The sequence below is a fragment of the Sphaerisporangium sp. NPDC004334 genome (assembly GCF_053602655.1).
In genome coordinates this window covers 1-56,859 of record NZ_JBSGDZ010000025.1, presented here as the reverse complement: position 1 = coordinate 56,859, position 56,859 = coordinate 1, and the positions used below count along the sequence as shown (strand labels likewise).

Below are 56,859 nucleotides of genomic sequence, written 5' to 3'. Positions count from 1 at the left end.
CCTCGGCCTTGATGTCGGCCACGGCGTCGGCGGCCACGAAGGAGGGCAGCATCTGGTACTCGGCCTGCACCAGGTCCGGCGGGTTGCCGGCCTTGGCGGCGGTGAGGAACTTGGCCGCCGCGTCGTCCCCGCCGGCCTGCTTGCTCACCGTGACCTGGATGTCGGGGTGGGCGGTGTTCCAGGCCTGGACGATCTTGTCCATGTTCGGGACCCAGGTCCAGTAGGTCAGCTTGACCGGCTGGGCCGGCCGGCCCGTTGCGCCGGACGACGCGGTGGCGGATCCGGCCTCGCCGGCCGTCCCTCCGGAGCATCCCGCGGTGAGCGCGGCGGCGAGCGCGACCGCCGCCACCGCCGAGAGCCGTCGTGTACCCATGCGTAGCTCCAAGTCCGAGATTCGGATGCCCACATGTCTGTGAACGTTCACAGAGTGAGAAAACCGATACGGCTCCGTCAAGGGCCGTTACGGGGTCGTTAAACAGCACTTCGGTCCGGCCGGTGCTTCCGGGTGACCCGCTCTTCGATTACTGTGCACGTTCACAGACAGAGATCGAGGGGGACCGATGCGGGGCATCGCCTACGGAGGGGACTACAACCCCGAGCAGTGGCCGGAGGAGACCCGCCGCGAGGATCTGCGGCTCATGCGCGAGGCCGGGGTGAACCTGGTCAACGTCGGGATCTTCGGCTGGGTGCTGATGGAGCCCGCGCCGGGCGCCTACGAGTTCGGCTGGCTGGACGAGATCGTCGACCGGTTGCACGCCTCCGGCGTCCAGGTCGGCCTCGGCACGCCCACCGCCGCCCCGCCCGCCTGGTTCTCCCGCCTGCACCCTTCCTCCCTGCCGGTCACGCGGGAGGGCCACCGCATCGGCGTGGGCGGCCGGGAGTCGGCCTGCCCCAGCTCACCCGAGTACCGCGAGGCGACCGCCGGGCTGGCCGCCGCGCTCGCCGAGCACTACGCCGGGCACCCGGCCCTCGCGCTGTGGCATGTCCACAACGAGTACGGCGCCCCGCTCGGCGAGTGCTACTGCGACAACAGCGTCGAGGCGTTCCGCCGCTGGCTTCGGCGGACCTACCAGGACCTGCCCGCGCTCAACGACGCCTGGGGCACCACCTTCTGGGGCCAGCGCTACACCGCCTGGGAGGAGATCGACGCCCCGCGGGCCAACCACACCGTGGTCAACCCGGCCCAGCGGCTGGACTTCATGCGCTTCACCTCCGACGAGCACCTGGACTGCTTCCGCCTCCAGCGCGACATCCTGCGGCGCCTCACCCCGTCGGTCCCGGTGACCACCAACTTCATGACCACCAACTGCAAGTCGATGGACTACTGGGCCTGGGCCCGTGAGGTGGACGTCGTCTCCAACGACCACTACCTGACGGCCGAGCGGCCCGACAACCACATCGACCTGGCCATGTCCGCCGACCTCGCCCGGTCGCTGGCCGGGGGACCGTGGATGCTGATGGAGCACTCCACCGGCGCGGTGAGCTGGCAGCCGCGCAACATCGCCAAGCGGCCCGGGGAGATGCGCCGCAACAGCCTCGCCCACGTGGCCCGGGGCTCGGACTCGGTGCTGTACTTCCAGTGGCGCGCCTCACGGTTCGGCGCCGAGAAGTTCCACTCGGCGATGGTCCCGCAGGCCGGCGCCGACTCGAACGTGTGGCGCGACGTCGTCGGCCTCGGCGCCGACCTCGCCCGGCTCGGCGGCGTGCGCGGCGGGCGGGTGCGCGCCGAGGTCGCCATCGCGTGGGACTGGCAGTCGTGGTGGGCGCTGGAGCTGGAGTGGCGCCCGTCGGTCGACCTCGCCTACCGCGAGCGGGTGGACGCCTACTACCAGGCGCTGTGGCGCTCACACGTGACCGTCGACTTCGTCCACCCGGCCGCTGACCTGTCGGGATACCGGCTCGTGGTGGCGCCGAGCCTCTACCTGCTCACCGAGGCCGGGGCCAAGAACCTGCGCCGGTACGTCGAGGCGGGCGGCCACCTGTTCGTGTCCTACTTCTCCGGCATCGTCGACGAGCACGACGCCGTCCACGCCGGGCCGTACCCGGGGGCGCTGCGCGACGTGCTGGGCCTGTCGGTCGAGGAGTTCCACCCGCTGCGCGAGAACGAGACCGTCCGCCTGACGCCAGGGTGGGAGCTGACCGGGCGCGTCTGGTCCGAGCGCGTCCGCCCGGCCGGGGCCCGCGTGCTGTCGAGGTTCGCCGCAGGGCCGGACGCCGGGCACCCCGCCTTCACCCGCCACGACCTCGGGGCCGGGGCCGCCTGGTACCTGGCCACCGGCGTCGCCGACCCGCGTCCCGCGCTGGCCGAGGCGCTGGACGCCGCGGGGGTCGAACGGCCGCGCGACCTGCCCGAGACCCTGGAGGTCGTCCGGCGGGCCGGGCACCTGTTCCTGATCAACCACGCCGACGAGCCGGTGACCGTCCCTGGCGTGACGGGCAGCGGCGTCCTGGACGGGGCCGAGTACGCCGGCGCCGCGACCGTCCCGGCCGGCGGGGTCACCGTGATCCGGGAACGCCGACCGGACCGGGGGCCGCGGCGATCTCGCCTGGAACAGGGACCGCGGGCAGGGTGAAGACGAAGCGGGTGCCCTCGCCGCGCTCGACGTCCAGGCGGATCTCCCCGCCGTGGTACTCGACGATCTTCTTGCAGAGGGCCAGCCCGATGCCGGTGCCCTCGTACTCCCCGCGGTTGTGCAGCCGCTGGAAGATCACGAAGATCTTGTCGGCGAACCGTGCCTCCACGCCGATGCCGTTGTCGGCCACCGCTACCTCCCACATGTCGCCGGCGCGCTCCGCGGTGATCTGGATCTGCGGCGGGCGGGCGGGGGAGCGGAACTTCATCGCGTTGCCGATGAGGTTCTGCCACAGCATGGCGAGCAGGGCGGGGTCGCCGACGACCTCGGGCAGCTCGGACCTGACCACGACCGCGCCGGTGTCCTCGGTCAGCGACTCCAGGTTGGCCAGCGCCTGGTCGAGCGGCCGATCCAGCGGGACGGGCACCCGTTCGGCGTCGTCGCGTCCCACCCGGGAGAAGGTCAGCAACTCGGCGATCAGCGACTGCATGCGCTTGGCGCCGTCCACCGCGAAGGCGATGTACTCATTGGCGCGCTCGTCGAGCCTGTCGGCGTAGCGGCGCTGCAGGAGCTGGCAGAAGGCCGTCACCTTGCGCACCGGCTCCTGCAGGTCGTGCGAGGCGACGTAGGCGAACTGCTCTAGCTCGGAGTTGGAGCGGCGCAGCTCGTCGGCCTGCTCCTGCAGCAGCCGCTGGGCGTCGCGCGACACCCCCAGCGCCTCGGAGATGCGCCGCCGCATCGCGTCGACGTCGGAGGCCAGCGTCGTCAGGTCCTTCGGCCCCCGGATGTCGATCTCGTGGCTGAAGTCGCCGTCCGCGACCCGCCGCGCGGCCGTGCCCAGCCGGTCCAGGGGACCCAGCACCGCGTACCGGAGCAGGAGCGCCACCGCGATCAGCGTGATGACGAACATCACCAGCACGCCGGTGAGTACCGTGTTGCGCCACATGCGCGCCTGGCCGATGTCGGCGGTGGCCCGCCGCTGCGCCAGCGTCAGGTTCGCCGTCTGCTCGTCCATGGCGGCCTTGATGCGGTCGAACAGGGCCTTGCCGTTCCCGACCTGTGCGGGGTCGGTCGTGCCCGGCCCTCGGGTGCGCACCGTCTCGATGGTGGGGCGGGCGTAGGCGGCGCGCCAGTCGCCGGCCCGCAGCTCAACGGCGTCGAGGTCGGCGAGCAGCGGGCTTCCGGCGAGCGAGCGCCGCAGCTCCGCGACCGCCGTCCGCTCGGTGACCTGGCCCTCGTCGAAGCCGTCGGCGAACTCCCGCCGCCCGCTGACGATGTAGCCGTGGACGCCGGCCTCCTGGTCCAGCAGGGCGCCGCGCAGGCGTTCGGCCCACAGCAGGCCGGGGGAGATACGCGTGGTCATCTGGTCGAAGGTGGAGGTGCTGCGGCTCAGCGCCCAGGTGCCGAGCACCGCCGAGACCGCCAGCAGCACCGCCATGATCGCCAGCGTCATGGTGAACCAGGAACGTGTGCTCAGCCGGGGCCCTGCGGCGGCACGGCCCTCGCCGGAAACGCCCACGTGTCCTCCTTGCTCCATCGCCCAGCTGCCATGCACTTACCGAGGAATGCCTGGTCTAACCCGCCTTGCGGCACTTGTTGGCCGGTGCGATGTGCCGCCCGCTCGTGTTATCCCATTGACGGAGTGAATCCTCACTCCGTAGCTTGGGAGTCATGACAGAGACACGGCGCAGAGCGCCGGGGATGACACCGGAACAACGGCGCGACATGATCGTCAAGGCGGCGCTGCCGCTCGTCGCCGAGCACGGAGCCGCCGTGACCACCGCGCAGGTGGCCAGGGCGGCCGCCATCGGGGAGGCGACCATCTTCCGGGTGTTCGTCGACAAGGACGCGTTACTGGACGCCTGCGTGCTCCAGGCCCTCGATCCCGCCCATGCGCTGCGCGAGATCGCCGAGGTGCCGCTCGACCAGCCGCTCGCCGCCCGCCTGGCCGAGGCCGCCGAAGCCCTGCGGGCGCACCTCGACCGCATGGGAGCGGTCATCGGAGCCCTGCACGCCACCGGCCGGGCCGGCCGTCCCGGTCCCGGACGCGACGCCGCCGGGGACGGGCGGCGAGGTGGAGGCGAGGCCGTCGCCGCAACAGGACGAGGCGGGCCGGATGCCGGGAGGGGGAGAGGTGAGGCGGATGCCGCCGGGGCGGGGGATGGGGCGGGCGCCGCCGGCGGCGGGGATGAGCCGGGCGCCGTCGAGGGGCGGGACCGTCCGGCCGGGACCACGGGCAGGGAGGCGTCCGTCGCGCGGACCATCGCCGCCGTGGCCGAGCTGTTCGAGCCCGAGCGCGCCTCGCTGCGCCTGCCGCCCGAGCGGCTGGCGGCCATCTACCTGAGCATGCTGTACGCCCGTCCCGGGCTGGGCGGCGGTGACCGCGAACCGGTGCGCGCCGAAGAGCTGGCCGAGGTCTTCGTGCACGGCGCCCTGGCCTGAGCCGTTCGCGCGGGGAGAACGCCCGGCGCTCCGAGCCGTCCGTGTCAGGAGGCGGAGGGCTGGGCGGACTCCAGCAGCTCGAGGGCGAGGCCGAGCGCCGCGTCCTTGCGCTCGTCGTCGGAGAGCTTCTCGTCCTTCAGCACGAACCAGGCGGCGTGCAGCGTGAAGATCGCCATGGAGCACCGCAGCCGCTCGTCGACCTTGGCGCCCTCGTCCCACAGGACGCCGCTGAGGGTGGTCATGAGGTTGCGCATCTTGTCGAACTTCGGGTGGCCGCGCAGCGCCGTCTGGTTGCGCTCCATGAACCGCATGAACGCATGGTGATGGCCGCTGTAGACCTCGGCGGCGTAGCGCCGGATGAGCTCGCGCCGGCTCTCGATCGTCCGGGGCTGCTCCTTGGCCCAGGCGACCAGGCGTTCGATGGCCGCCCGCCGGTCCTCGGCAAGGCTCGCCACTATGTCGTCCTTGGTCTTGAAGTGGTAGTAAAGTGCCGCCTTGGTCACCCCGAGCAGCTCGGCGATCTCCCGCAGCGAGGTCGCCTCATAGCCCTGCTCGGTGAAGAGCTGCAAGGCGATCTCCTGGATGCGGGCCCGCGTGTCGGTGTGTGGCCTCATATGTCTTCAGACGCTCCCTGGTCCCCTATTTAACTTGACGGCCGGTAAGTAGGCACTCTACCTTGGGCAGTATAGTCACTAGCCGGTCGGCAAGTAAGTAACCGTTCACCAAGGGGGCGCAAAGAATGACGGAGACCGAGGCCGAGGCAGTTCCCGGCCGCCGGCGGGAGGTCATGGTCGTCCTGCCGGGGCTGATGCTCGCGATGATCCTGGCGATGCTCGACAACATGATCGTCGGTACGGCGATGCCGCGCATCGTCGGCGAGCTCGGCGGCCTGACCCATCTCTCATGGGTGGTCACCGCGTACGTCCTGGGGACCACCGTTTCCACCCCTATCTGGGGCAAGATCGGCGACCTGTACGGCCGCAAGACCATCTTCTTGTCGTCGATCGCGATCTTCATGGTCGGTTCGGCGTTGTGCGGCATGGCCGGGTCCGACCTGTTCGGCGGCACCGGCGACGGCATGATGGAGCTCATCGGCTTCCGCGCCCTTCAGGGCCTCGGCGCCGGCGGCCTGATGGTCAACGCCATGGCCATCATCGGCGACCTGGTGCCGCCCCGTGAGCGCGGCCGCTACCAGGGCATCATGGCCGCCATGATGTCGCTGGCGATGGTCGCCGGCCCGCTGGTCGGCGGGTTCATCACCGACCACCTCAACTGGCGCTGGGCCTTCTACGTGAACCTGCCCATCGGCGCCATCGCGTTCATCCTGCTCGTCTTCCGGCTGCACCTGCCGAAGTACCGCACCGAGCACCGCATCGACTGGCTGGGCGCGGGCCTGCTCGGGGTGGGCATCACCGCCCTGGTGCTGATCACCACCTGGGGCGGCAACGAGTACGACTGGGGCTCCTGGCAGATCCTCGGCCTGGTGGCCATCGCGGTGGTGTCGCTCGCGCTGTTCATCCCGGTCGAGCGCCGGGTCGCCGAGCCGATCATGCCGCTGCACGTGTTCCGCGACCGCAACTTCACGCTGATCTCGCTGATCGGCTTCCTGCTCGGCTTCGCGATGTTCGGCGTGATCAACTTCCTGCCGCTGTTCCAGCAGACCGTCCAGGGCGCCTCGGCGACCAATTCCGGCCTGCTGCTCCTGCCGATGATGGCGGCCATGATGGTGGTCTCGCTCTTCGTCGGCCAGGCGATCACCAAGACCGGCAAGTACAAGATCTTCCCGATCGCCGGTGGCGCCGTCATGGTCGTCGGCATGTGGCTGCTCTCGCTCATGGACGCCCACACCGCCCGCTGGGAGACCGGCCTGTTCATCGCCGTGCTCGGCCTCGGCATGGGTGGCCTGATGCAGACCACGATGCTGATCGCGCAGAACAGCGTCGAGCAGAAGGACCTGGGCGTGGCCAGCAGCGCCTCGACCTTCTTCCGCTCGATCGGCGGCTCCTTCGGTGTGTCGCTCTTCGGCGCCATCTTCAACAACCAGCTCACCTCCAACCTGACCGAGAAGCTCGGCCCCCAGGCGGCGCGGATGGCCGAGAGCGGCGGCGGCCGGCTCGACCCCGCGTCGCTGGCCCGGCTTCCCGCCCAGGTGCGCGAGGGGTTCCTGGACTCGCTGGCGTCCTCCATCTCCAGCATCTTCTTCTGGGCGATCTTCTTCGCCGTGCTGGTGCCGGTCCTGTCGGCCCTGATCAAGGAGATCCCGCTGCGCAGCGGGCCGCCCGCCCCCGGCGCCGGTCCCAAGGACGGCGACCAGACCCCGGCGGCGACGCCCGTGGCGGCGTTCGACTGATCCGGCGCGACGCCTGACGGCCGTGACCCCCGTGGTCACGGCCGTCAGTACGTTCGGCGAGGGCACGGGGGTGGGCGTCCGGACGAGGGCCTGCCTTCCGCCCGGCAGGAGTTGTGCTGGAGATTGCACCTTTTGTGGTGCTTCATCGGCTTTGGTCGGGTAGGGGACTCGTGCCGGGGGTCCCAGGGCTGATCATGACCCCCGGATGACCCGACGACTCGGACGCGGAAGTTCGGCATGACGACACGAGACGGAAGACGCGTCGTGGTGGTGACCGGCGCCAGCGGAGGCATCGGACGGGCGACGGCCCGCCGCTTCGCCGCCAGGGGCGACGCGGTCGCGTTGCTCGCCCGCGGCGCCGACGGACTGGAAGGCGCCGCCCGCGATGTGCGCGAGGCCGGAGGGGCGCCGCTGGCCATCGAGACGGACATGGCGGACCACGACCAGGTCGAGGCGGCGGCCGGCAGGTGCGAGAGTGAACTTGGGCCGATCGACGTCTGGGTGAACGTCGCCTTCTCCTCGGTCTTCGCCCCGTTCACGCAGGTCTCACCGGAGGAGTTCCGCCGGGCGACCGAGGTGACCTACCTCGGGTTCGTGAACGGCACCCGGGCCGCCCTTGAGCGGATGCTCCCCAGGAACAGGGGAGTGGTCGTCCAGGTCGGATCGGCGCTCGCCTACCGGGGCATCCCCCTGCAGTCGGTGTACTGCGGGGCCAAGCACGCCATCCAGGGCTTCAACGAGGCGCTGCGGTGCGAACTGCTGCACGACCGGAGCAAGGTCAAGGTCACGATGGTGCAGATGCCGGCGGTCAACACCCCGCAGTTCGACTGGGTGCTGTCGCGGCTGCCCGGCCATCCGCAGCCGGTGCCGCCGATCTACCAGCCGGAGATCCCCGCCGACGCCATCGTCTACGCCGCCGACCACCCGCGCCGCCGGGAGTACTGGGTCGGGGGGTCGACGGCGGCGACGCTGATCGCCAACGCGGTGGTCCCCGGCGTCCTGGACCGCTATCTGGCCTGGAAGGGCTACTCCTCCCAGCAGACCTCCACGGTGACCCGCCGGTTGCCGCCCAACCTCTGGCGGCCCGCGGACGCGCCCCCGAACACCGATCAGGGGGCGCACGGATCCTTCGACCGCAGGGCCAAGAGCCGCAGCGTCCAGGTGTGGGCCTCCCAGCACCACGCGACCCTGGCCGCGGCCCTGGCGGTGGCCGCCGGTGTCACCGCCCTCGCCTGGCGGGCCGCCCGCCGCTAGTGGGCGGAGCGCTGCGGCTCGTGTCCTCGCAGGGCGGCGGGTAGGGGGAGCCCGCTGTCGCGCAGTTCCCGCACCCGCCGCACGGCCGCTCCGACCTCGCGTGCGACCAGCAGGGCGACGAGCCAGGAGATGCCGGCCGAGGTGAGGCAGAGCGTGCAGAAGGTGCCGGTGAGGATGGGCTGGGCGATCACCAGGCCGACGCCGGTCAGGGCCAGCACGGCGGCCGTCAGGCCGAGCAGCACCACGATCCAGGGCCGGTCGTGCCAGCGCCGCCGTCCGCCCGACAGTTCCAGGACCGCCTCCACCAGATAGGCGGCGGCGCCGAGGGTCGCGTCCGACACCGGGAGCACGCGGGAGACGGCGGAGGTGAGCACCTTGCGGGAGCCGTCCCCGAAGATGGGGTCCCATACGGAGTGCACCACTCCGTACTGGAACAACGCCAGATAGACCGAGATGGCGCACCCGCACAGGGCGAGGGCGGCGACCGGGATTCTGCTGCGGAAAGAACTCGGACCTTCAGGCACGCCGAGGCCCCTACCCGTGCCGGGGCCGGGCAAGCCCCGCGCCTTCCTTCCGGCCGGCGTCCCGTGCGGGGAATGGCGGGAAAGGCACGGAGCTTTCCCGGATGCGCGCGCCGCCACGTCCACGCCGACTCGCGACCGGTCGGCGCGGCGTGATTTCTTGTGCCTGCGACGGTGCCCGCTTCCTTTCCGGAGGAAAACGCTCCACCGGCCGGCGTGGATCATGGAATTCACCCCTGCGAACCATGTGTCGCCGCCATTAGTCTTGGCGGCCGACAACACGGATTTACAAGGGGTGGTATGTCCAGTAAGCAGATATTCATCAAATTCGCTGTCCTTGGTGTCGCCGTCGCCTCGCCCACGCCGCTCGCCGTGGCCGGCGCCTTCGCCCAGTCCGCCGCAGCTCCCTCTCGCGCCGCCCACGCCCGTCCGGCGGACGTGACCCGGCAGAGCGTCATCGACCGGGCCAAGACCTGGAACCCGGGCACCCCGCAGCGGGTGCCGTACAGCCAGGGCAAGTACCACAACGGCTACCGCACCGACTGCTCCGGCTACGCCTCGATGGCGCTCGGGCTGAGCGCTCCGGGCCTGAACACCGTGGCCCTCGCCTCGCCGGGCGCGAGCAGCCCGATCGCGATGTCCGAACTGCTCACCGGCGACCTGGTCATCGACGCCATCGGCGACAACAACAACCGGCACGTCGTGATCTTCGAGCAGTGGGCGAACCCCGGGCGCACGTCCTACTGGGCCTACGAGCAGCGCGGCGGCTACGGAACCGACCATCGCGTCCTCACCTACGGCCTGCGGCCGGGCAGCGAGTTCCATGCCCGCCGGCCCCGGGTGTTCGGCGGCGGCGGGACCCCCGCTCCCGGAGGCAAGGTCTGGGTCGACACCTTCGCCGACGCGACGGGCTACCGCGAGCCGAACACCGGCGACCCGCAGGGCACGCTCGACAAGGGCACCAACTACGTCTACTGCCGCGTCCGGGGCGCCGAAGTCCGGCACGGGTCCGCGTTCAACCACTGGTGGCTGCGCACCGACCTCGACCGGACGAACCCCGGTAAGAACGGCCGCGGCGCCTACGTTTCCGCCTATTATCTCGCCAAATGGGGCAACGACGAGGCGAAGGACAATAACGGCAGAGATATCCCGAACTGTTGAGCATTCCGTGAACACCGCGTATTCACCGGGTTGACCGGCGGCGTCGCTCGATAACGGAGAGAAGAGGTGGACGGCGGCAGAACGGCCCGCCGGTCGAATGACCGGCGGGCCGTTTTCCGTGCCGGCGCCGCCTGCCTCGAGGGGAGGAGGCCGCGCCGTCGGCGGGTTCCCGGGTCAGCGGGTCCACTGCGGGTCGCGGCCGAGGTGGCGCAGCAGCTCGGCGGTGGCGTCGTCGGCCGGGTGCGGGTCGAGGGCGGGGGCGTAGGCGAAGCCGCGCAGCGGCTCGGCGAGGACGCGGGCCACCGGCAGCAGGCGCTCGGACAGCTCGGCGTCCAGAGGCGACGGACGGCCGGTGGCGACCGCGATGTCCCAGGCGTGCACGGCGGCGTCCAGCGCGGCGGCGCCGACGGCGACCTCGGCGGGCAGCGCGCCCTGCGGCAGTGGCGTCGGTACGGCCTCCGCGCCGGGCGCCACGGTGGCGAAGCCCCGTGCCGCGACCTCCAGGGCGCTTTCGAGCAGGTCCTTCGGGTCGCCGGGGGCCTGCGCCGCCGGGTCGAACGGGTTCTCCTCCGGACCGCCGGCACCGGTGATCGCGGCGGCGTAGGCGCGCTGGTCGCCGGCGGCGTGCCGCAGCACCTGCGCCACGTTCCACTGCTCGCACGGGGTCTTGGCGGCCCAGTCGGCCTCGGTGACCCCGGCGGTGGTCGTGCGCAGCGCGTTGTGGGCCTGCTCCAGCAGCGACCAGGACGTGGTGGTCATGCGAAACCTCCGAGTTAGAGCGGAACGGATCGTTCTGTTCAAACTATATCGGAACGGAGCCTTCCGTTCAAGCTAGAATGGGCGCATGGAGCCCACGACAGCAGGCATGAGGGGACGCAAGGCCGAGGCCGCCCGCAACGACCGCACGATCCTCGACGCCGCGCGAGCGGTGTTCGTCGCCGACCCCAAAGCGCCGATCTCGGCGGTGGCGCACGAGGCGGGCGTCGGCGTCGGCGCCCTGTACCGGCGCTACGCCGGCAAGGAGGAGCTGCTGCGCACCCTCTGCGAGGACGGCCTGCGCCGGTTCACGGCGATCGCCGAGTCCGCGCTGGCGCGGGACGGCGACGCGTGGGAGGCCTTCACCACGTTCCTGCGCGAGGTCGTCGACTCCGACGTGCACTCGCTGACCGTGCACCTGGCCGGCACGTTCACCCCCACGCGGGAGATGCACGAGCTGGCCGCGCACGCCGGCTCGCTCGCCGGGCGCGTCGTGGACCGGGCCAAGGCCGCCGGCGCGCTACGGCCGGACGTGGTCGCCGAGGACATTCCGATGATCTTCGACCAGATCACCGCGGTCCGTGCCGGCGGCGCCGATCGCACCGCCGTGCTGCGCCACCGCTATCTGACCATGCTGCTGGACGGGCTGCGCGCCGGCGCGCCGGCCACCCCGCTGCCCGCCTCCGCGCCGACCGGCGAGGAGCTCGGACGGCGCTGGCGGCACGCCGAGTCATCCCGCTCCTCGCAGCCCCCGCCCCGCCGCTGACCGGATCCCCGGGTGCGCCCCTGGCCCGCCGGGACCGGGACGCCTGACCGGGTCGTTCTGGCCGGATGCGCTTCCTGGGGGTGATCACGTCGGGGGAAGCCGTGCGTGTCCGCCCGTGTGACGCCGGCGGTGCGTACTTTGTCGCATTTGTGCTCTTTTGATGTGGTATGTACCTTGTTGGGAAGCGGTATGCGTGCCGATGGTCCCACGCCGTCGTGCCCGTTGCCGTCCGTTGCCCACATCGCGCGTACCCGGCGGGACGGCGTCCCGCCGCGGGGACACGCCCGCCTCATCCACACCTCGCGGAACCGGGGACCCCCTTCGCGGAGTGAATCGGAGCACCGGCCCTCGAAGGGACGGACCCACAGGGCACTTCCGCCCGAACCCATCAGCCGACCCGGTAGGCGCGTGGAAGCAAGGAGCGAGCCCTTCATGCCCATCGACCGGCTTTCCTCGATCTTCTCCCACCTCAAGAACCGGCTGGACCTGTCCGGCGCGCGCCTCTACTCCGCCATGGCGGGGGTGATCGTGGCCGTGCTCGCCATCGTGGCGGCCGTCGTGGTGACCGGCCCGGCGGACGCCGCCCCCAGCAGCGCCTCCTCGGAGCGCCCCTACGGCCAGGACGTGTCCGCCTACGAGTCCGACCACGACTGGAACGCCAGCCAGGCGCAGTTCGGCATCATCAAGGCCACCGAGGGCCTGACCTTCCGCGACTCCGCGTTCGCCCGCCACTGGGCCGAACTCGGCAAGAAGGGCATCGTGCGCGGCGCCTACCACTACGGTCACCCCGGCAACGACCCCATCGCCGAGGCCGACCACTTCCTGTCGGTGGTGGACGCCCAGCCCGCCGAGACCGGCGACCTGCTCGTGCTGGACCTGGAGACCAGCGACGGCCGGTCGGTCGCGCAGGTCAACGCCTGGGCCAAGACCTGGCTGGCCCACGTGAAGGACGAGACCGGCGTCACCCCGCTGTTCTACAGCGGCTGGAACTTCGCCGACACCTACGGCCACGGCCTGGCCGAGTACCCCTTGTGGGTGGCCTACTACGGCAGGGCCAAGGGCGACGTCACCCCGCCCGCCGACTGGAAGAGCTGGGCGATCCACCAGTACACCGACGTCCCCATCGACCAGAACGTCTCCGCGCTGACCACCGGCCAGTTGCGCGCGCTCGGCCGCCCCTGAGCGACGGCGCCTCGGCAGGACCGGCAGGACCGGGAGGATCTCCCGGGCGGGCGCGGGTAGTAGCGTCTGCTCATGCGACTCGGCGTTCTCGACATCGGCTCGAACACGGTGCACCTGCTGGTGGTGGACGCCCACAGGGGCGCGCAGCCGCTGCCCGCCTACTCGCACAAGGTCGAGTTGCGGCTGGCCGAGCACCTGCACGACGGTGACGTCCTGTCCCCCGAGGGCGAGCGCGAGCTGCGCCGCTTCGTCGAGGACTCGCTGCGCATCGCCGAGGACAAGGGGGTGGAGGACATCATGGCCTTCGCCACCTCGGCCGTGCGGGAGGCCGCCAACGGCGAGGAGGTCCTGGACCGCCTGCGGGCCGCCACCGAGATCGACGTGCAGGTGCTGTCCGGGCAGGACGAGGCGCGGCTGACGTTCCTGGCGGTGCGGCGCTGGTTCGGCTGGTCCTCCGGGCGGCTGCTGGTCCTGGACATCGGCGGCGGCTCCCTGGAGATCGCCTCCGGCATGGAGGAGGAGCCCGACGTGGCGATCTCGCTCCCGCTGGGCGCCGGGCGGATGACCCGCCAGTGGTTCACCGGCGCCCCGCCCCCCGCCGAGGAGGTGCGCGGCATGCGCCGGCAGGTGCGCGCGCAGATCGGCAGGGTGGTGGGCGATGTGGTGAAGTACGGGCACGCCGACCACGCGGTCGCCACCTCCAAGACCTTCAAGCAGCTCGCGCGCATCGCCGGCGCCGCGCCCTCCAGCGAGGGGTCCTATGTGAAGCGGGTGCTGCGCCAGGATGACCTCTCCCACTGGACCGGGCGCCTGGCCACGATGGACAACGCCCAGCGGTCCGGCCTGCCGGGCGTCTCCGCCGGTCGCGCCCCGCAACTGCTCGCCGGGGCGATCGTGGCCGACGCGACGATGGACCTGTTCGAGGTCCCCGAGGTGGAGATCTGCCCGTGGGCCCTGCGCGAAGGGGTGATCCTGCGCCGCCTGGACACCATGCCCGGCGCCTGAGGTCCGCGATCACGGCCGCCGGGGTCACCGTGCCCGGCGGTGTGCGCGATCGCTCCGCGCACACGGGAGAATCGATACGTCCACCTGCGTGATGAAACGTGTGACCATGTCCGTCCCGGGCACGGTGTCCACCGCGGCGGCACAAAAGGAGGAACGGCGATGATGGCGCTCATCGGAGCGGTCTACACGCTGCTGGTCGTCCTGGCGCTGATGGGACTCGCTCTGGTGCTGATCGCCGTGATGGGGCTGATCTCGCTGGCGCTGCTGGCCTCGACCACCAGCCCCGAGCCCGAACTCGGCGCCGACGGCCGCCCGGTCCCCCGCACCCCGGCCGCCGCCCCCGAGCCGTCCGAGACCTCCGAGCCGTCCAAGGCTCCCCGGCCCTCCGAGATCCCTGCGCCCTCCGAGGCTCCCACGCCGTCCGACGCCGCTCCCAGGCCGTCGAAGGTCTCTGAGCCGTCCAAGGCTCCCCGGCCCTCCGGGACTCCTGAGCCGTCCGAGGCTCCGAGGCCGTCCGAGGCTCCTGAGCCGCCCGCCCGCGGTCCGGTGCCCGGCGTCCCCGGGCGCGGCGCCGGGGGAGGGGGGACGACGCCGGACGCCGGAGCAGGCAAGACGGTGGGGGAGGGCGGGCAGCGGCTGTCGTGGCCGTTCGGGATGCCCCGGCCGGGATGGGTGCCGCACGGAGTGGCCTACGCGCGCGACGCATGGCTTTATCCGCTCCGTCGCTACGGCGAAACCGCTCAAAAGCTGATAGGACGGTAGTCGCGCTAGATCATCTGGAGGATCGCCATGCGGACAAGACCCCCATTCCGCGCCGACCATGTCGGCAGCCTGCTCCGTCCCGCCGCCCTGCTGGAGGCGCGCGAGGCCTTCGCCGCCGGCGCCATCCCCGCCGAGCGGCTCAGGGAGGTCGAGGACGAGGCGATCCGCGAGGTGGTGCGGGCCCAGGAGGAGGTGGGCCTGCGCTCGGCGACCGACGGCGAGTTCCGCCGGGCGTCCTGGCACATGGACTTCATCTACCGGCTCGGCGGCATCGGCCAGGCCGCCGACGAGCGCATCAACGTGCAGTTCCGCAACGAGCAGGGGGTCATCGAGTTCGCCCCCGCCGCGCTGCGCGTCCACGACCGGGTGCGCCTGGACGAGACGATCTTCGGCGACGACTTCGCGTTCCTGCGCGAGCAGGCGACCACGGCCACCCCCAAGCTGACCATCCCCTCGCCCAACATGGTCCACTACCGCGGCGGGCGCGCCTCCGTCGACCCGGCGGTGTACGGCGACATGGAGGCGTTCTGGAGCGACCTCAGCGCCGCCTACGCCGAGGAGGTCCGCCGGCTGGCCGCGCTCGGCTGCACCTACCTGCAGTTCGACGACACCAGCCTCGCCTACCTCAACGACCCCTCGCAGCGCGCCGAGATCGCCGAGCGCGGGGACGACGCCGAGCACCTGCACCTGCGGTACATCAAGCAGATCAACGACGCCCTCGCCGGCAAGCCCGAAGGGCTGTCGGTCACCACGCACATGTGCCGCGGCAACTTCCGCTCCTCGTGGGTGGCCTCGGGCGGCTACGACTTCGTGGCCGAAGCCCTGTTCGGCGAGCTGGCCGTGGACGGCTTCTTCCTGGAGTTCGACGACGAGCGCTCGGGCGGGTTCGAGCCGCTGCGGTTCGTGCCCAAGGGCAAGGCGGTGGTCCTCGGCCTGGTCACCACCAAGCGCGGCGCGCTTGAGTCCAAGGACGACCTGAAGCGGCGGGTCGAGGAGGCGGCCAAGTACATCGACGCCGACCAGCTCTGCCTGTCGCCGCAGTGCGGGTTCTCCTCGACGGTGGAGGGCAACTCCCTGACCCGGGAGGAGCAGTTCGCCAAGCTCCGCTTGATCGTCGAGACCGCCGAGGAGATCTGGGGCTCCTGACCGCCCCGGCGGCCGCGAACGGCCGGCGCCCGCGACGGACGCCGGCCGCGTCTCCCCGCCGCCTGGCCCGCCGCGTGTGCCCGCCGCGTGTGTCGGCCGCGTGTGTCGGCCGCCCGCGTCGGCCGCCCGCCGGGACGGCGGGGAGGTCACAGCTCCTTGAGGAAGCCGCCGTCCACCGCGAAGTCGGCGCCGGTGGTGCTCGCCGAGCGCGGGGAGGCCAGCAGCGCCACCATGTCGGCGACCTCCCGCGGCTCGACGAGCCGGCCGGTGACCAGCTTCATCATCTGCGGCGCGACGGTGTCCATCACGGTGTCGCGGTCGGTGCCGGCCTGCGCGGCGATGATGTCGGCCGCGCCGCCCTCCTCGGTCCACCAGGCGGTGCGCACCGGCCCGGGGGAGACGGTGTTCACCCGGACGCCCCGCGGGCCGTACTCCTCCGACAACGCCTTGGTCAGCGTGTTGAGCCCCGCCTTGGCCGCGTTGTAGTCCACGTTCATCGGCGCCGGCTGGCGGGCGCCGCCGGAGGAGACGGTGACGATCGCGCCGCCGCCCCGGGCGACCAGATGCGGGATCGCCGCCCGGATGGCCCTGACCGCCGCGAACAGGTTGAACTCGAACATCTCCCGCCAGTCGGCGTCGGTCGGCCCCTCGAAGGAGAAGCGCGGCAGGCGGGCGCCGGGGGGCGGGCCGCCGGCGTTGTTGACCAGGATGTCCAGGCCGCCGAACCGCTCGACGGCATGGGCGACCACCTGCGCGGGGGCGCCGGGGTCCATCAGGTCGGCCGCGACGTGCGCGAGGCGGGGCCCGGCCAGCTCCTCCAGCTCCGGGCCGCTCTTGCGGGAGGTGGCAACGACGCGCGCCCCCTCCTCCAGCAGGACGCGGACGACCGCCAGGCCGATCCCCTTGGAGGCGCCGGTGACGACGGCGACCTTGCCGGAAAGCTGCAGATCCACGATGAGATTCCCTTCGTCGGTGTGACGCCCACGAAGGTAGTTCGAACGCCCGTGCGAGGACCGGCGGCGATCGGCCCTGTCATGCGAGCGGCTTCCGGACCTCGCGTTCGCGCCGGCGGCGGGCACCAGCGCGCCGCCCGCCCACGCAGGTCCGCCCGCCCACGCAGGTCCGCCCGCCCACGCGGGTCCGTCCGCTCACGCAGGTCCGTCAGCGGAGCGGGGCCGCCTCCACCCGGTGCTTCGACAGGTGGGCGAGCACGGCCTGGTTGGCCTCCCAGCCGTCGGGGAACTTCACCGGCACGTTGAGCTGCACCGTCTCGGCGGAGGGATGGGCGTCCAGCAGTTCGGGGATGCCCGCGCGGGCCACGACGACGCACGCGTGCCGGTGCCGCGAGGTCAGCACGCACAGCCGCCCGGACTCCAGATGGAAGGCGGTGGCGTCCCTGCGTCCCGACAACGGGTGCAGGATGATCGTGACGTCGTACTCGCGGCCCTGCAGCCGGTTGGCGGTGTCCACGGTGACGCCCTCGGGCAGGCCCGCCGCCTGGATCGCCGCCACCTGGTCGCGGTGCGCGGCGCCGACGGCGACCCGGTCGGCGGTCACCGGCCGCTCGCCGCGCTCGGAGAAGGCGACCGGCGCGCGTTGCAGCAGCCGGGTGGCCAGCACGGCCACCGCCTGGACGGCCTCGGCGTCAGTGCGCACCGTGTGCCGGCTCGGCAGCTCGTACAGCGCCCACCCCGACCGCGCCGCCTCCTCCAGAGCGTGGTCGTAGGCGGTGCGCATGCCGTCGGCGGTGTACGCCAGCCGCCGTTCGCCGGGCGCGGTGCCCGCCCGGAATCCCGTGAACGGGTAGAACGCCTCCGACACCACCGGCGCCGCCGAGGCGGGCAGCCGCCAGGACACCGGCAGCCGGTGCACCGGCAGGTCCGGGTTGTGCCGCAGCAGCACCGCCACCGCGCTCTGCAACGGGTCCCAGGACAGCCCGGCCCAGCGCTCGCCGTCCACGACCGAGAACGGGTCGAGCTGGCCGGGGTCGCCGACGAACAGCGCCCGCTCGAACAGCCCGGCGACGCGCAGCAGCTTGTCCGAGCGCATCTGGTAGGCCTCGTCCACGATCGCCCACGGCCAGGTGCGCCCGCCCGCCCAGGCCCACTTGTCCGCCGTGGCGACCACGACGGCCGGGTCGCCGAGGTCGGGCAGTTTGGTGCCGATGGCCGCCTTGCCCTCGACGCGCCGCGGCACGGCGTAGTCGGCGGCGGACAATCTGCCGACGGACAGGCCCGGGTGCTCCTCGGCCAGCCGGACGATCAGGTCGTCCACCTGCTCGTTGGTCTGCGCGACGATCATCAGGGGGTCGCCGGTGGCGGCCAGGTGGCCCGCCGCGCGCACCACCAGGGTGGACTTGCCGGCACCGGGCGGGGAGTCGACGACCACGCCGCGGTGCCGGGGCAGGTCGGCCAGGACCGCGTCCACGACCTGCGCGGCCTCCTGCGCGGGCGGCTTCGCCGTGCTCATGACCATTCCTCGTCGGGTTCCTCATCGGAGGGCGGCTCGTACTCGGGCGGGGGACCGCCGTGCGTCCACGGGGTCTCCTCGGGCGGGGGCAGGGCGGCGGGCGGCTGGAAGTCGTCCAGGAGGGCGGCATAGCACACCCGCTCGCCGGCGCCGGGCACCGCGCCGGGCGTCGCGGCCATACCCCGCCCCATTCCCTTGACGATCTTCAGCGTGACGTGCTCGCCGTCGATCGCGACCAGCTCGGCCTGCTGGCCGCGCCGCTCGGGCGTGCCGAGCCGAGTGCCGGGGGCCAGGCGCACCGGGTCGGTGGTGCGCACGGTGACCAGCGGCCGGAGCTTGCGCCCCCGCCCCTCGCCCTCGGTGCGCTCAGGGTCGGCGTGGGCGACCGTGCCGGTGAAGGCCTCGCCGGTCAGCCGGTACCCCGCCATGACCAGCGGGTCGTCGTAGGCGCGCTGGGCGTCGTAAGAGGCCTGGGCCCGCTCCATGCGGGCCAGCCGCGAGGCGGCGCCGACGGCCCCGTCGCGTCTGGGCTGCGGCGGGGCGCCCTCGGCGAGCTGGGCGGCGAAGGAGGTGAACGCCGCCCGGTCGGCCTCCCAGCGGCCCGCGCAGCCCGGCCCCGCGGGCAGCGCCGCGAGCAGGCCGACGGCCCGCCACATCAGCCGCCAGGTCGGCTCGAGCTGGGAGCGCACCGCCTCGCGCACCCGGGCCTCGGCGTGCTCGGTGCGGGTCTCCTCGTAGGCGCGGATGGCCGGGGCGAGCACCTCGGCGTCGAAGCCGGGGTCGCTGGCGGGGCCCGCGGGCGGCCAGATCAGCGGGTCCTCCGCCTGCCTGGCGGCGGCCGCGCCGGTCATGCCGGGCGGCGGGTCGATCCAGCCGATCAGCGAGGCGAGGTTGGCGTCCTCCAAGGCGCTCTGCCCGGTCGCCCAGTGCAGCGACAGCGCCTCGGTGGCCGCCGGCATCAGCGACGAGCCGGGGTGGCGGCCGCGCTGGGCCAGGAAGGTGAGCCACCGTCCGAGCAGCGGCACCGACGCGTGGACGGCGTAGGGCCCCTCGGCGCGGCGGAAGCGGGTCGAGCGGCCGAGCAACTGCACGAACGCCGCCGCGCCCCGGTTGGGGACGATGAGCTGCGGGGCGTCGACGCACCGCTCGTAGGGCTCGGCGCCGCGCCGCTCCACCGTCTCGGTGTCCTTCTGCAGGCTCTCGATGTAGGGGAGCAGGAGTTCGGCCAGCTCGGCGGCGAAGGCGAATCGCAGGTCGCGGTCGCGGGGCTGCGGCACCACCAGCAGCCGCGGGTGGGCGGGGTCGGTGCCGGCCATCGCGGCCAGCGGCGCCGCCGCCTCGCCCGCCAGCCGCAGTGGGATGAGCACCATGGGACGCTCGGACAGGTGGACGTGGCGCACGGTGGCCAGCCGCTGCGCCGTCCCGTCGCGCAGCGCCCGCAGCCGTGCCAGGGCCGCCAGCGTGCTCACCGGGTCTCCGCCCGGCCGGTCACCGAGCCGCCCTTGGGAGCGGGATGCTCACGAGACCTCCGCGTAGATGCGGTCGGCCAGCCGGAGCAGGCGGGCGATCTCCTCCTGGCCCTCGCCCGGTGGGAGCGAGCCGTCGGCCAGGCCGAGCGCCTCCGGCACGGTGGCGACCCCGCCGAGCGCGTCGCGCACCTGCCGCCCGAGCAGGTCGGTGGACCCCTCGGCCGCGGCCTCGTCCCGGCAGAACAGGCACAGGTCGCAGGTGGACAGGCAGTCGGGCGCGTACCGGGCGCCGACGCCGCGCACCGCCTCGCGCAGCTCCGCCACCGGGCGGGTGGGCGCCCCGTCGGCGTCGCGCGCGAGGTCGAAGGTCAGCCCGGGCGGCAGCGCGTCCACGATGCTCCCGACGCGGGTCATGCGGGCGAGCTGGCGGCGCAGCACGGCGAGCTGGCGGCGGACGTCCACCAGCGTCGCGGCCGGCCGGTTGGCGAAGTTCTCCGGGCACACCAGGACGACCTCGTGCGACACCCGGCCGGGGTCGTGGCCGAGCTCTTGGAGCATGCTCCTCAGCGCCAGCACGTACACCGCGGCCTGGCGGGCGGCCGCCGCGACCTTGTCCGGCTCGGCCTGCCCGTCGACGACCGCGAAGGACTTGATCTCGATGATGTGGAACCGGCCGCCGAGCTGGAAGGCCACCACGTCCGGCTCAAGGTAGGCGCTCTGCCCGGCGATCTCCAGCCGCAGCAGCGGGTGGTCGTACAGGGTGCCGGCGTCGTCGCGGTCGCGCGCCGCCCGGTCGAGCAGGCCGCGGGTGTGGGAGTGGCGCAGGTGCGCGGAGGGGTTGCCGCCGACGTCGCCGAGGTCGGTGTAGGCGGCCTGCGCGATGGGCAGACCGAGCAGCTCGCGCAGCATCCTCAGCAGTTCGGCGCAGCCGCTCTCTTTGACCAGCGCCTCGAACGCGTTGCCCCGGGTGATGGCGAACGGCGACTGGCCGAAGGGCGCGGGGAAGCCGAGATGGGTCGCCGTCGCGTCCTTGTCGATGCCCGCGGCGTCCAGCACGGCGCGGCGCGCGCACCCGGGGTTGGCCGCCAGCGCGGCGATGGCCCGCGCGTCGTGGGGACGCGGCGGCACCGGGCCGCGCAGCCTGTCGAGTGGATCCACCTCACGCCTCTCTTTCCTCACGCCGTGGCCACCCGCAACGTCGCGCCTCCGAACAGCCGCTCGGCGTCGGCGAGCCGCTCGCGGGCCCGGCCGGCGATCTCGGCGCGCGCGGCGGCGTCCGCGGCGGCGTGCACCTCCAGCTCGGCGCGGGCGGCCCGGACGACGTCCGCCGGGTCGGGCCCGTCGAAGCCCTCCCCGAACGGGCCTGCGGGCGTCAGGACGTCCACCGGCGGCAGGCCCCGCGTACGCGGCCCGCCGCCGGCGCCGGGGATGTTGTGCGCCAGCCGCGCCAGCAGCCGACGGGCGCCCGGCGGGGCGTGCCCGCCGGCACCGGCGCTCCGCTCGACGTGCTCGGCCACCCGGATCGCCGTGGTCAGGAAGTCCACGCGCGGGCTCAGCGGGCCGATCACCCGCCGCTCGAGCGGCCAGGTACTGACCGCGAGCAGCCCCCGGGAGGCCGACAGCCGGTCGGTGAGCGCGGCGCACAGGTAGTAGGGGCGGGTGAACGGCGCGCCCCGGAATGAGCGCTCCTCGTCGCGGCGCAGGCTCGTGAGCTGGGAGCCGCGGAGCGAGCCGGCGCGCAGGGCGGTGTGCACGGCGACGACCACCCGGGCCGCGGCGGGCACGCCGAGCAGGGTGAGCGCCTGGTGGACCTGCTCGCGGATGGGCAGCAGCGAGCCGGGGGCCGGGTCGCCGCCGGGCGCCTCGTCGTCGGCCAGGGCCTGGTCCCAGGCCTGCTCGGCCCGGCGCAGCTCGGCGCGCAGCGATCTGGCCAGGACGTTCTCGCGGGCGCGCACGGCCCGCCTGATCTCGCGGCGCAGCGCGTCGATGCGCCGCTCGAGATCGTCCAGCCTTTCACTCACGCCCGGAGCGTACCAGTGGTTCCCTGGAGTTCCAGGGATTTCCCGCATTCACCCGCGACCGGCGTGGCATGAGCGGTCACCGGACTCGCGGTCGGCGAAGCGGTGATCGGGTTCGCACCCCGCGCCGCGATGGCGCTCCCGCCGGCCGCCGCCCGTGCCCGCGATGTCCCTGCCCGATGTGCCTGTCGCGGCCGGAGTCCGGCCGCGACAGGCATGGTGAGCCGAGTCCGTGCCCGGCGGCGGGCCACGCCGGGGAGTGCCGGGGGAGCGCGGCGGGCACGGGCTCAGCTCAGCGGGCGGAAGTAGGTGCCCGGACGCTCGTCGCCGAGGCGGGCGCCCACGCAGCGGTAGATCCGGACGCCCTCCTTGAACGCCTCGGGGCTGGGCGGGAGCGCCGAGACCATCCACTTGCCGGCGGCTATGTTCCTGGCCGCCCCGTACCTGGATCGCAGCAGCACCGGCAGCGAGCACAGCTTCCTCACCACCGGGTGCTTCTCCAGTTCCGACAGATCGGCGGTCACCCCGTCAGGTGGCAGCGGGGCGACGGCGAAGGTCTCCCACGTGTGCGCCTCCTCGCAGCCCCGGCGCTTGATCGACACGTCACCGGTGATCACTACCATGCCGCCCCAGCACTCCGCCTCGCGCCCGCAGGCCGCGTTCGCGCCCGGGACGGCCGCCGCCGCGCAGGAGACGGTGGTGGTCGCCACCCTCCCGAACGCGCCGCCCGCCGGCACGCCGGTCGAGGCGGGCGAAGCGGCCGCCGGAGTGCCGGCCGCGCCGCTCGGCCCTGACGGCGTCGTGGCGCCCGGGTCGCGGCCCTCCCAGATCATGATGGCCGTCCCGGCGGTGAGCAGCAGCGCGAACACGCCCGCCACCGCCAGGTACAGGCCCGTCTGCGCGTGCTGCTTCGGCGGAGGCATCGTCGCCAGCGCGTCACGTCCGCGCGCCACGGAAGCGTCTGCCCGGCCGCGTGGCCCGGACGCGTCGGCCCGTCCACGAGAGCCGGGCCCGTCAGGCCCGCCGCGCGGTCCGGTCGCCTCCATCCTCCTGCCGTCCGGACCGGTGGCCTGCGCGCGCGTCCCTGGCCCGGTCATCTCCGGCCTGCCGGAGGGGCCTGTCCCCCCATCCGGGACGCCGGGTACGGGCGGGCCCGGACGGGCGCCCGGACCGTACGAGTGGGACGGCCGTTCGCCCGGGGCCGAGTGGGGCAGGGAAGTGCCGTGTCCCGTAGGCGCCGCGCCACGGGAGCCGGTGGACGGCAGGAGCCGCGCGGGGAGCGCCGAAAGGGCGTCCCGCAGGGCCGCCGCCGAGGGGATGCGCAGCCGCGGGTCGGTCGCCATCCCGGCGCGGAGTACGGCGGTCAGCTCGGCCGGCACGCCGGGGATCTCCGGGATCGGCCGCCGGTGCATCGCCATGATCATCGCGAGGTTCACCACGCCACCCTCGGGGAAGCGCGGCGGCCTGCCGCTCAGCAGGGCGTACAGCGTGGCCGCCAGCGAGTACACATCCCCGGCCGGGCTCGGCGCGGCCAGCTCGAAGGCCTCCGGCGGCCCGAAGGCCGGGGTGAGCGACTCGCGCGTCACCGACATGTCGCCGTCGGCGTGCGCGGCGGCGGCCAGCCCGAAATCGGTCAGCGCCACCAGGCCGTACCCGTTGACCAGGATGTTGGCCGGCTTGACGTCGCGGTGCAGCACCCCGGCCGCGTGCGCGGCGGCCAGCGCGTCGCCGATGCGCACGCCGATGTCGCGCACCTCCGCCGGGCTCAGCGGACCCTCCGCGCGCAGCCGGTCGGCCAGCGACCCGCCCGGGCACAGCTCCAGCACCATGTACGGGCGCCCGTCGGTGAGCACCCCGGCGTCGTACACGTCGGCGACGTGCGGGTGGCCCGACAGGGCCCCGGCCGAGCTGACCTCGCGCATGAACCGGCGCCGGTCGCGCTCGGAGAGCAGCACCCGGTTGTCGACCTTGAGGGCCACCTCGCGGCGCACGGCCAGCTGCCGTGCGCGGTACACCACGCCGAAGCCGCCCTGCCCGAGGACCCCGACCACCTCGTAGCCCGGCACCTCCGGTGCTCCAGGCTCGGCCACCTTCCACCTCCAGCAAGGTCAGAGAGCGGCACACTATCGGAATGATCCATGCCATATCGGCCAGGTATCACGCTGTGGTACGCGACAGGGGACCGGGCGCGTCCGGCAGGACGCCCGCCGGACGGGTTCCCCCGGCAGCGGTACGTGACGGTGAAGTGGCCCTATGCTTTCCGGCATGGCGACCGTGGCGGGCAACGTCGGGCGAGATCCGGACCGGCGCCGGGCGCTGCTGGACGCCGCCGACCGGGTGATCCGTCGTGAAGGCCCGCACGCCTCGATGGCCGCGATCGCCGCTGAGGCGGGAATCACCAAGCCGATCCTCTACCGCCACTTCGGCGACAAGAGCGGCCTGTACCAGGCGCTGGCCGACCGCCACGTGCGCAGTGTCGTCAAGCTGCTGCGGCCGCGGTTCGCCAAGGCCGGCGCCGGCCTGCGCGTCCGCGCCCGGGCCACCATCGAGACCTACCTGGACATGATCTCGGCCAACCTCGACCTCTACCGGTTCCTGTTCCACCGCGCCGGCGCCGAGGACAGCCGCACCCACACCCACATGGCGGCCATCGTCCGCAACCTGGGCGAGGAGCTCGGCGCGGTCATCGCCGCCGACGGCACCGTCGCCGACCCGGTGCGCGCCCAGATCCTGGGCCACGCCTTCGTCGGCATGGTCCAGACCACCGGCGACTGGTGGCTCGAACACCCCCAGGTAGACCGCTCCCAGGTCGTCGACACCCTCACCACCGCCGTCCTCGCCACACTGACCAGCACCTTCCGCGAGCCGTCCAGCGCAGGCACGGCGGCCGAGGACACGGACGACTCCGACTCCGCCGACCCGGCGACCACCGGCCGTTCCGGCTGAACACCCTTGGAACCACCCGGTCCGCCGGAATCCGGGCCTCTAGTTGGACGGGATCGCGTCCACTATCTCGATGGCCTTCAAGTCGGGCTGGTGGATCAGCCTCTTGCGGAGTTCCTCAGGAAAGCCGCTCACGACGAACCCGTAGAGGACGCCCTCTCTCGCGCGCGAGCGGAGCTCGCCAAGGTCCAGCCCGAATCGCCGCAAGACGGATTGATCACCTGGCTTGAGAAGCGAGACCCACTGCCGGAACTTCGGCACCAGCGTCCCGGGGGCACCGAATCCGCATGAGTCGAATCCTCTGACCGCGCAGGATGAAGAATCCCAGGAGATGGGCTTTCCTCCGTGTTCTCCGGGGGACAGCAGAACCACGTCGAACCCGTCCGGCCAGTACCGGGCCGCGGCCTCCTCCGTCATCGGTTCCCGCAGCTTCACGACGGCACTGACGACCGTCCGGGGCCCTATGCCCTTGAGCTGGGATTCGACGAGGTCCAGATCGCCAGGATCCGTGTTGTCCACGGCGAGCGCCTCGAGCGCCCCCGTCATCCGCCACGGCCGCAACGGGGGCATGGTCACGCTGCCGAGATATCCGAACTTCAGCCGGTAGTCCCACATGGCGCGGAACGAGGCGCCCTCCGGCCATGGGGATCGCTGCTCGAGCGCTACCGAGATGGACACGCCCGTCATGTTCGTCTCGACCACCTCGGGCTCGAGAGTCTCGAACGGCACGCGGTAATCGGGATTGGCGACGGCCAACGCGTTCACGACCACCAGCCGAGACCGGCCGGGGTCGACCGAGAACAACCAGGTGGTGCCCATGGGAGTGCACCCGACAGCGCAGATGGTGACGCCGGCGACCACGACTGCCAGCAGTGAGGCTTTTCTCGACCGTGAACGCGCCACCATCCGTACAGCCCTCCACGATGACCATCGACAATGGGCGGAGGAGAACGGACCGCTCCCCGCCACCACATCGACCCTGGGAACCGATCAGTCCAGGGGATGCTTCCGCCCCTTCTGGCTGGAGCCGCGCGAGCACCCTACCGGGCGGACAAGGGGCGAGCCGGCCAAGGAACTCGGCCGTCACGGGTCCGCCCGAAGGACGCGACGCCACCCATGAGCACCACGCTCGGGTCGTGGTCGCGGACATGCCCGGCCTCTGTGGGGGGCCGGGCATGCGGTCGCGGAGACTGGGGGTCAGTGGGAGCCGGTGAGTTCCACCTCGTGGACGCGGGGGTCGCCTTCGTCGGCGTAGTACTCCGACGGCTTGGTGGCGTCGGGGCCGTCGGCCAGGTTGGCGGCGCGGGCGATCAGGGTGCCGGCGACCGCGACGAGGACGTTGACCAGCAGGGCGAGGAAGCCCGCGTAGACCGTCATCTTGGTGTCCAGACCGAGGTTCGCCAGCGGGTAGGCCGAGCCGCCGAAGTGGGCGTGCTTGGTCGCCGGGTTGGGGATGCTGTAGAGCATCAGCATTCCGGCGGCCATGCCCGCCACCCAGCCGGCGATCAGGCCGCCCCGGTGGAACCACCGGGTGTACAGGCCGAGCGCCACCGACGGCAGGGTCTGCAGGATGATCACGCCGCCGATGAGCTGCAGGTCGATGGAGAACTGCGGGTCGATCAGCAGGATGACGAGCACCGCGCCGACCTTGACCACCAGCGAGGCGATCTTGCTGACCGCCGCCTCCTGGGCGTCGGTGGCGTCCCGCTTGATGTACTCCTTGTAGATGTTGCGGGTGAACAGGTTCGCCGCGGCGATCGACATGATGGCGGCGGGGACGAGAGCGCCGATGCCGATGGCGGCGTAGGTCACGCCGGCGAACCAGTCGGGGAACATCTTGTCGAACAGCTGCGGCACGATCGTGTTGACGTCGGCCTTGCCGTTGGCCGTGATCGGCTTGATCCCCGCCGCGATGGCCATGTAGCCGAGCAGGGCGATCAGGCCGAGCAGCAGGCTGTAGGCCGGCAGCGCGGACATGTTCCGCTTGATCACGCCGCGGTTGCGCGCCGCCAGGACGCCCGTGACGCTGTGCGGGTACAGGAACAGCGCCATGGCCGACCCGAGCGCCAGCGTGACGTACTGCAGCTGGTTGTTGGGGTTCAGCAGGGTGCCGTCGCCGGGCGCCGGGGTGGCGGCGAACTTCGCCTGGGCCGCGTCGAAGATCGAGCCCCAGCCGCCGAGCCGGGTGGGGATGTAGAAGACGGCCACCAGGATCACCAGGTAGATCAGCGAGTCCTTGACGAACGCGATGAGCGCGGGCGCGCGCAGTCCCGACTGGTAGGTGTAGGCGGCCAGGATCGCGAAGGCGATGATCAACGGCAGGTCGCCGGTGACGCCCATCGTCTTCAGCACCGCCTCGATGCCCACCAGTTGCAGCGCGATGTAGGGCATCGTCGCCACCAGGCCGGTGATCGCGATCAGCAGCGCCAGGGTGGGGGAGCCGAAGCGGGCGCGCACGAAGTCGGCCGGGGTCACCATGCCGTGCACGTGCGCGACCGACCACAGCCGGACCAGGAGCAGGAACACCAGGGGGTAGGTCACGATCGTGTACGGCAGGGCGAAGAAGCCGGTGGCCCCGGCGCCGAACAGCAGCGCGGGGACGGCCACGAACGTGTAGGCGGTGTACAGGTCGCCGCCCACCAGGAACCAGGTGACCCACGAGCCGAACTTGCGGCCGCCCAGCCCCCACTCGTCCAGGCTCGCCAGGTTGTCCGGCCGCCGCCAGCGGGCCGCGACGAACCCCATGCCGCTCACGACCAGGAACAGGACGGCGAAGACGACGATCTCGGTGACGTGGCCGCTCATCGCCTGTCCCTCCTCTTGCCCGTCTGGTACACGATGGTCGTGGCGGAGACGCCGAGGATGATGAAGGCGAGCTGCAGCCAGTAGAACAGCGGGAACCCGAACAGGCGCGGCTCGTCCGCGTTGTACAAAGCGGGGATCAGCGGTATCACGATGGGCACGAGAAGCAGCCAGTTCCACGGGCTGCGATCGCCGCGGACCGGGCGCTGATCGCTAGGTGGCGTGGTCAACGCACTCTCCTAGGGAGAAGAGAGACGTGACTAGCCTGATGGGGCTAGTCATTCGGTTGACCGGTAAGCGTAATTACGCCGGGCGGTCGCGCGGATCACGAATCGCCGAACGGACTTGTTGGCGCGCCGAGTGGTGACAACCTGTCAGGCGGTCCGGTCGGCGGTGGTTCGAGGCCGGTGACGGAAAGCCGGGTTGTGACCGATATCCCGGCTTCCGGCCCAGGTATACCGGTCTCAGGGCGGCAGGTGGGGGAGGACGATCGCCGACGGGTGCGCGGGATCGTGGAAGACCTCCTGGTCGGCCGGGACCGCCCGGTGCCCGGTGCCCAGCGGCTCGCCGGTGCCGAGGTTGCGGGCCAACCGCGGGTAGGCGCCGCTGGCGATCTGCACCCGCACACGGTGCCCCCGCTTGAAGCGGTGCGCGATCGGCCAGAGCTCGACCTCGACCCGGCGCACGCCCTCGTCGTCGGTGGCGGGCGTGCCGGGCACCAGGCGGCGTACACCCTCGCAGACGTTCAGCGAGGTGCCGTCCGGATGGACGTCGCACACGCGGACCACGAGGTCGGTGTGCTCGGTGCTGGAGCGCAGGTACACCTCCGCCGTCACCGGGCCGATCAGGTCGGTGTCCTCGCCGAGCGCCTCGCCGGTGTAGGCCAGCACGTCCGAGCGCGCCTCCAGGCGCCGGTTGTCCCGGGGCGCGGAGTTGCCGAGCAGCGTCGGCCCGCCGACGACGGGAGTGGGGCGGGCGGGGTTGTAGCGGTAGCGGTCGGGGCCGGACTGCGCCGGGTTGGCCGGCGCCAGCGCCCGTCCCGGCTGCAGGTGCCAGCGCACCTGTCGCATGCCGGGCACCGGCCAGTCGCGGTAGTCGCGCCACTCGCCCGCGCCGGTGACGAACACCCGCACCGGGCTGGCGCGCAGACCGGTGGTGTCGCCGAGCAGGTGGGCGCGGAACCACGCCAGCGCGTCGAGGTTGGCGATGCGCCCGTGCCGCACGTCGGCGTGGTGCCAGGGCCCGATCGTCAGGTACGGCTGGCGCCCGGCGGCGCGCATGGCGGCGTAGTCCTTCAGCTGCCAGGGCAGGAAGACGTCGTACCAGCCTCCGGTCATCGTCACCGCCGCGTCGACCTCGCCCACCGTGGCCGAGAAGTCGCGCTTCTTCCAGAACGGGACCGAGGGGTCGGCGTGGTGGGTGAGCACCTCCTGGAAGAACGGCAGCGAACGCCCGGCGGCGAGCCTGTCCAGCTCGCCGAGCGGCCGGCCCGACAGGACGGCGCGCTGGGTGCGGCGCGGGGCGAAGAACACCGCGGCGCCGGCGAGCGGGCCGTTCATCATCGCGGTCAGCGTGCTCCAGCTCAGCGTGGCCTCCAGCGCGAACGAGCCCCCCACGTAGGCGGCGTCGCGGAACTGGGAGGCGGTCACCTGGGTGGCCATCGCCTTCAGGTCGGGGCCCGCGTACGGGGCGATGGCCCACTGGGCGTGCCCGAGGTAGCTCGGCCCGTGCATCGCGAAGCTGCCGCCGTACCAGGGCTGGGCGCGCATCCACTCGACTGTGGCCAGGCCGTCGTCCTGCTCGTCCAGCGGGGACGCCTCACCGCCGGACCCGAACCCGCCCCGGCAGCTCTGCAGGATCACCTGGAACCCCTGGCGCGCGAACGCCCGGCCGTAGGCGTAGCCGAACAGGCCGCGCCGGCCGTAGGGGGAGCGGATGAGGATGGTCGGCGGGGCGCTCACGCCGATCGGGATGTAGCGGTCGGCCAGCAGCAGGACACCGTCGGGCATGGGGACCCGCAGGTCCTTGTGGACGACCACCCGGTACGGATTCCTGCCCATGCGCGCTCCTCGATGTAAGGGAGACCTACCCCGATAGATGTAAGCAGCGCTTTACTCCCTGGTAACATGCTAGTGCTATGGGCCGGGACTCGCTGTGACGCAGGTCACCCGCCCGCGCGAACGGGCGGCGCGCCCATGCCGCCGACAACTGGCGGTGCGCCCCCGCGTGCCGCTAGCATTCAGCCATGCGAACCATTTCACCTGCTCGGTGGTGGCGCCGCTCATAGGCGGCGCGATTTTTCGCATTCTTTACCCACGGCCGCCCCGGGAGGCGGCCGATTTCATGCCCGCCCGGGGCCTATTGACAATGAGAAGGGCGAGGCAAGGTGGACACGAGCGGATATACCACCGCGGGCGGCATCGAGGTCGAGGTCACGACCGCGGACGTGCCCGAGTCCGTGCTGGAGGAGGTCGTCTCCTCCCTGGGCGAGCGTCGCGGCGGCGTGCTGTCCTCGGGCATGGAATACCCCGGCCGGTACAGCCGGTGGCACCTCGCCTACGTCGACCCGGTGCTGGAGATCGTCGCCCGCGGCCGCCGCATCTCGGCCCGGGCCCTCAACGAGCGCGGGCGCGTCGTGCTGCCCGCCGTGACCTCCTGCCTGCTGGCGGCGGGCAAGACCACCACCGAGCCGACCCTGGACCACGTCGAGGTGGAGGTCGCCGAGTCCGAGGACATCCTGCCCGAGGAGATGCGCAGCCGCCGCCCCACCGTGTTCACCGCGGTCCGCGAGGTGATCGCCGCCTTCGCCGGCGACGACGAGCACCTCGGGCTGTACGGGGCCTTCGGCTACGACCTCGCCTTCCAGTTCGAGCCCATCAGGCAGGCGCTCGAGCGCGCCCACGACCAGCGCGACCTGGTCCTGCACCTGCCCGACCGCGTCATGGTCATCGACCGCAAGCGCGAGACCAGCCGGGAGTACCTCTACGAGTTCACCGTCGACGGCGTCTCCACCCGCGGCCTGCGGCGCACCGGCGAGACGCTGCCGCTGCCGTCCGCCCCCGCGGCCCTGCCCCCGAACCCCGCACCCGGCGAGTACGCCGCCGTCGTCGAGGCCGCCAAGCAGAAGTTCCGGCGCGGCGACCTGTTCGAGGTGGTCCCCGGCCAGGTCTTCCACGCCCCCTGCGCCGACCCGGCCGCCTTCTACCGGGGCCTGCGCCTCATCAACCCCGCCCCCTACGAGTTCCTGTTCAACCTCGGCGAGGGCGAGCACCTGGTCGGCGCCTCCCCCGAGATGTACGTCCGCGTCCAGGGCGACCGGGTGGAGACCTGCCCGATCTCCGGGACGATCGCCCGCGGCAGCAACCCCGTCGAGGACGCCGAGGCGATCCGCACCCTGCTCAGCTCGGTGAAGGAGGAGTCCGAGCTGACCATGTGCACCGACGTCGACCGCAACGACAAGTCCCGCATCTGCGTCCCCGGCACCGTCCAGGTGATCGGCCGCCGCCAGATCGAGATGTACTCCCGGCTCATCCACACCGTCGACCACATCGAGGGCCGCCTGCGCCCCGAGTTCGACGCCCTGGACGCCTTCCTCACCCACATGTGGGCCGTCACCGTCACCGGCGCGCCCAAGACCTGGGCCATGCAGTTCATCGAGGACCACGAGGCCACCGCGCGGCGCTGGTACGGCGGCGCCGTCGGCTACCTCGGCTTCGACGGGTCGATGAACACCGGCCTCACCCTGCGCACCGCCCAGATCCGCGACGGCGTGGCCACGGTGCGCGCGGGCGCGACGCTGCTGTTCGACTCCGACCCGGCCGCCGAGGAGCGCGAGACCGAGCTCAAGGCCAGCGCCCTGCTCGGGGCCCTCGCCGCCGTCGGCGCGCCCCGGGCCGCCCCGCCCCGCGCCCGCGAGCGCGAGCGGGCGGGCCAGGGCATGAAGGTCCTGCTGGTCGACCACGAGGACTCCTTCGTCAACACCCTCGCCGACTACTTCCGCCAGCAGGGCGCCGACGTGATCACCCTGCGGCATGGCTTCCCCCTGGCCATGCTGGAGGAGATCGCGCCCGACATGGTGGTGCTCTCGCCCGGCCCCGGCTGGCCGTCCGACTTCGGCTGCACGGACCTGGTGGAGGCCCTGTACGCCCGCGACCTGCCCGTCTTCGGGGTGTGCCTGGGCCTGCAGGCCATGGTCGAGCAGGCCGGCGGCAGCCTGTCGCTGCTGCCGGAGCCCGAGCACGGCAAGCGCGGCCGCGTCGCCCGCGTGGGCGACAGCGCCCTGCTCGAAGGCCTGCCGCCCGAGTTCGTCGCCGCCCGTTACCACTCCCTGCACGCCAAGCAGCCGGGGGTCACGGGGTTCACGGTGACCGCGCTCACGCCCGACGGGGCCGTCATGGCCGTCGAGGACACCCTCAACCGCCGCTTCGGGGTCCAGTTCCACCCCGAGTCGATCCTCACCGCCGAGGGCGGCGCCGGGGCCCGCATCATCGCCAACGTGCTGAGGCTCTGCCGGCGGTGACCCCGCCGGAGCCGCGGCCCGCGCCGCCGGGTCGCGGCTGTGCCGGAGTTGGGTAAAGGGCGGGACGAACCTGGAGCCGGTGGCCGGCCCCGGCCGTAGAGTCCACAGGCGGCGCGGGCCGGGCGGCTGGGCGGGAAGCCGTCCGGCCCGCCCGGCGCATTCCGGCGGCGCCGCGGGGACCGACGAGCGGGGCGAGGTGGCCGATGGACCAGAACGACACCCTGCCGGTCCTCCCACCTCTTCCCCTCCCCGTACCGGCGGCGCGTCCGGCCCCCGCGCCGGCGGCGTCTCCGGTCCCTGTTCCGGCGGCGGGCGGCCGGCCGGCGTCTTGGGAGCCCGGCACGCCGGCCGCCGGGGTGCCGGACGCCGTGCGGGACGCGCTGCTCGCCCCGCTGGTGGACCACCACTGCCACGGCGTGCGCCGCGACGACCTCACGCGGGCCCGGTTCGAGCTGCTGATCACCGAGGCGGCCACCCCGGCGCCCCCCGGCACCACCCACTTCGACACCCCGGTCGGTACGGCCATCCGCCGCTGGTGCGCCCCCGTCCTGGACTTGGAACCGCACGTCCCGGCGGCCGTCTACCTCGCCCGCCGGGCCGAGCTCGGCGCCCGGGAGGCCAACACCCGCCTGCTGCGCGCCGCCGGGGTCGTGGCCTTCCTCGTGGACCCCGGCCACGGCGGCGGCGACCTGCTGTCGGTGGCCGAGATGGGACGCCTCGGCGGAGCGGCCGCCGACGAGATCGTCCGCCTGGAGCGCGTCGAGCAGGACGTCGCCCGCGAGGGCCTCACCTGCGTCGGCTACCTCGAAGCCCTAGAGGACCGCCTCGCCGCGCGCGCCGCGCGGGCGGTCGGGCTGAAGACGGTCCTCGCCCACCGCTGCGGCCTGGACTTCGCGCCCTCACGCCCGAGCCGCGGCGCCGTCATCGCCGCCGCGGCCCGCCGCCTGGCCGGTCCCGGCGGCCCGCTCACCGACCCCGACCTGCTGCGCCACCTGCTCTGGACGGCGGTGGACATCGCCCGCGAACGGGGGCTGCCCCTCCAGGTGCACACCGGCTACGGCGGCCCCCCGAGCAGCCTGGGCATCGGCCCGCACCGCTCGGACCCGGCGCTGATGACCGGCTTCCTCCGCGCGCTGCGGCCGACCGGCGTCCCGGTCATCCTGCTGCGCTGCTACCCCTACCACCGGCAGGCCGCCTACCTGGCCAGCGTGTACCCCCATCTGTACGTGGACGTCGGCCTCGCCCCGACCTCCACGGCATCGGGGTCGGCGGCGATCATTGGAGAGCTGCTGGAGCTGGTGCCCTACCACAAGCTCATGTTCAGCTCCGACTGCCGCGGCGTCGCCGAGATGTGCCACCTCGGCGCCCTGTACTTCCGTCGCGGCCTGGCCCTAGCGCTCGCCGCGCGCCTGCGCGAGGGGGAGTGGAGCGCCGCCGACGCCGCCCGCGTGGCCCACATGATCGGGTCGGGCAACGCCCGCCGGGTGTACCGGCTGTAGGCGTTCCATATCGTTGTGGCGTATATCCGGCCGAACCGCTATGCGCGTCGATCAACTCGCCCGATAATCGGGCCTGATGTCCGCGATAGAGATCCGCAGCCTGTCCAAGTCGTTCGGAGCGGTCCGCGCCGTCGACGACGTCTCCTTCACCGTGGAGCAGGGCACCGTCACCGGATTCCTCGGCCCGAACGGCGCCGGCAAGACCACCACGCTGCGCTGCCTGCTCGGCCTGGTCACCCCCGACTCCGGCGAGGCCCTCATCGGCGGCCGCCGCTACGCCGACCTGGCCGCGCCGCTCACCGAGGTCGGCGCGGTGCTGGAGGCGACCAACTTCCACCCCGGACGCACCGCCCGCGACCATCTCAGGGTGCTGTGCACGGCCGCCGGGCTGCCGCCGGCACGCGCCGGCGAGGCACTGGACCAGGTGGGTCTCGCCGACGCGGCCGGCAAGCGCGTGGGCGGGTTCTCCCTCGGCATGCGCCAGCGCCTCGCCCTGGCCACCGCCCTGCTGGGCGCCCCCAGGATCCTCATCCTCGACGAGCCGGCCAACGGCCTGGACCCGGCCGGCATCCAGTGGCTGCGCGGCTTCCTGAGGTTCCTCGCCGACGACCGGGGATGCGCGGTGCTGGTCTCCAGCCACGTCCTGGCCGAGGTCGAGCAGACGGTCGACGACATCGTCATCATCGCCCGCGGCCGCATGATCAGACAGGGCGCGCTGTCGGAGCTCACCTCCGGCGACCACGGCGTCAGAGTGGCTGCGGCGGAGGCCGAACGGCTGCGCCCCCGCCTGGAGGAGGCCGGCGCCACGGTGGAGTCCCCCGAGAGCGGCGTGCTGCTGGTCCGCGGCGTGCCCCCCGAGGTGGTCGGCCGGGCGGCGCTGGAGGAGGCGGTCGTGCTGTCGGAGCTGGTCGGCCAGCGCTCGGACCTCGAACAGGTCTTCCTCGACCTCACCGGCGACCCCGCCCCTCCGCCCGGCGGGGACGCGCTCCCCGTCCAGACCGAGACCCCTGGGGGAACGTCATGACGAGGCTGGTCAGGGCCGAGCTGCAGAAGGTCTTCACCACCCGCATGGTCTGGGGCATGCTCGCCCTGTCGCTGGGCTTCACCGCGATCGGCGTGGTCGTGCTGAGCGTCTTCTCCGGACAGCAGGGCACCCCTCCCATCACCGAGCCGCGAGGGGCGCTCAACCTGTTCAGCCAGGCGGGCGTCGGCCTGGTGTTCTCCTTCGTGATCGGCACACTGCTCATCACGGGCGAGTACCGCTTCCAGACGATCACCCACACCTTCCTGGTGACCCCGCGCCGCGCGCGCGTGGTCGCCGCCAAGCTGCTGGCCTGCGCGGTGGTGGGCGTGATGTTCGGCCTGGCGGGCATCGTGCTGACCTTCGCGGCCGGCGTCCCGGCGATCCTGATCAAGGGCGGCGCGCTCTCGCTGATCGGCGGCGACGTGGCGCGCCTGTGCGCCGGAGTGGTCGCGGCCATGGCCCTGTACACCATCCTCGGCCTGGCCCTGGGCTCGCTGCTGCGCAACCAGGTCGCCGCCATCGTCGTCGGCGTCGGCTGGGTGTACGTACTGGAGAACCTGCTGGTGGCGCTGCTGCCGAGCGTCGGCAAGTGGCTGCCCGGCGGCGCCGCGCAGGCCGTCTACGGGGTGGCGGCGCCGCTGGGCGGCCATTACCTGCCGGCCTGGGGCGGCGCCGCTCTGCTGCTGGGCTACGCCCTGGCCTTCGCGGCCGTCGCCTCGGTCACCACCCTGCGCCGCGACATCACCTGACCGGCCTCACCTGCGCTTTCCCCTGCACTACGATGTGGGCGGCCACGAATACGGGGGAGAGGCGGGGCCCGGTGCGATTTCTCGGCGAGGTGACGGTGGAGCTCGTCAGGCACAGCGCCGCCGACTCCGACGTGGTGTGGGCGGCCCGGGTGTCCACGGCGGGCGAGCAGTCCCTCGAGACGGTCGGCCAGGACGCCGAGCGCTCACGCGGCCTGATCAACTACCTCATGCGCGACCGCCACGGCAGCCCCTTCGAGCACAACTCGATGACCTTCTTCGTCCACGCGCCCATCATGGTCTTCCGCGAATTCCACCGCCACAGGGCCGGCTGGTCATATAACGAGGAAAGTGGGAGATATAGGGAGCTTGCGCCAGATTTCTATATTCCTGGACGGGAGAGGAAGTTGGTGCAAGAGGGGAAGCCGGGGCGCTATCAGTTCGTCGAAGGGGACGACGACCAGCACAAGCTGGTGGCCGAGGCCATGGAGCGGTCCTATCGCGCCGCCTACGCCGCCTACCGCGAGATGCTGGAGGCCGGCGTCGCGCGGGAGGTCGCCCGGGCCGTCCTGCCCGTCGGGCTCTACTCCTCGATGTACGCCACCTGCAACGCCCGGTCGCTGATGCATTTCCTGTCCCTGCGCACCAAGGACGAGCGTGCGAGCGTGCCGTCGTTCCCGCAGCGCGAGATCGAGATGGTGGCCGAGAAGATGGAGGCCTTCTGGGCGGGGCTGATGCCGCTGACGCACGCCGCGTTCAACGCCGCCGGCCGCGTGGCCCCCTGAGCCGCCGGCCCGCGTGGCGCTCTTAGCCGCCTGCCACGAGATTCCGTGGGCCGCCGGCCGCGTGGACCCTCGGCCGCCGGGCCGCGCGCGCCTTCGCGGCCGCGGTCATAAGGCGGGCAGGACGTAGACCTCGGCTCCCGGGGGTAAGGCGCACGACAGGCCGCCGAGGCGGCGGGCGTTCTCGCCGCAGACGAACATGCTGATGTGGCGGCGGATGCCGCCGTACTCGTCGCACAGCCGCCGTTCGAGCTTGGGGTGGGTGCGGCGCAGGGTGGTGAGCGCCGCGCCGAGCGTCGGCCGTTCCTCGCCGGAGCCGGCGACCGCGAAGACGCGCACCTCGCTCGCTCCGCCGCCCCAGTGCCACAGCGTGCTCGGCAGCACGAATGTCACGAGCGTGACCGGTCGGGCCATGGGAGTCAGGGTGCCGCCGGGACGATGAGGAGGGCCGTGGAGCCGGGGGGACAGGACCGCCGGGTGACGGCGGCGAGCAGCGTGCGCCGCATGATCGCCCCTTCCTTTCGCGGTGCCGGGCACCCATCGCCGGTCCCCCGGCCGGCGTGGTGGCCCGATCGACGTGGTCGGCCGCTGCGCGCGGATCGGCATCATCGTGCCACGTTGTGCGGGTGCTCGCCGGGCTCCGCGGGATTTGGTCGATCGGTTCGTCCGTATCCTCCTGCCGTATCTGGTTGGCGGAGCGAAGGAGCCCGTCCCTCGGCCGGGCCGGGGTCGCGGTGGACGCGCGCCGGGGGCACGCCGTCGTGCTGCAGGCGGCGCACGGTCTCCTCGACCATGGCCGGCGGCCCGCAGACGTAGACCTCGTGGTCTGCCCAGGAGTGGAAGCGCCGCACCACGTCGGGCAGCGGCCCGCGGATGCCGTCGTAGGCGGGGTCCCCGGACACCACCGGCAGGATCCGCAGCCACGGGTAGCCGGCCTCCATGCGGATCAGGTCCTGCAGGTCGTAGAGCTCGGCGGCGGTGCGCGCCCCGTACAGCAGGTGGATGTTGGGGCGCAGGCCCGAGGCGATGACGTGCTCGACGATGGCCTTGACGGGGGCCAGGCCGGTGCCGCCGGCGACGCAGAGGATGTCGCGCGGGGGGTCCTGCCGGGGCGGGGTCATGGTGCCGACCGGCGGGCCGAGCAGCACGGTGTCGCCGATGCGCGTGTGGGAGACCAGCGCCGTGCTGACCCAGCCGCCGCGCACGGCGCGCACGTGCAGCCGGATGGTGTTGTCCGGACGGGGCGCGTTGGCGATGGAGTAGCTGCGCCACACCCGGGGCCAGCGGGCGACCTGCACGTCCACATACTGTCCGGGGACGAAGGTCATCGGCGTGCCCGGGCGCAGGGTGATCACGGCGATGTCGGGCGTGCGCAGCTCGTGGTCGACGACCTCGGCCAGCCACCAGGCGGGGGAGACCCCGGCGTCGGCCTCCGCCGCCTCGATCATGATGTTGGCCGCGGTGGTGTAGGCGGCCACCCACGCCGCCTCGACCTCGGTGGTCCAGGCGTCGCCGCAGAACCGCCGGATCGTCGCCATCAGCGCGTTGCCCACGGCGGTGTGGTGCTCGGCGAGCACGCCGTACTTGCGGTGGTCCCGGCCGAGCTGCCCCAGGTAGGACCCCAGGCTGTCGGGGCTGTCCAGGCTCCACACGATGCGGGTGAGCGCGGCGAACAGCCGGTCCCGCTGGAGGTCCATGGCGGGAGGGAACATGCACCGGAGCTGCGGGCTCTCAGCGAACAGCCGCCCGTAGAAGTAGGCGACGGCCCTGCCCATGACGGGCTCGATGGCGGAGAAGCTTTCCTTGATGAGACGCGGATTTAACGACATTTCTTGACGCCACCCTAAATGACCGGATTTCTAGCCGATCTTGTTGTTCCACCTCCCAGACGGTCCGGGTCGTGAGCGTCCGGCGGCCCCGGCGCGTCCGATCGCTCGAAATGGAGTCTTCCATTCCCACATGAGCCTCACAACCGTTTCACCACAAGGTGACGTGAAAGGGAACTGTTCGTAATCGATGAGTGATTACCCGTAATCGGCGATCCGGAAATAGGGGAAGAGATATGAAAAGGAGTCGCATTCACTTTTACCTGCCATTCCTGGTGACCGAACAAGCCTGGTCAAGACCCGTGCGTCCCGCTCCGCGGCTCCGTGGCGTCCCCACCGGACGGTGGTCGCCGGCCGGCGCGAGGATGACCCCCGCCGGACGGTCCTGCGTGATACTGATGGGGCGAACGGGACAGAAGATGCGGAAGTGACGTGACTGATACCGGGATACGTGACATACCCGAAATGTTGTGCGCCATGATGGGTGCGCCACTGCAAACGGGCTGGGTGCCGCTGCGGCTCAGCGGTACGACCTTGCGCGAGCCCCTGGAGACCGCATGTCCCGACCACTGATCGGTATCACCACCTACTTCGACGCCGCCCGCTGGGGCACCTGGGTGCGCGAGGCGGTGCTGTCGCCTCCCGCCTACGCCAAGGCGGTGGACAAGGCCGGAGGCGCCCCGGTGCTGATCCCCCCGCTGAGCCTGGGAGCGATAGACGGCTACGTGCGCGGCCTGTCCGGGCTGATCCTGGCCGGCGGAGTGGAGGTCGACCCCGCCTCCTACGGCGAGGAGCGCGAGGAGCGGGTGGAGGAGCCCGAGCCGCGGCGCGACCGGTTCGAGATCGCGCTGGCCGGGGCGGCCATCCAGGCCGGCATCCCGGTCCTCGGCGTGGCCCGCGGCATGCACATCCTGAACGTCGCGCTGGGCGGCACGCTCATCCCGTGGCTGCCCGACGCGGTGCACCACGAGCGGCACGCCGCCTCGGCGCCGCACGTCCTGCAGGTCAGCGTGTCCAGCAAGGTGGGCAAGGCCGTGGGCGACCGCATCGAGGTGGCCATGCCGCACCACCAGGCTCTGCGGCGGCTCGGGGACGGGCTGCTGGCCATCGCCTGGGCCGACGACCAGATCATCGAGGCGGTGGAGCTCCAGGGCCACCGGTTCTGCGTGGGCGTCCAGTGGCACCCCGAGCGCGCTGACGACAACCGCCTGGTGGACGCCCTGGTCGAGGCCGCCATGCCCTGACGCCCCTGTGGGGGCGCCGCGGCGTCGGCGAGCGAACTCGGAGGGCGTCGGAAGCGCGCCTGTGGGGCGTCAGAAGCTGCGGGGCAGGCCGAGGACCTGCGTCGCCAGGTAGTTGAGCAGAAGCTCCTCGGTCACCGGCGCCACCCGGCCGACGCGGGCGTCGGCGAGCAGCCGGGCCACCGGGTACTCCAGCGAGTAGGCCATGCCGCCGTGGGTCTGGAAGGCGTGGTCGGCCGCCTCCCACGCGGCCTGCGAGGCGGCCAGCTTGGCGATGTTGGCCTCGGTGGCGCACGGCAGCCGCCGGTCGAACAGCCACGCCGCCTTGTAGAGCATCAGCCGGGCCAGCTCGATCTTGGCCTTGACCTGCGCCAGCGGGAAGGCGATGGCCTGGTTGGCGCCGATGGGGCGGCCGAACACCTCCCGCTCCTTGGCGTAGGAGACCGCCACGCGCAGCGCCACCTCCGCGCCGCCGAGCGCGCTCGCGCCGAGCAGGATGCGCTCGGGGTTGAGGATGTCCCACAGCACCAGGGCGCCCTGGTCCACCTGGCCGACCACGCTGGTGGCCGGGAGGCGCAGGTCGTCGATGAAGACCATGTTGGACGGGGTGGTGTTGGCGCCCATCTTGGGGATCGGGCGGTAGGACAGCCTGCCCGCCGCCACCGCCTCGGGGACGTCCACCAGGAAGACCGTCAGGCCGTTGGTGCGGGGCTTGGCCTCGGCGGCGGGGATGGTGCGGGTCACCAGCAGCATCCGGCTCGCCCGCTGGACCCCGGTGATCCAGATCTTCTGCCCGTTGACCACGTACTCGTCGCCGTCGCGGCGGGCGAAGGTGGAGATGGCCAGGGAGTTGGACCCGGCGTCCGGCTCGGTGAGCGCGAAGCAGGTCTCGGCCTCGCCGGTGGCGAGCTTGGGCAGCAGCTCCGCCTTCTGCCCGGCCGTCCCGTGGCGGGCCAGGGTCAGCGCGCCGAAGCCGGGCGTCAGCACGTAGGTGAACGCCGAGCCGCCGGCCGAGCCGGAGGCCGACAGCGTCTCGGTGGCCACGGCGAGCTCCAGCAGGCCCTGGCCGCCGCCCCCGTACTCCTCGGGCACCGCCAGGCCGAGCCAGCCGCCCTTGGCCAGCTCGGCCCAGATCTCCTCGGGCCACCGCTTCTCCGCCTCGCAGCGCTGCCAGTAGTCCATGTCATAGCGCGCGCAGATCGCGGCGACGCCCCGCTGGACCTCGCGGGCGCTCTCCGGAAGCGTGAAGTCCACCTTGATCACTCCTATCCCGTCGGCCGCCCATGGTAGAACGCCGTTCGGTGCGCGGGCGAGGGGGCCGCGCCGCGGGAACAGGATGATCGGCGGGACGCGCCGCCCACGCGCGGGCGAGCGGGCGGACGGCGCGGCCGGGGGAGCGGTGGGTCAGCGGCGCGGCCGGCGGGCGTGGTAGACGAAGGCCGGCGGCACGTTGCCCCAGACGGTGCGGCTGGGCACGACCTCCTCGAACGCCTCCAGCAGGCGGCGGCGGAAGCGGATCGCGGGCGGCAGCGTGCGGGCGTGCACGTAGGCGAAGGTGGTGAAGGCCCCGTCGGGGGCGAGCGTCTCGGTGATCGCGCCGAGCAGCCGGTCCTGCAGCCGGGCCGGGAACGCCGCCCAGGGGAGGCCGCTGACCACCGCGTCGACGCGGTCCAGGCCGTGCTCGGCGAGCAGGCCGGGCAGGGTCACGGCGTCGGCCACGATGACCTTGGCGCCGGGGTGGCGGTCACTCAGCCGAGCGGCGAGCGCGGGGTTGATCTCGATGGCCAGATGGTGCCCGCGGCCGTCCAGCCGCCGCTGGATCTCCTCGGTGAACACGCCCGTCCCCGGGCCGAGCTCGACGATGACCGGGTCACCGCGCTCGGGCACCGGCGCGGAGACGGCCCGCGCCAGGCGGCGCGAACTGGGCGCCACCGCCCCCGTGGTGCCGGGCGCCTTGACGAACTGCCCGAAGAACAGTGCTGCATCGTTGGCCATGGCACTGACATTAAGCCCCAAAACGGTCCGCTCGCTTCCGCCGTCCGGCCGATCTCATGGTCCCCTGGAGGATGCCATCTCCGCCTTGAGGAGGATGCCGTCTTTGCCGGAAATATGCCCGTCTCGCCGCCTGGGCGGCGCGGAGGACCGCGGCCCCACGATACGGCCACCGCGAGGCGCGCCGCGCCCGGACGGCACGGCTCGCCCCCGCCGCCGCTCGCCGTCGCGCCCGGGTAGGGTCGGCACCAGGTTCGCGAGGGGAGAGTCACGGGTGAAATCGGCGGAGGACCGCATCTGGACGGTTCCGAACATCCTGAGCATGCTGCGGCTGCTCGGCGTGCCGGTCTTCCTGTGGCTGGTGCTCGGGCCCAAGGCCGACGGCTGGGCGCTGGTGCTGCTCATGCTGGCCGGCTTCTCCGACTGGCTGGACGGCAAGCTCGCCCGCGCGTGGAACCAGACCAGCAGGCTCGGCCGGCTGCTCGACCCCGTCGCCGACCGGCTGTACATCCTGGCCACGCTCATCGGCCTGACCCTGCGCGAGGTGATGCCCTGGTGGCTGGCCGCGCTGATCATCGGCAGGGACGTGGTGCTCATGCTCGGCGTGCCCATCCTGCGCAGGCACGGCTTCGGCCCGGCGCTGCCGGTCCACTTCCTCGGCAAGGCGGCCACCGCCTGCCTGCTGTACGCCTTCCCGCTGCTGTTCCTGGCCTCCCACGACGGCTGGTACGCCGACATGGCCCGGATCATGGGATGGGCCTTTGCCATATGGGGAACAGGTCTGTATTGGTGGGCGGGGGCGCTGTACGTGGTTCAGGGGCGACGGCTCATCGGAGGGGCGAGCCGGGCATGAGTGGTCGTGGGGCGCGCCCCGGCGGGTCCCGGCGGCGAGTGCCCGCGCGGGCCTGACCGTGTGCCCACCGTGACGAGACAGCCGGAGGGTGATCTGTGAAGGCCGTCGTGATGGCGGGCGGGGAAGGCACTCGGCTGCGGCCGATGACCGCCAACCAGCCCAAACCGCTGCTCCCCGTGGTCAACCGGCCGATCATGGAGCACGTGCTGCGCCTGCTGCGGCGCCACGGCTTCACCGAGACCGTCGTCACCGTGCAGTTCCTGGCGGCCCTGGTGCGCAACTACTTCGGCGACGGCGACGAGCTCGGCATGAGCCTGCACTACGCCACCGAGGAGATCCCCCTCGGCACCGCCGGCAGCGTGAAGAACGCCGCCGACAAGCTGCGCGACGAGCGCTTCCTGGTCATCTCGGGCGACGCGCTGACCGACATCGACCTCACCGACATGATCAGGTTCCACGAGGAGAACGGCGCCCTGGTCACCATCGGCCTCAAGCGGGTGCCGAACCCGCTGGAGTTCGGCATCATCATCGTCGACGAGCACGGCAGGGTGCAGCGCTTCCTGGAGAAGCCCACCTGGGGCCAGGTGTTCTCCGACACCGTCAACACCGGGGTGTACGTGATGGAGCCCGAGGTGCTCGACGAGGTCGCCCCCGGCGTGCCGGTCGACTGGTCGGGCGATGTGTTCCCCAGCCTCCTGGCCCGCGGCGCCCCGCTGTACGGCTACGTCGCCGGCGGCTACTGGGAGGACATCGGCACCCACGAGAGTTACCTCAAGGCCCAGGCCGACGCCCTGTCGGGACGGGTGCGGCTGGACGCCGACGGCTTCGAGCTCTCGCCGGGGGTCTGGGTGGCCGAGGGCGCCTCGGTCGATCCCGACGCCGTCCTGAAGGGCCCGCTGTACATCGGCGGCTACGCCAAGGTCGAGGCCGGCGCCGAGCTGCGCGAGTACACCGTGCTGGGCGACAACGTCGTGGTCAAGGAGGGGGCCTTCCTGCACCGCGCCGTCGTCCACGACAACGTCTACATCGGGCCGAGCGCCCACCTGCGCGGCTGCGTCATCGGCAAGAACACCGACGTGATGACCGGCGCCCGCATCGAGGAGAACGCCGTCGTCGGCGACGAGTGCGTCATCGAGGCCGAGGCCTACGTCTCCTCCGGCGTCAAGATCTACCCGTTCAAGACGATCGAGGCCGGCGCGGTGGTCAACACCAGCGTCATCTGGGAGTCGCGCGGCCAGCGCAGCCTGTTCGGGCCGCGCGGCGTCTCCGGGCTGGTCAACGTCGAGATCACCCCCGAGCTGTGCGTGCGGCTGGCCAGCGCCTACGCCACCACCCTGAAGAAGGGCGCCTCGGTCATCACCTCCCGCGACTCCTCGCGGGCCGCCCGCGCGCTCAAGCGGGCGGTGATCAGCGCGCTCACCGCGAGCGCGATCAACGTGCTGGACCTGGAGGCCGCGCCGCTGCCGGTGGCCCGCTTCCACACCTCCAACGAGACCGCCTCGGGCGGCATCGCGCTGCGCACCACCCCCGGCGACCCGCAGAGCGTCGACATCATCTTCATGGACGAGAACGGCGCCGACCTGTCCCAGGGAGCCCAGCGCAAGCTGGAGCGCGTCTTCTCCCGCCAGGAGTTCCGGCGCGCCTTTCCCGGCGAGATCGCCGAGCTGAGCTTCCCGGCCCGCGCGGTGGAGGACTACACCCGCGAGCTGCTGCGCTGGGTGGACATGTCGGGCGTGCGGGACGCCGAGATGAAGGTCGTCATCGACTGCGCCGGCGGCACCTCCTCCCTGGTGCTGCCGAGCCTGCTCGGCCGCGTCGGCGTGGACGTGCTGACCGTGAACAACCGCCTGGACGACGCCTCGCCGACCGAGACGCTGGCCGAGCGGCGCAGGGACCTGCAGCGCCTGGCCGAGCTGGTCGCCTCCTCCCGTGCCGCGTTCGGCGTGCGCTTCGACCCGGTCGGCGAGCGCGTCTCGCTGGTCGACGAGATGGGCCAGCTCATCAGCGAGGAGCGCGCCCAGCTCGTCGTGCTCGACCTGGTCGCCGCCGAGCGGCGCGGCGGACGGGTCGCGCTGCCGGTGACCACCACCCGCGTGGCCGAGCAGGTGTGCCGCTTCCACGGCGCCCAGGTGGAGTGGACCTCCACGGCCCTGGACGCCCTGACCGCGGCGGCGGCCGACCCCGAGCTGATCTTCGCGGCCGACGGGCGCGGCGGGTTCATCGTCCCGGAGTTCGCCCCCACGGTGGACGGCCTGGCCGCGTTCCTGCGCCTGCTCGGCCTGGTGGCGCGCACCCGCCTGTCGCTCAGCCAGATCGACGCCCGCATCCCGCAGGCCAAGATGCTCAAGCGCACCGTGCCGACGCCCTGGGCGGCCAAGGGGGCGGTCATGCGGTCGGTCGTGGAGGCGGCCGACGGATACCGCCTGGACACCACCGACGGCGTGCGGGTGGTGGAGGAGGACGGCGGCTGGGCCCTCATCCTGCCCGACCCCACCGAGGCCGTGACGCACTTGTGGGCCGAGGGGGAGGACCTGGACGTCGCCCAGAGCCTCCTGGAGCGCTGGGCGCGGGTCGTGGAGCACGCCGTCGGCACCTGACCACGGGCGACGTTCTGCCGCGAAACCAGCGATTCGGGTCACATTCGAACGGCGCGGCGCATGGACCGGAGGGCTGCCTGGACGGTAACTTTGGACCGGCGCGGCGAGCCGAGTCGACAGCAGAACGAGGGGCGAGCGCCGTGAATCCGAGCGAGCCCCCCGCCTGCCAGACCCGAGTGAGCCTGCGTCACAAGCATGTCCGAACCCGCGAGCCTGCCCTCATCTTGACCTTTGCGACTCATCAGCGTAAGTTGCGGCATTCGCAGTCTGAGCAACCATGAGAAGCGAAGATCCGAGGCACGCCGCCCAGAGCACCGTCGCCGCGACTTCGCGGTAGGAGGCCGAGCCGATCGATGCCGAGCGTCTACTGCACTCAGTGCGGGAATGCCAACCCTGAGGACGCCCGTTTCTGCTCACGGTGCGGGTCGCCGTTGAGCCGCGTCGAGAACACGCCGGGGGACACCACCTCCACGATCTCCCTGAGCGGGATCGAGGCGATGGACGGCGAGGCGACGGGCCAGACGCTCATCCCCGATCGGGCGGCGGTCGAGCAACTGCCGCCCGGTACGGCCCTGCTGGTGGTGATGCGCGGGCCGAACGCCGGGAGCCGCTTCCTGCTCGACAGCGATCTCACCACGGCGGGCCGTCATCCCGAGAGCGACATCTTCCTGGACGACGTCACCGTCTCGCGAAGGCACGCCGAGTTCTACCGGCGGGGCGCCTACTTCACCGCCCGGGACGTCGGCAGCCTCAACGGCACCTACGTCAACCGCGAGCGCATCGAGGAGCTGCCGCTGTCGGGCGGCGACGAGGTCCAGATCGGCAAGTTCCGGCTGGTGTTCCTCACGCGTGGGTGAGGAGGTGCGGTGATGGGCGCGCAGGCGGCGAGGGCGTTCATGAGCATCGGGGAGGTCCTCGAGGTCCTGCGGGCCGACTTCCCCGACGTCACCGTCTCCAAGATCCGCTTTCTGGAGGGCGAGGGGCTCATCGAGCCCCAGCGCTCCCCCTCGGGGTACCGCAAGTTCACCCACGCGGACGTCGAGCGCCTGCGCTACATCCTCACCGCCCAGCGCGACCGCTACCTGCCGCTGCGCGTGATCAAGGACCACCTGGACACCGCCGGTCCCGACGGCGCCAACCGCCCGCGCGCCGTGGGCGGGGAGGCGCCGGTGGCCGAGGTGCGGCTCAGCCGCGCCGAACTGCTGGCCGCCGCCGGGCTGGAGGAGGAGACCCTCGCCGAGCTGGAGGATTTCGGCCTGCTCACCCCGGTGGCCCGGTGGTACGACGCCGAGGCTCTGACCGTCGCCCGCGCCTCGGGCGCGCTGGCGAGGTTCGGCCTGCATCCGCGCCACCTGCGGGTGCTCAAGGCCGCCGCCGAGCGGGAGGCGGGGCTGGTCGAGCAGGCCGTGGCCCCGCTGCTGCGGCGCCGCGCGCCGGGCGCCGCCGGCCGCGCCGAGGAGACCGCGCGAGAGCTGTCCGGTCTGCTGCAGGACCTGCACACCGCCCTGGTCCGCACCGGCCTGCGCGGCATTCTGGGCCGCTGACGGAGCCGCCCGGACATTTCGGGGTGCGGGGATGTTACGTTGAATTTTGCGGCGATGGTCACGCCGCGAGCCGAGAGCCGCGAGGGAACGGGCCCGGAGCGGGGCGGCGACCCGATGAGACGGAGCAGCCTGTGTTGCAGATGGAGGTCGTGGGGGTCCGCGTCGAGATGCCCTCCAACCAGCCCATAGTCCTGCTCAAGGAGGCCAAGGGCGAGCGATACCTGCCGATCTGGATTGGGATGACCGAGGCCACGGCCATCGCGCTGGCTCAGGCGGAGGAGCCGCCCCCCAGGCCGCTCACCCACGACTTGTTCAAGGACGTGATCGAGGCTCTGGGCGTGCGGCTGACGGCGGTGAACATCGTCGCGCTGCGTGACGGAATCTTCTTCGCCGACCTGGTGTTCTCCAACGGGGTGGAGGTGAGCGCCCGGCCGTCGGACTCGATCGCGCTGGCGCTGCGCACCGGTGCGAGCATCTTCGCGAGCGAGGACGTCGTGCGCGAGGCCGGTGTGATCATCCCCGATGACCAGGAGGACGAGGTCGAGAAGTTCCGCGAGTTCCTTGACACGATCACGCCCGAGGACTTCGGCCGTGCGGGTTAGCCATTTCGGGCATTTACGCTTCACGACGCGCCGGGCGGGATCGTTGACTGAGCATCGCGCCAGTCCTACGGTGCAAGGGAACCCACGGTTGTAATTCACGAACCCCCAGATCAGACCGTGGGATGAGAGGAAGCCGGAGGTCCGCAGTGGCGGTCAGCAGCGGCGAGGGCAAGACGGCCGGCCAGCACGATCCAGTCCAGCGGCAGTCGGCGCGGGAACGCGCGGGCGAGCAGGGCCTGCTGTTCGACGAGCGGCCGGCGTCTCTGCCCGCCGACGTCGGATACCGCGGCCCGACGGCGTGCTCGGCGGCCGGCATCACCTATCGTCAGCTCGACTATTGGGCGCGCACCCAGCTCGTCGAGCCGTCGGTTCGCGCGGCGCAGGGGTCGGGATCCCAGCGGCTGTACAGCTTCCGCGACATCCTCGTGCTCAAGGTGGTCAAGCGGCTGCTGGACACCGGGGTGTCGCTCCAGCAGATCCGCACCGCCGTCCAGCACCTGCGCGAGCGCGGGGTCAACGACCTGGCGCAGATCACGCTGATGAGCGACGGGGTGAGCGTCTACGAGTGCACCTCGGCCGACGAGGTGATCGACCTGCTCGAGGGCGGCCAGGGCGTGTTCGGCATCGCTCTCGGCGGCGTGTGGCGCGAGGTCGAGGGCTCCCTGGCGGAGCTGCCGGGGGAACGCGCGGAGCCGGCCGGCCGGGACTCCTTGGAGGACCACCCAGGCGACGAGCTGGCCAAGCGCAGGAAGGCCCGCAAGACGGGCTGAGGCCGGAGGGCCGGGACGGGGAGGTTCCCTCCGCTGAGGAGGGCCGGGGGCTGTCGCACATATCCCAGAAGATCTACGGGGTGGTCGGGGTCCCTACATACCCGCCCTACAGGGATAAAACATGGCAAATCCCGAAATGTAGGGGTAACTCCCTACTCGGGGCGGGACGGTACGATTACCGGGAAAGCTGTTGACCCTGTGCGGGAGAGACCCGGGCACGGGCCGGCACCGCACCACCTGCGGCGCCGGCGGGTGACCCCGGGCGCCGAAGGAGCAACCTCCCCGGAATCTCTCAGGCCCACGTACCGCACAGGCGAGGCGACTCTGGAAAGTAGGCGTGCCCGCCAGGCGTGTCTCACCGACGGTGCAAATCCCCCGCAAGGGGATGAAGCTCTCAGGTCGCGATGAGGATGTCGCGCTGACAGAGGGGGAGATCCGGCATACGCGCGCGCTCAGCGCCGGTCTCTACCCCTTGTAGGAGGGCCCCATGACCGATCGGTCACCGCTTCGCGACCTCTTCGCACCGCCCTTCGCCACCCGGCACATCGGCCCGTCGGACGCCGAGCAGGCCCGCATGCTGGAGGCCGTGGGCTACGCCTCGGTGGCCGACCTGATCGCCGTCGCCGTCCCCGGCGCCATCCGCTCCGGCGAGCCGCTCGACCTGCCGCCCGCCGCGAGCGAGGAGGAGGCGCTCGCGGAGCTGCGCGCCCTGGCCGCCCGCAACCAGGTGCCCACCTCGATGATCGGCCTGGGCTACCACGACACGATCACCCCGGCGGTCGTGCGGCGCAACCTGCTGGAGAACCCCGGCTGGTACACCGCCTACACCCCCTACCAGCCGGAGATCTCCCAGGGCCGCCTGGAGGCCCTGCTCAACTTCCAGACCGTCGTGTCCGACCTGACCGGGCTGGACGTCGCCGGCGCCTCGCTGCTGGACGAGGCCACCGCCGCCGCCGAGGCGATGACCCTGGCCCGCCGCGCCGGCCGCGCCAAGTCCCCGGTGTTCGTCGTCGACGCCGACGCCCTGCCGCAGACCAAGGCGGTGCTGGCCACCCGCGCCGAGCCGCTCGGCATCGAGCTGGTCGAGGCCGACCTGGCCGCCGGGCTGCCGGAGGGGGAGCTGTTCGGCCTGCTGGTCCAGTACCCCGGCGCCGGAGGCCGGCTCAAGGACTTCCGCGCCGTGGCCGCCCAGGCCCGCGCCCGCGGCGCGCTCGTGGTCGCCGCCGCCGACCTGCTGGCCCTGACCCTGGTCGAGGCCCCCGGCACCCTGGGCGCCGACATCGCCATCGGCTCCTCCCAGCGCTTCGGCGTCCCGTTCGGCTTCGGCGGGCCGCACGCGGCCTACATGGCCGTGCGCGAAGGGCTCCAGCGGCAGATGCCCGGCCGGCTGGTCGGGGTGTCGCAGGACGCCGACGGGCGCCCCGCCCACCGGCTGGCCCTGCAGACCCGCGAGCAGCACATCCGCCGGGAGAAGGCCACCAGCAACATCTGCACCGCGCAGGTGCTGCTCGCGGTGATCGCCGGCATGTACGCCGTCTACCACGGCCCCGAGGGCCTGCGGCGCATCGCGCAGCGCACCCACCGGCACGCCGCCGTGCTGGCCGCCGGCCTGCGCGACGGCGGCGTCGAGGTCGTCCACGACGACTTCTTCGACACCGTCCTGGCCCGTGTCCCCGGCCGCGCCGCCGAGGTCGTCGCGGCGGCCCTGGACCGCGGCGTCAACCTGCGCCTGGCCGACGCCGACCACGTGGGCGTCAGCTGCGACGAGAAGACCACCGGCGCGCACCTCCAGGCCGTCTGGGAGGCGTTCGGCGTGACCGGGGTCGTGCTGGACGACGTGGACACCTCCGCCTCCGACGCCCTGCCCGCCGGGCTGCTGCGCACCACCGGCTACCTGTCGCACCCGGTGTTCCACTCCCACCGTTCCGAGACCGCCATGCTGCGCTACCTGCGCAGGCTCCAGGACAGGGACATCGCCCTGGACCGGTCGATGATCCCGCTCGGCTCGTGCACCATGAAGCTGAACGCCACCACCGAGATGGAGCCCATCAGCTGGCCGGAGTTCGCCGGCGTCCACCCCTACGCCCCGGCCGATCAGGTCGAGGGCTACCTGCGCCTGATCGGCGACCTGGAGGGCTGGCTGGCCGAGGTCACCGGCTACGACGCGGTCTCCCTGCAGCCCAACGCCGGATCCCAGGGCGAGTTCGCCGGGCTGCTCGCCATCCGCGCCTACCACAGGGCCAACGGCCACGGCGAGCGCGACGTGTGCCTCATCCCGTCCTCGGCGCACGGCACCAACGCCGCCAGCGCCGTCATGACCGGTATGCGTGTGGTGGTCGTGGCCTGCGACGACGACGGAAACGTGGACGTCCCCGACCTGATCGCCAAGATCGACAAGCACAGCGAGCGGCTCGCGGCCATCATGGTCACCTATCCCTCCACCCACGGGGTGTACGAGGAGACCATCACCGAGATCTGCGAGCGGGTGCACCAGGCAGGCGGCCAGGTCTACGTCGACGGCGCCAACCTCAACGCGCTGGTCGGCCTGGCCAAGCCCGGGTCCTTCGGCGCCGACGTCTCCCACCTCAACCTGCACAAGACCTTCTGCATCCCGCACGGCGGCGGCGGTCCCGGCGTCGGCCCGGTGGCGGTCCGCTCGCACCTGGCGGCCTACCTGCCCGGCGACCCCCTGGGAGAGCGCGCCGACGGCGCCGTCGGGCCCGTCTCGGCCGCGGCGTACGGGTCGGCGGGCATCCTGCCCATCTCCTGGGCCTACATCCGCATGATGGGCGCCGAGGGCCTCAAGGCGGCCACCGGGCAGGCCATCCTGTCGGCCAACTACCTGGCCCGGCGCCTGGCCCCGCACTACCCGGTGCTCTACACCGGCCGCGAGGGCCTGGTCGCCCACGAGTGCATCATCGACCTTCGCCCGATCACCAAGGAGACCGGCGTCACCGTCGACGACGTCGCCAAGCGGCTCATCGACTACGGCTTCCACGCCCCCACCATGTCCTTCCCGGTGGCCGGCACGCTGATGATCGAGCCGACCGAGAGCGAGGACCTGGCCGAGCTGGACCGCTTCGTCGACGCCATGGTCGCCATCCGCGAGGAGATCGCCAAGGTCGCCTCCGGGCGCTACCACCGGGCCGACAACCCGCTGCGCGGCGCCCCGCACACCGCCGCGTGCCTGCTGGCCGACGACTGGAAGCACCCCTACACCCGCGCCGAGGCGGCCTACCCGCTGCCGTCGCTGCGGGAGGACAAGTACTGGTCGCCGGTCCGCCGCATCGACCAGGCCTACGGCGACCGCAACCTGGTCTGCGCCTGCCCCCCGCTGGAGGCATACGAAGACTGAGCGACCGCCCTCGAGGCTCCGCCTGGATCGGCATAATATGTCGCGCGCGACGGCGCGCCCGCGTCGCGAGGCCGGGATTTCCGAGGCGGAGGAGAGGTCCCGATGGCGGCGCACGAGGTCGAGTCCGGCCGGCGGATCGAGGACGCGCGGAGGCTCGCCGAGAGCGGCGAACTGGAGGCCGCGGCCGAGATCTTCGCCGCGCTGGCCTCCGACGAGCGCGAGGCCGACCGCGCCCAGGCGGCCGTCGGCCTCGCCCTGGTCCTCGAGCGCCGCGGCGACCTCACCGGCGCCAGGGCGGCCGCGCGCACGGCCCTGGCCACCGGCCACCCCGAGTACGCCGCCCAGGCGGCCTGCCACCTGGCGCGCGGGTTCGAGCAGGAAGGCATGGCCGACCAGGCCCGCGCCGCCTGGCAGGCCGTGATCGGCGTCGGCACCCCGGCCTACCTGCCCGGTGCACACCTGGCCCTGGCCCGCATCGCCGAAGCCCAGGGCGACGACCGCGCCGCCGAGGCGGCGCTGCGCGCCGCCCTGGCCACCCGCGACCCGCGAGCCTGCTCAGAGGCTGCCCAGCGCCTGGCCGAGTACCTGCTGGAGGACGGGCAGCCCGGCGAGGCCGCCGACCTGCTCCTCGACGCCCTGGAGCTGCCCGAGGTGGCCGACCCCGGGCGCCTGCGGGTGCTGCTCGGCATGGCCCACCTCGACATGGCCTGCGGGGAGTTCGCCGCGGCCGCCGAGGGCGACGGCGACGCCGACGGCGTCGCGCTCGCCGTCGAACTGCTCGCCCGCACGCTGCCCCTGCGCGGGCGGGACGCCGACGCCGAGCAGGTGTGGGCGTACGGGCTCGGCCACCCCGACGAGACGGTGGCCGACCAGGTGCGCCTCCGCCTCACCCGCGACGACACCGCCCCCTCCCAGTAGCCGCCCCGGCCCAGGCCTCAGCTTGACGGCCGAGGAGTTCGTCCGGGCTGCGAGCGATCTGGGAGCCTCGCAGGAGGAGGCCATCGCAGCCGTGCGCGCCGCCCTGCCGGCGCGCTGACCGGCCGGTCGGCCGAACTCACCGGGTCACCGGGTTGGTGACCGCGTACGGCTAGCGGCGTCTGCGGCCGACGGCGGCGGCGACGTTGACCATGATGATGCCGGTCCAGGCCAGGAACAGCCCCGCGGGCCCGGCCTGCCCGGCGGCGATCGCGGTCAGCGGGATGCCGATGCCGAGCGAGCCGAGCGCGATCGGGATCGTGGCGTCGACCTGCCTGGGCTGCTTGCCCGGGCCGGGATGCGGCGCCGCGTACGGCCCGCCGGGGCCGGGTTGGAGGGGGTACCCGTTCTGCGCGGCCACCTCGGCCCGCACCCGGGACTCGATCGTCGAGTCGATCTTCTCCAGGAACGACTCGATCAGCGCCTGCTCGTAGTCGGAACCGAGGTCCCGGCGGGCCTCCACGGTGGCGCGAAGCTCGTCACGGGGCAATGAATTATCCGGCACCCCCTTAATCTGGCACAGACACCGGGCGGCGACATCCCCCGTGAGAAGTAGAGGGCTGGTCCCCGAGTACCGTGTCGGCCATGCGGATCATGACGCCGCGGGGGGCGGCGATCGTGGAGGTCGACCAGGCGCCCGCGCCGAGGTTCCTGTTCCTGCTCACCCACGGGTCGGCGGGCGGGGTCGACTCGCCCGACCTGCTGGCCGTCCGGGACGCGGTGGTGGCGATCGGCGGCACGGTGGCGCGGGTGCTGCAGCCGTTCAGGGTCGCGGGCGCCCGGGCTCCGGGGTCGCCGGCCAGGCAGGACGAGGCGTGGACCGCGCTGGCGGCCTCGCTCGGAGAACGGTTTCCCGGCCTGGCCCTGGTGCAGGGCGGCAGGAGCAACGGAGCGCGGGTGGCCTGCCGGACGGCGCGCGCCGTCGGCGCGGAGGCGGTGGTGGCGCTGGCCTTCCCGCTGCACCCGCCCGGGAACCCGGGCCGCTCGCGTGCGCAGGAGCTTCGCGAGGCGGGCGTCGATGTGCTGGTGGTCAGCGGTGACCGTGATCGCTTCGGAGTCCCCGATCAGGCGGACGCTGCACGCCTGGTGGTGCTCGCGGGTGAGGGACATGACCTCAACAGAAACCCCGCCCGGGTGGGCGAGGTCGTCGCCGGATGGCTCGGCCCCCGGTTCGCGTGAAGGTCAGGCCGCGCTTATGGCCAGGTCGGTGGGACGGTGCGGGGCGATGATGGCGCCGTCGGGCAGGAGCTCCCCGGTGTCCTCGAATAGCACGATGCCGTTGCACAGCAGGCTCCACCCCTGCTCGGGGTGCGCCGCGATCGTGCGGGCGGCTTCGCGGTCCGGCGCGTTGGTGGTCGGACAGGACGGCTCATGCGGGCACATTGGCGTGCCTCCGGTTTTCTCTCTCGGTCTGGGGCTCGCGGGGGCGTCATCGCCAGGCACCGCTGCCCCGCGCCGATTCCCCCATGTCCCCGCCGAACGGGGACGAGCGCTTCTGCTGTTGACAGTGTGCGCTAACGCACACCTACAGAGTAAGTGTGCTGCGGGTCACACGCGTACGACATAGCCCATTGGGACGGTTTGGATCCTTCGATTAGGGGGTCCGCGGGGGCCCGGAAGGCTGATCCGGCGCTGTGACCTGCGACACAAGCCTGCCCCAGGTGAGATAACGGTCCAAGCACGACTCGCCGCCGAACAGATAAACGAACGGTTACGAGCTGGGAAGCCCTCTCAACAGGGCTTCCAGCCCGCGCTCGAACGCCGCCGCGGCCTCCTCGGCGGGCTCCGCCCGGGTGGCCGCCGGCGCCGGGAGCCGTCCGTCCTGCTCGTCCTGCGCCTCCTCCGGCGGGGCGGCCCAGCCGGAGCGCTGGATCTCCACCGCGACGCTGCCCATGACGTACGCGCGCAGCGTCCGCACGGCCTGGGCGGCGCGGGCGGGGTCGCCGAACCCCGCGGCGGCCAGTTGCTCGGCCTGCTCGCGGATCGCCATGAGCGCGGTGCCCTGCGGCGGCTTGGTCAGGGCCAGGGCCAGCACCCCGGGGTGCTCCAGCAGGGCCGCGCGGCCCGCGTGGGCCCAGGCGCGGGCGACCTCCCGCCACCCCCCGTCGGACGGCTCGACGGTGACGGTGGTGACGTGCTCGGCGAGGGCGTCCATGAGCGCCTCCTTGCCGCGGGGCAGGTGGTGGTAGATCGCCATCGCCTCGACCTGCAGGGCGTCGCCGAGGCGTCGCATGGTGAGGCGGCGCAGCCCCTGGCCGTCGGCGATGTGCAGGGCGGCCTCGATGATGCGCTCGCGGGACAGGGGGACCGGAGGTCGCTTCGCTGGCATACCAGGCATGATCCCGACGATGGCTTACTTTGTAAAGGGCGCCGCGCCGTGCCGTCCGCCCTCACTCGGGGACGCCGGGGCGAGGCCGGTGCTCCGGGCGGCGTACGCTATGGCGAGCGAGGAACGCCGGATCACCGGCGATGTGCTGAGAAAGGGCAGGCGATGGCGTTTTTCCGTCCGAGCGTGAGCCGGGAGGCGGAGGTCAGGCACCACGCCGACCAGGAGGTCGGAAAGAGCTTCCCCAAGCTGCTGGACAAGGCGCGCGAGGCCGAGGGCGGGCTGCGGCGCGCCCAGGCCGCCGGCGCCGGGGCCGAGGAGCTCCGGGCGGCCGGGCTCGCCTATGACCGCGCGCTGACCGACGCGCTGCGCGCCGCCGAGGCCGCCCAGCGCGCCACCCTCGGCGTCAAGGCCTACGACGACCGCATCCGCCGGCGCAAGGGCGTCGCGACGCCCGAGGGCGCCAAGTGGACCGCCGAGGTCGACCGGCTGCGCACGCTGCGCGAGGAGAACCGGCTGACCGGCATCGCCCGCGTGCCGCGTCCCTTCGCCGCCGCGCGCTGACCCGCTGAGACGCCGACGGCCTCCGCCCGGGTGGGCGGAGGCCGTGCGCGTGTGCCGGGCGGACCGGTGGTCCGGCGCCGCGGCCGGCCGGACCGATCGAGCAGCGGTCAGCTGGCCCAGTCGAGCAGCGGACGGGTGTTGCTCGGGTGGCGCAGCTTGGACAGCGATTCCTTCTCGAGCTGGCGGATGCGCTCGCGGGTGAGCCCGAGGTGCTTGCCGATCTCGTCCAGGGTGTGCGGCTTGCCGTCGATCAGGCCGAAGCGCAACGCCATGATCTTGGCCTCGCGGGGGGTGAGGTTGCCCAGCACTCCGCGCAGCTCCGCGCCCAGCAGCTGCCGGTCGACGACCTCGGAGGCTTCTGGGGCGTCGACGTCCTCGATGAGGTCGCCGATGGTCGTCTCGCCGTCCTCGCCGATGGTGGCGTTGAGGCTGATCGGCTGGCGACTGGTGCGCAGCAGCTCCTCGATCTGGTCGGGGGTCTTGTCCAGCTCCACCGCCAGCTCCTCGGGGGTGGGCTCGCGGCCGAGCCGCTGGTGCATGTCGCGCTCGATGCGCGACAGCTTGGACAGCATCTCCAGCACGTGCACCGGGAGCCTGATGGTGCGGGCCGAGTCGGCGAAGCCGCGCTGGATCGCCTGCCGGATCCACCACATGGCGTAGGTGGAGAACTTGTAGCCCTTGGAGTAGTCGAACTTCTCCACCGCGCGGATCAGGCCGAGGTTGCCCTCCTGCACCACGTCGAGCAGGGCCATGCCGCGGTCGGTGTACTTCTTGGCCACCGAGACCACCAGGCGCAGGTTGGCCTCCAGCATGTGGTCCTTGGCCCGCCTGCCGTCCTCGGCCACCCACTCGAGGTCCTCGCGCCGGGCGGCGCTGAGGGAGGGGTCGTTCTCCAGCTTGTACTCGGCGTACAGGCCGGCCTCGATGCGCTTGGCGAGCTCGACCTCCTCGGCGGCGGTCAGCAGGGTGCGGCGGCCGATCGACTTGAGGTAGGTGTGCACGGAGTCGCCCATGACCGAGGACTGGTCGTCCAGGTCCAGCGGCTCGTTCTGCAGTTCGCTCTCGTCCGGCTCGCTCCAGCCGTCCTCGGGCTCGGGAGTCTCCTCGGCCGCCGGGGGCCGGGACGGCGCGGGCGCCGCCGGGGCGGGGGAGACCGGCGCGGCCTCCCCGCCCGGGCGCGTGGTCCGGCGGGTGGCGTGGCGGCGGCGGGTCGTGATGGTGCCCTCGGAGCCCTCGGCGGTGGCCGCCGGGTCCGCGGTCGTGCTGGTGCGTGTCATTGCGCTCTTCGCGGTAGTCTTCACTGCGGTGCTCTTACGGGTCCTTCGCGCCGGGCCGCCAGGGGCGGCGTCGTTCTCCGCGGCCAGGCTCACGCCGGCCTCGGTGAGCTCGCGCAAGATCGAACGACCCTTGGCCGGGCTGATCTGCGCTGACGAGAACGCCTCGCGGAGCTCCGCGAGGGAAAGGTGACCTTGCGCTCGCCCTCGGTCGAGGACCTGAGCGAGCGTCGTCGGGGTCGCCTCGCGCGATGGCGAGGTCGCCGCGGCAGTTCGGGGCATGAGCACACCTCCTCCGTCACGGAGTCGTCATTTCGGTCTTGGGATGGCGCGGCGTTCGAGGTTCGGCGCACCAGTATCAATAACGTCAGGCGGCGCGGTTTGTTCCCGCACGGCGCACGCCCGCCGGGAGATCCTCCGCGAGAGCGCGCAGGTCGCCGCCGGTGGCCGTCCCGGCCGCGCGGTGTCGGGGGGCTGCACGGTCTCTCCGTTCGTCGGCGTCGGTCGGGCTCTGGACCCCCCTGCCCGCGATCGCCCGTCCCACACGGCCGGCCGCCGATCGCCCCCGGCCGCGCGGCCTGTGCTCCCCGCCGTCCGATCGGCGGGGACGTCGGTGCGGAACAGGCCCGCGCGGTGGGGAAACGGCCCCGCACGCGAGGAGGCGGGCCGCCGTACGGCGGGCCGCCAGCCGCGGCGGGGGGGGCGGGCGTAGTGGGGGGTGTTGGGCCCCGGGTGCACGGGAGATAGGAAG

General features: G+C 72.6%; 50 protein-coding genes and 2 riboswitches (1 of these 52 only partly in view). Of the genes, 27 read left to right on the top strand and 23 right to left on the bottom strand.

Annotation, left to right across the window (positions count from 1 at the left end; genetic code table 11):
- Positions 1–373, bottom strand: partial view of an ABC transporter substrate-binding protein gene (locus tag ACWEN6_RS29565; RefSeq protein ID WP_452574756.1) — the 5' end (the start) only. 953 nt of this gene lie to the left of the window's left edge; only the first 373 of its 1,326 coding nucleotides appear in the window; it begins with the start codon at positions 371–373; its stop codon lies off the left edge, out of view.
- Positions 374–560: 187 nt separating this feature from the next.
- Here ACWEN6_RS29565 and ACWEN6_RS29560 point away from each other — a divergent pair, with 187 nt between their 5' ends.
- A complete protein-coding gene (locus ACWEN6_RS29560; RefSeq protein WP_452574754.1) occupies positions 561–2,573 on the top strand; it encodes a beta-galactosidase in 2,013 nt (670 codons plus the stop codon).
- Here ACWEN6_RS29560 and ACWEN6_RS29555 read toward each other — a convergent pair.
- Positions 2,497–4,092: a sensor histidine kinase gene (locus tag ACWEN6_RS29555; RefSeq protein WP_452574752.1), complete on the bottom strand. Its 1,596-nt coding sequence runs from the start codon at positions 4,090–4,092 to the stop codon at positions 2,497–2,499. The two genes, ACWEN6_RS29560 and ACWEN6_RS29555, sit on opposite strands and share 77 nt — an antisense overlap.
- A 152-nt stretch (positions 4,093–4,244) precedes the next feature.
- Here ACWEN6_RS29555 and ACWEN6_RS29550 point away from each other — a divergent pair, with 152 nt between their 5' ends.
- Positions 4,245–5,015 (top strand): TetR/AcrR family transcriptional regulator, encoded by a 771-nt coding sequence (locus ACWEN6_RS29550; RefSeq protein WP_452574750.1) that lies wholly within the window; start codon positions 4,245–4,247, stop codon positions 5,013–5,015.
- A 44-nt stretch (positions 5,016–5,059) separates the two neighbouring features.
- On the opposite strand, the gene ACWEN6_RS29545 is transcribed toward ACWEN6_RS29550, so the two are convergent.
- A complete protein-coding gene (locus ACWEN6_RS29545) occupies positions 5,060–5,629 on the bottom strand; it encodes a TetR/AcrR family transcriptional regulator (protein WP_354920752.1) in 570 nt (189 codons plus the stop codon).
- A 125-nt stretch (positions 5,630–5,754) separates the two neighbouring features.
- Between ACWEN6_RS29545 and ACWEN6_RS29540 the strand changes: the two genes are divergently transcribed.
- The gene (locus tag ACWEN6_RS29540) at positions 5,755–7,365 is read left to right on the top strand and encodes an MDR family MFS transporter (protein WP_354920749.1); all 1,611 of its coding nucleotides are present in this window, start codon (positions 5,755–5,757) and stop codon (positions 7,363–7,365) included.
- Between the two features lie 237 nt (positions 7,366–7,602).
- Positions 7,603–8,619 (top strand): SDR family oxidoreductase, encoded by a 1,017-nt coding sequence (locus ACWEN6_RS29535; RefSeq protein WP_452574748.1) that lies wholly within the window; start codon positions 7,603–7,605, stop codon positions 8,617–8,619.
- On the opposite strand, the gene ACWEN6_RS29530 is transcribed toward ACWEN6_RS29535, so the two are convergent.
- Positions 8,616–9,143, bottom strand: coding sequence for a vitamin K epoxide reductase family protein (locus ACWEN6_RS29530; protein WP_354920743.1), 528 nt, complete (start codon positions 9,141–9,143; stop codon positions 8,616–8,618). The two genes, ACWEN6_RS29535 and ACWEN6_RS29530, sit on opposite strands and share 4 nt — an antisense overlap.
- Positions 9,144–9,440: 297 nt before the next feature.
- Between ACWEN6_RS29530 and ACWEN6_RS29525 the strand changes: the two genes are divergently transcribed.
- Complete coding sequence (locus ACWEN6_RS29525) at positions 9,441–10,301, top strand: NlpC/P60 family protein (protein ID WP_354920740.1); 861 nt, start codon at positions 9,441–9,443, stop codon at positions 10,299–10,301.
- Between the two features lie 174 nt (positions 10,302–10,475).
- On the opposite strand, the gene ACWEN6_RS29520 is transcribed toward ACWEN6_RS29525, so the two are convergent.
- The gene (locus tag ACWEN6_RS29520; protein WP_354920738.1) at positions 10,476–11,060 is read right to left on the bottom strand and encodes a TIGR03086 family metal-binding protein; all 585 of its coding nucleotides are present in this window, start codon (positions 11,058–11,060) and stop codon (positions 10,476–10,478) included.
- 85 nt (positions 11,061–11,145) lie between these two features.
- Here ACWEN6_RS29520 and ACWEN6_RS29515 point away from each other — a divergent pair, with 85 nt between their 5' ends.
- The 5 genes from ACWEN6_RS29515 to ACWEN6_RS29495 all read left to right on the top strand — a co-directional run bounded on the left by ACWEN6_RS29515 (position 11,146) and on the right by ACWEN6_RS29495 (position 15,918).
- Positions 11,146–11,823, top strand: a complete 678-nt coding sequence (locus ACWEN6_RS29515) for a TetR/AcrR family transcriptional regulator (protein WP_452574746.1) — start codon at positions 11,146–11,148, stop codon at positions 11,821–11,823.
- 275 nt (positions 11,824–12,098) lie between these two features.
- A riboswitch (cyclic di-AMP (ydaO/yuaA leader) is annotated at positions 12,099–12,245 on the top strand.
- 10 nt (positions 12,246–12,255) lie between these two features.
- Positions 12,256–13,005, top strand: coding sequence for a glycoside hydrolase family 25 protein (locus tag ACWEN6_RS29510; protein ID WP_354920732.1), 750 nt, complete (start codon positions 12,256–12,258; stop codon positions 13,003–13,005).
- A 72-nt stretch (positions 13,006–13,077) separates the two neighbouring features.
- Complete coding sequence (locus ACWEN6_RS29505; RefSeq protein ID WP_354920729.1) at positions 13,078–14,010, top strand: Ppx/GppA phosphatase family protein; 933 nt, start codon at positions 13,078–13,080, stop codon at positions 14,008–14,010.
- Positions 14,011–14,169: 159 nt separating this feature from the next.
- A complete protein-coding gene (locus ACWEN6_RS29500; RefSeq protein WP_452574744.1) occupies positions 14,170–14,772 on the top strand; it encodes a hypothetical protein in 603 nt (200 codons plus the stop codon).
- Positions 14,773–14,799: 27 nt separating this feature from the next.
- Positions 14,800–15,918 carry a 5-methyltetrahydropteroyltriglutamate--homocysteine S-methyltransferase gene (locus ACWEN6_RS29495; RefSeq protein ID WP_354846615.1) on the top strand — a complete coding sequence of 373 codons (1,119 nt, stop codon included), beginning with the start codon at positions 14,800–14,802 and terminating at the stop codon, positions 15,916–15,918.
- A 146-nt stretch (positions 15,919–16,064) separates the two neighbouring features.
- On the opposite strand, the gene ACWEN6_RS29490 is transcribed toward ACWEN6_RS29495, so the two are convergent.
- The 6 genes from ACWEN6_RS29490 to ACWEN6_RS29465 form a co-directional block, all read right to left on the bottom strand.
- Positions 16,065–16,871 (bottom strand): SDR family NAD(P)-dependent oxidoreductase, encoded by an 807-nt coding sequence (locus ACWEN6_RS29490; protein ID WP_354920721.1) that lies wholly within the window; start codon positions 16,869–16,871, stop codon positions 16,065–16,067.
- A 208-nt stretch (positions 16,872–17,079) separates the two neighbouring features.
- On the bottom strand, positions 17,080–18,387 hold the full coding sequence (locus ACWEN6_RS29485) for an AAA family ATPase (RefSeq protein WP_354846609.1): 1,308 nt from the start codon (positions 18,385–18,387) through the stop codon (positions 17,080–17,082).
- A complete protein-coding gene (locus tag ACWEN6_RS29480; RefSeq protein WP_380831443.1) occupies positions 18,384–19,856 on the bottom strand; it encodes a serine/threonine-protein kinase in 1,473 nt (490 codons plus the stop codon). The genes ACWEN6_RS29485 and ACWEN6_RS29480 overlap by 4 nt, the downstream gene beginning before the upstream one ends.
- Positions 19,857–19,904: 48 nt before the next feature.
- On the bottom strand, positions 19,905–21,014 hold the full coding sequence (locus ACWEN6_RS29475) for a hypothetical protein (protein WP_452574742.1): 1,110 nt from the start codon (positions 21,012–21,014) through the stop codon (positions 19,905–19,907).
- A 17-nt stretch (positions 21,015–21,031) separates the two neighbouring features.
- Positions 21,032–21,877, bottom strand: a complete 846-nt coding sequence (locus ACWEN6_RS29470; protein WP_354920715.1) for a hypothetical protein — start codon at positions 21,875–21,877, stop codon at positions 21,032–21,034.
- A gap of 284 nt (positions 21,878–22,161) precedes the next feature.
- Positions 22,162–23,964, bottom strand: a complete 1,803-nt coding sequence (locus ACWEN6_RS29465; protein ID WP_452574740.1) for a serine/threonine-protein kinase — start codon at positions 23,962–23,964, stop codon at positions 22,162–22,164.
- 175 nt (positions 23,965–24,139) lie between these two features.
- Between ACWEN6_RS29465 and ACWEN6_RS29460 the strand changes: the two genes are divergently transcribed.
- Entirely contained in the window at positions 24,140–24,820 is a 681-nt protein-coding gene (locus ACWEN6_RS29460) for a TetR family transcriptional regulator (RefSeq protein ID WP_452574738.1), read from the top strand.
- A 39-nt stretch (positions 24,821–24,859) separates the two neighbouring features.
- Here ACWEN6_RS29460 and ACWEN6_RS29455 read toward each other — a convergent pair whose 3' ends face one another.
- The 4 genes from ACWEN6_RS29455 to ACWEN6_RS29440 form a co-directional block, all read right to left on the bottom strand.
- Positions 24,860–25,636: a hypothetical protein gene (locus ACWEN6_RS29455; RefSeq protein WP_452574736.1), complete on the bottom strand. Its 777-nt coding sequence runs from the start codon at positions 25,634–25,636 to the stop codon at positions 24,860–24,862.
- 378 nt (positions 25,637–26,014) lie between these two features.
- A complete protein-coding gene (gene mctP / locus ACWEN6_RS29450; protein ID WP_452574735.1) occupies positions 26,015–27,622 on the bottom strand; it encodes a monocarboxylate uptake permease MctP in 1,608 nt (535 codons plus the stop codon).
- On the bottom strand, positions 27,619–27,849 hold the full coding sequence (locus tag ACWEN6_RS29445; protein ID WP_354846590.1) for a DUF3311 domain-containing protein: 231 nt from the start codon (positions 27,847–27,849) through the stop codon (positions 27,619–27,621). The genes mctP and ACWEN6_RS29445 overlap by 4 nt, the downstream gene beginning before the upstream one ends.
- 234 nt (positions 27,850–28,083) lie before the next feature.
- The gene (locus ACWEN6_RS29440; protein ID WP_354846587.1) at positions 28,084–29,679 is read right to left on the bottom strand and encodes a CocE/NonD family hydrolase; all 1,596 of its coding nucleotides are present in this window, start codon (positions 29,677–29,679) and stop codon (positions 28,084–28,086) included.
- A 326-nt stretch (positions 29,680–30,005) separates the two neighbouring features.
- On the opposite strand from ACWEN6_RS29440, the gene ACWEN6_RS29435 reads away from it, so the two are divergent.
- The 5 genes from ACWEN6_RS29435 to thyX all read left to right on the top strand — a co-directional run bounded on the left by ACWEN6_RS29435 (position 30,006) and on the right by thyX (position 36,192).
- Positions 30,006–32,138: an anthranilate synthase component I gene (locus ACWEN6_RS29435; protein ID WP_452574733.1), complete on the top strand. Its 2,133-nt coding sequence runs from the start codon at positions 30,006–30,008 to the stop codon at positions 32,136–32,138.
- A 203-nt stretch (positions 32,139–32,341) separates the two neighbouring features.
- A complete protein-coding gene (locus tag ACWEN6_RS29430; protein ID WP_452574731.1) occupies positions 32,342–33,637 on the top strand; it encodes an amidohydrolase family protein in 1,296 nt (431 codons plus the stop codon).
- Positions 33,638–33,713: 76 nt separating this feature from the next.
- Entirely contained in the window at positions 33,714–34,661 is a 948-nt protein-coding gene (locus ACWEN6_RS29425; RefSeq protein ID WP_354920693.1) for an ATP-binding cassette domain-containing protein, read from the top strand.
- Positions 34,658–35,410: an ABC transporter permease gene (locus ACWEN6_RS29420; protein WP_354920690.1), complete on the top strand. Its 753-nt coding sequence runs from the start codon at positions 34,658–34,660 to the stop codon at positions 35,408–35,410. Before ACWEN6_RS29425 ends, ACWEN6_RS29420 begins: the two co-directional genes overlap by 4 nt.
- Before the next feature lie 71 nt (positions 35,411–35,481).
- Positions 35,482–36,192 (top strand): FAD-dependent thymidylate synthase, encoded by a 711-nt coding sequence (gene thyX / locus ACWEN6_RS29415; protein WP_354920687.1) that lies wholly within the window; start codon positions 35,482–35,484, stop codon positions 36,190–36,192.
- 105 nt (positions 36,193–36,297) lie between these two features.
- Here thyX and ACWEN6_RS29410 read toward each other — a convergent pair whose 3' ends face one another.
- Positions 36,298–36,603: a ubiquitin family protein gene (locus ACWEN6_RS29410; protein ID WP_354846572.1), complete on the bottom strand. Its 306-nt coding sequence runs from the start codon at positions 36,601–36,603 to the stop codon at positions 36,298–36,300.
- 191 nt (positions 36,604–36,794) lie between these two features.
- On the bottom strand, positions 36,795–38,018 hold the full coding sequence (locus tag ACWEN6_RS29405; RefSeq protein ID WP_354920684.1) for a globin domain-containing protein: 1,224 nt from the start codon (positions 38,016–38,018) through the stop codon (positions 36,795–36,797).
- A 554-nt stretch (positions 38,019–38,572) separates the two neighbouring features.
- Between ACWEN6_RS29405 and ACWEN6_RS29400 the strand changes: the two genes are divergently transcribed.
- Complete coding sequence (locus tag ACWEN6_RS29400; RefSeq protein WP_354846566.1) at positions 38,573–39,259, top strand: gamma-glutamyl-gamma-aminobutyrate hydrolase family protein; 687 nt, start codon at positions 38,573–38,575, stop codon at positions 39,257–39,259.
- 69 nt (positions 39,260–39,328) lie between these two features.
- Here the strand turns inward: ACWEN6_RS29400 and ACWEN6_RS29395 are convergent, their stop codons facing one another.
- Positions 39,329–40,510 (bottom strand): acyl-CoA dehydrogenase family protein, encoded by a 1,182-nt coding sequence (locus ACWEN6_RS29395; protein WP_354920681.1) that lies wholly within the window; start codon positions 40,508–40,510, stop codon positions 39,329–39,331.
- 150 nt (positions 40,511–40,660) lie between these two features.
- Positions 40,661–41,251 carry a class I SAM-dependent methyltransferase gene (locus tag ACWEN6_RS29390; protein WP_354846561.1) on the bottom strand — a complete coding sequence of 197 codons (591 nt, stop codon included), beginning with the start codon at positions 41,249–41,251 and terminating at the stop codon, positions 40,661–40,663.
- A gap of 271 nt (positions 41,252–41,522) precedes the next feature.
- Here ACWEN6_RS29390 and ACWEN6_RS29385 point away from each other — a divergent pair, with 271 nt between their 5' ends.
- From ACWEN6_RS29385 to ACWEN6_RS29350, 8 genes are all read left to right on the top strand, one after another.
- Entirely contained in the window at positions 41,523–42,101 is a 579-nt protein-coding gene (locus tag ACWEN6_RS29385; protein WP_354920678.1) for a CDP-alcohol phosphatidyltransferase family protein, read from the top strand.
- A 95-nt stretch (positions 42,102–42,196) separates the two neighbouring features.
- The gene (locus tag ACWEN6_RS29380) at positions 42,197–44,698 is read left to right on the top strand and encodes a mannose-1-phosphate guanyltransferase (protein WP_354846555.1); all 2,502 of its coding nucleotides are present in this window, start codon (positions 42,197–42,199) and stop codon (positions 44,696–44,698) included.
- A 353-nt stretch (positions 44,699–45,051) separates the two neighbouring features.
- Entirely contained in the window at positions 45,052–45,555 is a 504-nt protein-coding gene (locus ACWEN6_RS29375; protein WP_354846552.1) for an FHA domain-containing protein, read from the top strand.
- Between the two features lie 12 nt (positions 45,556–45,567).
- A complete protein-coding gene (gene ftsR / locus ACWEN6_RS29370) occupies positions 45,568–46,242 on the top strand; it encodes a transcriptional regulator FtsR (protein WP_452574729.1) in 675 nt (224 codons plus the stop codon).
- 131 nt (positions 46,243–46,373) lie between these two features.
- Positions 46,374–46,844 (top strand): bifunctional nuclease family protein, encoded by a 471-nt coding sequence (locus tag ACWEN6_RS29365; RefSeq protein WP_354846547.1) that lies wholly within the window; start codon positions 46,374–46,376, stop codon positions 46,842–46,844.
- A gap of 146 nt (positions 46,845–46,990) precedes the next feature.
- Entirely contained in the window at positions 46,991–47,614 is a 624-nt protein-coding gene (locus ACWEN6_RS29360) for a MerR family transcriptional regulator (protein ID WP_380828746.1), read from the top strand.
- Between the two features lie 191 nt (positions 47,615–47,805).
- Positions 47,806–47,932: riboswitch (glycine riboswitch) on the top strand.
- A 169-nt stretch (positions 47,933–48,101) separates the two neighbouring features.
- Positions 48,102–50,969 (top strand): aminomethyl-transferring glycine dehydrogenase, encoded by a 2,868-nt coding sequence (gene gcvP, locus ACWEN6_RS29355; protein ID WP_452574727.1) that lies wholly within the window; start codon positions 48,102–48,104, stop codon positions 50,967–50,969.
- A 102-nt stretch (positions 50,970–51,071) separates the two neighbouring features.
- Positions 51,072–51,887, top strand: coding sequence for a hypothetical protein (locus tag ACWEN6_RS29350; protein WP_354846541.1), 816 nt, complete (start codon positions 51,072–51,074; stop codon positions 51,885–51,887).
- Between the two features lie 169 nt (positions 51,888–52,056).
- On the opposite strand, the gene ACWEN6_RS29345 is transcribed toward ACWEN6_RS29350, so the two are convergent.
- Positions 52,057–52,449: a hypothetical protein gene (locus ACWEN6_RS29345; RefSeq protein ID WP_354920669.1), complete on the bottom strand. Its 393-nt coding sequence runs from the start codon at positions 52,447–52,449 to the stop codon at positions 52,057–52,059.
- 80 nt (positions 52,450–52,529) lie between these two features.
- On the opposite strand from ACWEN6_RS29345, the gene ACWEN6_RS29340 reads away from it, so the two are divergent.
- Positions 52,530–53,123: an alpha/beta hydrolase family protein gene (locus ACWEN6_RS29340; protein WP_354920666.1), complete on the top strand. Its 594-nt coding sequence runs from the start codon at positions 52,530–52,532 to the stop codon at positions 53,121–53,123.
- Positions 53,124–53,126: 3 nt separating this feature from the next.
- Here the strand turns inward: ACWEN6_RS29340 and ACWEN6_RS29335 are convergent, their stop codons facing one another.
- Together ACWEN6_RS29335 and ACWEN6_RS29330 are read right to left on the bottom strand one after the other, a co-directional pair.
- Entirely contained in the window at positions 53,127–53,327 is a 201-nt protein-coding gene (locus tag ACWEN6_RS29335) for a DUF5999 family protein (RefSeq protein ID WP_354846532.1), read from the bottom strand.
- Positions 53,328–53,655: 328 nt separating this feature from the next.
- Positions 53,656–54,273, bottom strand: a complete 618-nt coding sequence (locus tag ACWEN6_RS29330; RefSeq protein ID WP_354920662.1) for a TetR/AcrR family transcriptional regulator — start codon at positions 54,271–54,273, stop codon at positions 53,656–53,658.
- Between the two features lie 183 nt (positions 54,274–54,456).
- Here ACWEN6_RS29330 and ACWEN6_RS29325 point away from each other — a divergent pair, with 183 nt between their 5' ends.
- On the top strand, positions 54,457–54,834 hold the full coding sequence (locus ACWEN6_RS29325) for a hypothetical protein (protein ID WP_354846526.1): 378 nt from the start codon (positions 54,457–54,459) through the stop codon (positions 54,832–54,834).
- 107 nt (positions 54,835–54,941) lie between these two features.
- On the opposite strand, the gene ACWEN6_RS29320 is transcribed toward ACWEN6_RS29325, so the two are convergent.
- Entirely contained in the window at positions 54,942–56,390 is a 1,449-nt protein-coding gene (locus ACWEN6_RS29320; protein WP_354920659.1) for an RNA polymerase sigma factor, read from the bottom strand.
- Positions 56,391–56,859 lie beyond the last annotated feature (469 nt).

Excerpts from the sequence above, each read along its gene's own strand:
- ACWEN6_RS29390 (WP_354846561.1), bottom strand. The coding sequence starts at position 41,251 with ATGGCCAACGATGCAGCACTGTTCTTCGGGCAGTTCGTCAAGGCGCCC.
- ACWEN6_RS29350 (WP_354846541.1), top strand. The coding sequence starts at position 51,072 with ATGGCGGCGCACGAGGTCGAGTCCGGCCGGCGGATCGAGGACGCGCGG.
- ACWEN6_RS29340 (WP_354920666.1), top strand. The coding sequence starts at position 52,530 with ATGCGGATCATGACGCCGCGGGGGGCGGCGATCGTGGAGGTCGACCAG.
- ACWEN6_RS29375 (WP_354846552.1), top strand. The coding sequence starts at position 45,052 with ATGCCGAGCGTCTACTGCACTCAGTGCGGGAATGCCAACCCTGAGGAC.
- ACWEN6_RS29425 (WP_354920693.1), top strand. The coding sequence starts at position 33,714 with ATGTCCGCGATAGAGATCCGCAGCCTGTCCAAGTCGTTCGGAGCGGTC.
- ACWEN6_RS29335 (WP_354846532.1), bottom strand. The coding sequence starts at position 53,327 with ATGTGCCCGCATGAGCCGTCCTGTCCGACCACCAACGCGCCGGACCGC.
- ACWEN6_RS29485 (WP_354846609.1), bottom strand. The coding sequence starts at position 18,387 with ATGAGCACGGCGAAGCCGCCCGCGCAGGAGGCCGCGCAGGTCGTGGAC.
- ACWEN6_RS29330 (WP_354920662.1), bottom strand. The coding sequence starts at position 54,273 with ATGCCAGCGAAGCGACCTCCGGTCCCCCTGTCCCGCGAGCGCATCATC.
- ACWEN6_RS29420 (WP_354920690.1), top strand. The coding sequence starts at position 34,658 with ATGACGAGGCTGGTCAGGGCCGAGCTGCAGAAGGTCTTCACCACCCGC.
- mctP (WP_452574735.1), bottom strand. The coding sequence starts at position 27,622 with ATGAGCGGCCACGTCACCGAGATCGTCGTCTTCGCCGTCCTGTTCCTG.
- ACWEN6_RS29430 (WP_452574731.1), top strand. The coding sequence starts at position 32,342 with ATGGACCAGAACGACACCCTGCCGGTCCTCCCACCTCTTCCCCTCCCC.
- ACWEN6_RS29515 (WP_452574746.1), top strand. The coding sequence starts at position 11,146 with ATGGAGCCCACGACAGCAGGCATGAGGGGACGCAAGGCCGAGGCCGCC.
- ACWEN6_RS29510 (WP_354920732.1), top strand. The coding sequence starts at position 12,256 with ATGCCCATCGACCGGCTTTCCTCGATCTTCTCCCACCTCAAGAACCGG.
- ACWEN6_RS29320 (WP_354920659.1), bottom strand. The coding sequence starts at position 56,390 with ATGCCCCGAACTGCCGCGGCGACCTCGCCATCGCGCGAGGCGACCCCG.
- ACWEN6_RS29455 (WP_452574736.1), bottom strand. The coding sequence starts at position 25,636 with ATGGGCACCACCTGGTTGTTCTCGGTCGACCCCGGCCGGTCTCGGCTG.
- ACWEN6_RS29545 (WP_354920752.1), bottom strand. The coding sequence starts at position 5,629 with ATGAGGCCACACACCGACACGCGGGCCCGCATCCAGGAGATCGCCTTG.
- ACWEN6_RS29505 (WP_354920729.1), top strand. The coding sequence starts at position 13,078 with ATGCGACTCGGCGTTCTCGACATCGGCTCGAACACGGTGCACCTGCTG.
- ACWEN6_RS29535 (WP_452574748.1), top strand. The coding sequence starts at position 7,603 with ATGACGACACGAGACGGAAGACGCGTCGTGGTGGTGACCGGCGCCAGC.
- ACWEN6_RS29560 (WP_452574754.1), top strand. The coding sequence starts at position 561 with ATGCGGGGCATCGCCTACGGAGGGGACTACAACCCCGAGCAGTGGCCG.
- ftsR (WP_452574729.1), top strand. The coding sequence starts at position 45,568 with ATGGGCGCGCAGGCGGCGAGGGCGTTCATGAGCATCGGGGAGGTCCTC.
- ACWEN6_RS29400 (WP_354846566.1), top strand. The coding sequence starts at position 38,573 with ATGTCCCGACCACTGATCGGTATCACCACCTACTTCGACGCCGCCCGC.
- ACWEN6_RS29550 (WP_452574750.1), top strand. The coding sequence starts at position 4,245 with ATGACAGAGACACGGCGCAGAGCGCCGGGGATGACACCGGAACAACGG.
- ACWEN6_RS29495 (WP_354846615.1), top strand. The coding sequence starts at position 14,800 with ATGCGGACAAGACCCCCATTCCGCGCCGACCATGTCGGCAGCCTGCTC.
- ACWEN6_RS29460 (WP_452574738.1), top strand. The coding sequence starts at position 24,140 with ATGGCGACCGTGGCGGGCAACGTCGGGCGAGATCCGGACCGGCGCCGG.
- ACWEN6_RS29520 (WP_354920738.1), bottom strand. The coding sequence starts at position 11,060 with ATGACCACCACGTCCTGGTCGCTGCTGGAGCAGGCCCACAACGCGCTG.
- gcvP (WP_452574727.1), top strand. The coding sequence starts at position 48,102 with ATGACCGATCGGTCACCGCTTCGCGACCTCTTCGCACCGCCCTTCGCC.
- ACWEN6_RS29540 (WP_354920749.1), top strand. The coding sequence starts at position 5,755 with ATGACGGAGACCGAGGCCGAGGCAGTTCCCGGCCGCCGGCGGGAGGTC.
- ACWEN6_RS29525 (WP_354920740.1), top strand. The coding sequence starts at position 9,441 with ATGTCCAGTAAGCAGATATTCATCAAATTCGCTGTCCTTGGTGTCGCC.
- ACWEN6_RS29410 (WP_354846572.1), bottom strand. The coding sequence starts at position 36,603 with ATGGCCCGACCGGTCACGCTCGTGACATTCGTGCTGCCGAGCACGCTG.
- ACWEN6_RS29500 (WP_452574744.1), top strand. The coding sequence starts at position 14,170 with ATGATGGCGCTCATCGGAGCGGTCTACACGCTGCTGGTCGTCCTGGCG.
- ACWEN6_RS29440 (WP_354846587.1), bottom strand. The coding sequence starts at position 29,679 with ATGGGCAGGAATCCGTACCGGGTGGTCGTCCACAAGGACCTGCGGGTC.
- ACWEN6_RS29405 (WP_354920684.1), bottom strand. The coding sequence starts at position 38,018 with ATGTCGTTAAATCCGCGTCTCATCAAGGAAAGCTTCTCCGCCATCGAG.